The sequence below is a fragment of the Zobellia sp. 1_MG-2023 genome (assembly GCF_030549125.1).
GTDB classification, from domain to species: domain Bacteria; phylum Bacteroidota; class Bacteroidia; order Flavobacteriales; family Flavobacteriaceae; genus Zobellia; species Zobellia russellii.
This window is the reverse complement of record NZ_JAUOSY010000005.1, coordinates 230,685-288,355: the sequence shown is the minus strand read 5'-3', so window position 1 is coordinate 288,355 and position 57,671 is coordinate 230,685. Positions and strand designations below refer to the sequence as shown.

The window sequence follows — 57,671 nt, the reverse complement described above, 5'->3', positions numbered from 1 at the left end:
TATTAGTTCACTTATAAATGTTAAAAATTTAAGATTTAATAGCGTCCCAACACACCTGAAACGATTGTTCTATTTTCTCTTGGGTTAATTCCGTCCTATCTAACACCAATTGCCTTGCTAGAGTATTGGCATAGCCATACAACAGCGGAACCAGCAAACCATTATCTATATCTTTAATAATCAATTCTTGTTTTCCTCTATCGAGCAACCCCCTGATAAAGTTTAAAAATTGCTCGTCCAGCTTGCTCGTTTCCTCTGAAACAAATGACGAATATCTAAACTGATGCATAAAAACAACCTCAGAACTATTGGAAACACGGAACTGAAGAACATTTGACCAAATTACGGAGAACTGTTTTTTTAAAGGAAAATGCTGAATAGACGGAAGCATAGAAAATGTCCCACTTAACAGTAAGTGCTTGTAAAGCGCGTTCAATAGTTGCTCTTTACTATCAAAATAGATGTAGAGTGTTCCGCATGCCATCTTTGCCCTTTTAGCTATGGATGACATGGTGAGATTACTCAACCCCAATTCGGAAGTCAACTGCGTAGTTGCCTCAAAAATCGTATTGACCTTGGTATCATCTTTAACTCTCACATTACTAATATAGCAATTAAAATGAATATATGTTCATTTTAAAAAATATAGACCTATGCCTGAAAAGGGGTTATAAATCACTGAATACAGGGAGAATAAACTACAATTTACCTCATAACTTTGTCGTTAATTGATAACCACAGGTTATTACAACCACACGCTACACCTTTAAAACAAACCTATGATTTTCTTTTTCGGAACACGCTCCAGTAAAATAAAAGAACGCCATTTAAAAAGAACTACTTGTTCTTATTGCCAATCCCAAGATTCTTTTACCGTTAGCACTTACGGCACTTATTTTCATGTATTCTGGATTCCACTCTTCCCCCTATTCAAAAAACATATTGCCGAATGTAGCCATTGCAAAAAGAGCTTTTCATTTGCAGAATTTACACCGCAAATGCTAAAAAGTTTTGAAGTAGAAAACAGCACCAATCCCGTAAAAAGACCACTATGGCATGGCTGCGGGTGCTTGGTTATAACCGTACTTTTCGTAATTGTATTTTCCATATCACTTTATGGGGTCTATAGCCGTTCTGGAGAATCAGCAAAAGTGACACCAATAGACCCTAGGAAAGAATTATTGGATGCCGATATAAAAAAGATGTCCCAATTAGTTCACAAAGAAAGAGACTCCATCTCCGCTTCTTTAAAAGCCTGTGTAGATTATGATATTGTAAGTGGAATAGACACCGAGAACATTGCCTATTTTACCAAACAAAACCAAAGTAAACTCTTAGTACTTTTAAAAATAAAGGATATTAAAAAGGTCAAAGCCGAATTTAGAAAAGAAATCTTAGATATTGTAGAAGACTGTATTTTTCAAATCGATAAAAGCCAGCAATTTAGCGAGCTTTACGTTGGGGTTGAAGGTAAATGGAATACCGTATTGGTTCGTACTCCCAACCAAGAAGACATTGGAGGACGTTTTGCGGACAAGTACAAACTACTTTCCTTCTATGGCAATGACAGCCTTAGCCTAGCCAAAACAAAACAGCCGGATACCCTACTTCTAGAATAACCGGCTGCAATTATGATACTACATAGCTTAACCCAGACTGGCCAAACTTTTCTCTAAAGTTTCAATCTTTGCTTCGGCATCTGCTTGCTTTTGGCGTTCTATAGCAATAACCTTTTCCGGTGCGTTGCTCACAAAACGTTCGTTGGAAAGCTTCTTTTCTACAGATTTTAAGAACCCTTTGGTGTATTTAAGTTCTTCCTCAATCTTTTTGATTTCGGCCTCAACATCTATTGCACCGCTCATGGGAACAAAATATTCGTTACTTTTTACACGGAAAGACAAAGCTCCATCTACCGTAGCATCTACATAGGAAACCTCAGCTACGTTTGTCAGTTTTTCAATGACCACATCCCAAGTTTTCGCTAAATTTCCTTCGTTTAGAACCATTAATTCCAAACTCTCTTTCATTGGAATGTTCTTTTCCTTCCTAATGTTCCTAACGCCGGATACCACTTCCGCAGCTATATCAAAACTTTCTATTAACGCCTCATCTACTGTTTGCATTTTTGGCCATTGCGCCACTACCAATGCATTCTCAGGTGTACGTTCCGTAATGTGCTGCCAAACCTCTTCTGTTAGGAAAGGCATAAAGGGGTGCAACAACTTAAGGTTTTGTTCAAAAATATCTATTACCGCCTCATAGGTAATCCTATCAATTGGCTTTTGATAATCCGGTTTAATGATTTCTAACAACCAAGAACTATAATCGTCCCAAACCAACTTATAAATGGCCATTAAAGCATCGGAAATACGGTATTTGCTAAAGTGGTCTTCAATCTCTGCCAAAGTTTTATTGAACTTGGCCTTGTACCATTCAATACCCAATTTTGATGCTTCAGGTTGTGGCAAGTCTGCAATTTCCCAGCCTTTCAACAATCGGAAACCGTTCCATATTTTGTTGGCAAAATTCTTTCCTTGCTGGCACAAATCTTCATCAAACATCAAATCATTACCCGCAGCGGAACTCAACAGAAGCCCTACACGAACACCATCTGCCCCGTAATCTTCTATTAATTTAAGTGCATCGGGTGAATTTCCAAGCGACTTAGACATTTTTCTACGCTGCTTATCACGTACCAACCCCGTAAAATATACATTCTGAAAAGGGCGTTCGTCTCTATATTCGTAACCCGAAATAATCATTCTAGCTACCCAAAAGAAAATAATATCCGGACCTGTCACCAAATCATTGGTTGGATAATAATAGTTGACTTCTTTATTATCCGGCTCCAAAATGCCGTTAAAAACACTTATTGGCCATAACCATGAAGAGAACCAAGTATCCAGCGCATCTTCATCCTGTCTTAGGTCTGCTTCTGTCAAATTGGCATTTCCAGACTTTTCTTGTGCCAATTTAAGAGCATCCGTTTTAGTCTCAGCAACAACGAAATCTTCTTGTCCGTCACCAAAGTAAAACGCGGGTATTTGTTGCCCCCACCACAATTGACGCGAAATATTCCAGTCGCGAATATTTTCCATCCAATGACGGTATGTATTCTCAAACTTCTTTGGAAAAAACTTCACTTCTTCCGTTTTAAGCACGGAATCAATAGCGGGTTTAACCAATTCTTCCATCTTCAAGAACCACTGATCGCTAAGACGTGGTTCAATTACGGCCTTGGTACGCTCAGAAGTACCTACTTTGTTTACATAGTTCTCCTTTTTTACTAAAAACCCTTTTTCTTCCAGCTCTTTGGTAATTTCTTTCCGAACCACAAAACGGTCTTTACCTTCGTAATGCAGACCAAAAGAATTTAAGGTGGCATTGGCATTGAAGATATCTATGGTTTCAAGATTGTGCTTTTCACCTAAGGCTTTATCATTGATATCGTGGGCCGGAGTAATTTTTAAACATCCGGTACCAAATTCAATATCTACATACTCATCCTCTATAATAGGTATCACCCTACCAGAAATAGGCACAACCACTTTTTTTCCTTTTAAATGACGATAGCGTTCATCGTTAGGATTAATGCAGATAGCCGTATCTCCCAAAATAGTCTCTGGCCTAGTAGTAGCAATGGTTACCCTTTCTTCGGAACCTTCAATCGGGTACGAAAGATAATAAAGTAACCCTTGTTTTTCCTCATAGATTACTTCCTCATCAGATAGGGTTGTTTGCGCCTCCGGGTCCCAGTTCACCATACGGTGCCCCCTGTAAATCAAACCTTTATTGAACAAATCAACAAACACTTTAATGACAGATTTATACATGTCATCATCCATGGTAAACTTGGTACGGTTCCAATCGCAGGAAGCACCTAGTTTTTTGAGTTGCTCAAGAATGACCCCACCATATTCATCCGTCCACTCCCAGGCGTGTTTCAAGAACTCTTCTCGGCTTAAATCCGCCTTGTCTATACCTTCTGCTTTTAACTTGGCCACCACCTTAGCCTCGGTAGCGATAGATGCATGGTCCATTCCCGGTACCCAACATGCATTTTTACCCATTAAGCGCGCTCTCCTAATCAATACATCTTGTATGGTATTATTGAGCATGTGCCCCATATGCAACACTCCGGTTACGTTTGGCGGAGGAATTACAATAGTATATGGCTCTCTTTCATCTGGCGTAGATGAAAAGTAGTCGTGCTCCATCCAGTAGTCATACCAGTGGCTTTCAGCTTTTAAGGCTTCATATTTAGAAGGGATATCCATATTTTGGAACGGTTTTTGTCTAAGGAATGACGGTCATAACAATAAAGACCGAAATAAGAAGTTACGTTATATATAGTTTATGGCAATTTTGCCTAGTTTTAAATACGAAACAAAAATAAGTAACGTTAACAGATAACAAAAGAATTTTGGAGGTTCATCTGAAAAGATTTATTTTTGAGATTCCCTAAATTTAACAAAATGAAAAAAATAGTACTCGTATTATTTGTAGGCCTAATGGGATTATCCCTAACCGCACAGGACAAAGCGGCAAAAATCGAATTTAAATCCGAGACCGTTGATTACGGTGAAATTCAAAAAGGATCCGATGGTGTTCGTGTTTTTGAATTTACAAATACCGGCCAGGCGCCTTTGATCATAAGCAAAGTAAGCTCTAGCTGTGGTTGCACCATTCCTAAAAAACCTGAAGAGCCTATTTTACCAGGCAAAACGGGCGAAATTTCAGTAAAATATGATACTAACCGAGTAGGCCCTATTAGAAAGGCCATTACGGTTATTTCCAATGCGGACACACCTACAAAGGTTCTAAAAATTAAAGGTGAAGTAAAGGCCTCCGAAGGCAAATAAACTTCCTAGAAAATTAACTAAAAGACCCGGCTATGACCGGGTCTTTTTATTTTAGCATGTTTTTAAGCACAAAGGTGAAAAGCAAATCGGAATTATAGCGCTCTATCAATAACTTAATACGTTTACCCTCCTTTTCGTTGATCATCTCCAAGATATCCTGAAGCTTGTAACGGTGAATTCTTTTGCCGTTTACCGCCAAAATAACATCACCTTCCTTTAAACCGGCTTCATATGCGGGGCTACCCGCCCTAATGGCACTCACTATTATTTCCGGTGCAACGCTAAGTCTGGTCTGGTTTTCAAAAAGCAATTGCACATTGCCAAATTCAGCTTTATCACTATAAACCACACCACGGTCATCTGCTATACTTTCGGCAATATAACGTATACCATTATGCTGTAAATCTAGGCCGGATAAGTTGTACTTAAACGGCTTATCAAAATTAGAGTTCTTTCGTAGAATTATTCGATTGCGGCGATAATCAAAGACCACGTGAAACCTTTTTAAAACCGAACCTCCCAAACTACCGTTGCGCTCCACCAAGTTTGTGAGTTCTCTAAAGGAATTTTTATCTGGAAAAGCTGCCTTGGCATCATTCAACAAAAAACGGCCTATCCTTAACCCATTAACCTTGGTTCGTTTTCCATAAATATTACCGTTAAGCCCTTTTCCTAAAAAATCGTCATAATGTTTGTCAGGTACGTTTATAGAATCGCTTTCAAAAAGCCATAGGGCATCACTACTACCGGTATCCAAAAGGAGCCTTACAGAAAGTTCATCTTCCTCCCCTAAATAAAGTTCGGAATTCAAATAGGCCTTTTTAGCCCTAATGGACAGTGGTAAGACTTCAGTATTTTTCTTTTCCCGGTACACATAAGTATCCGGGTTACTGAAACGGATATGCTCTTTAATGTAATTGACGTCTACAACAAAATCCCTAAAAAGGTCATAACCTATAATACCATGAACAGGAATCCCCAAGGAAGTAGAAAAATTTATGCTCTTATCCATTACCACAAAGAGTTTCTGATTCTCGTTGGATATATTTTTTAAGCGAAATTGATTTTTTTCGGACACCAGCGCTTTAATGGGAACATTATCACCAAAACCTTTAATCGTAATTTCAGAAACATGGTTTATTTGCACAGAATCCGTTTCGGAGATATTGAACAGTATGGGTGAACTTACACCGGAATCCAGCAAAAAAGAAAGTTCCGTTCCGTTAACTTCAATAGGCACTACAATAAGATTGTTGATGAGTTGAAACTTAATCTTTTCGGACTTTTGACCTTCAGGCAAACTGAAGCCCTGTGCCATTACCGAAGAAGAAAGCAACATGAGAAAGAATATGATATGTAGAAGCAGCTTGTTCAACTTTTTTCATATTTCCTTCTATAATTTACGATTTTTTCAGATACACCTTCCCTTTTTTAACAAAAGACAAATAAACGTTTTCCCAACGCGCATGGTTTTCTCGTTTGGTTTCCTCATTTTTGCAGCAAAATTGCTTATATATGCCAGTAGTATCACAAAAAGGGCTTTCCATGCCCGAATCGCCTATTAGAAAGTTGGTTCCTTATGCGGAAGAAGCTAAGAAGAAGGGCGTTAATGTAATTCACCTTAACATAGGTCAACCCGATATAAAAACACCTCAGGTAGCTTTAGATGCCGTAAAAAACAACACCTTAGATGTTATTGCATACAGCCGTACCGAAGGGTCTGAGGAATATCGTGAAAAGCTTGCCGCCTATTATGCCAAAAACGACATTTATGCAGGGGCAAATGATATTATTGTAACTACAGGTGGCTCAGAAGCTTTGGCGTTTACAATGGGCAGTATTGCCGATAATGGGGATGAGATTATTATTCCTGAACCTTTTTATGCCAATTACAACGGGTTTGCTACCGCTACAGGGGTTAAAGTGGTTCCTGTTATATCCCATATCGATTCTAATTTTGCCCTTCCGGCCATTGAAGAATTCGAGAAGTTAATTACCCCCAAGACCAAAGCTATCCTTATCTGCAACCCTGGCAATCCTACCGGATATTTATACACAAGGGAAGAAATTAAAAAATTGGCGGCAATAGTTAAAAAGCACGACCTTTTCTTAATTGCCGACGAAGTCTATAGAGAGTTCACCTATGACGGAGCAGAACATTACTCTATTTTACAGGAAGAAGGACTGGAAGAGCATGCTATAATAGTCGATTCCGTAAGTAAAAGATATAGTATGTGCGGCGCACGTATAGGTTGCTTGGTTACCAAAAACAAGAACGTTATTAAGACGGCCATAAAATTTGCCCAAGCAAGATTATCGCCCCCTACCTACGCTCAAATTGCGAGTGAAGCCGCATTGGAAACTCCGCAAAGCTATTTTGACGATGTAAAAAAAGAATATGTAGGCCGTAGAAACTTGCTTATTGAAGAACTTGAAAAAATTGAAGGTATAAAAGTAGGCAAACCTCAAGGGGCTTTCTATTGCATTGCGGAATTACCCATTACAGATGCAGATGATTTTGCCCAATGGTTATTAGAAGATTTTAGACTGAACAATGAAACGGTAATGATTGCACCTGCCGCAGGGTTTTATGCATCCGAAGGTTATGGCAAGAACCAGATAAGAATTGCCTATGTTCTGGACAAAGACAACTTAAAGAGAGCGGTTAACATACTAAAGGAGGCGCTAAAAAGTTATATAGCGTAATGGAGGTTAAAAAAGATATATCCCTTAAGCCCTACAATACCTTTGGAATAGATGCCAAGGCGCGGTTCTTTGTTGAAATCAATAGTTTAGAAGACCTAAAAGAAGCGCTCCAACTTGATGAATACCCAAATAAATTTGTTCTTAGCGGCGGAAGCAATATGTTAATCATCAATGATATTGATGCATTGGTATTACATATAAATCTAAAAGGCAAAGAGATTCTAATAGAAAAGGACGATTATGTTCTCCTCAAAGTAATGGCCGGCGAAAATTGGCACCAAATGGTGTTATGGACGTTGGACAATGGCTATGGCGGATTAGAAAACATGTCTCTTATTCCCGGTAACACGGGTACGGCACCTATTCAGAATATTGGCGCCTACAGCGTTGAACTAAAAGACTGTTTTGTTTCCTGCGAAGCCATGCATATTAAAACTCAAACCCTAAAAACTTTTTCAAAAGAAGACTGTAAATTTGGTTATCGCGACTCTTTTTTTAAAAATGAAGGAAAGGGAAAGTATATTATCACCTCGGTTACGTTTCAATTGAGCAAAACCAACCATAAGAAGAACACCTCTTATGGCGCTATTGAATCCGAACTTGAAAAAATGGGTATTTCAACCCCAACAATAAAAGACATCTCAAATGCTGTTATAGCCATTAGGCAAAGTAAATTGCCCGATCCTGCAGTTTTGGGCAACAGCGGCAGTTTTTTCAAAAATCCGGTGATTAATTTAGAAGAATACACCCAATTTATTGCTACCAACCCAGAGGCCCCATCCTATAAAGTAACGGATAGCAGCTACAAGATACCAGCTGGTTGGCTTATTGAACAGTGTGGTTTTAAAGGAAAAAGGTTTGGTGATGCCGGGGTACACAAAAATCAAGCATTGGTACTAGTTAATCATGAAAACGCTACAGGTCAGGAAATTTTGGATTTAGCCTTCAGAATAATTGATGAAGTAAAGAAAAAATTCGGTATTGAAATAGCGCCGGAAGTAAATATCATAAAATAAATAACCCCCAAAGAAAATCTTGGGGGCTATACCAAACCAAACTAACCAAAAATTAAATGTGCAGTTACCAAGTGCACATTTATATTATTAATATTTTTGAATACGCCTATATAAAAATCAATTTTATAAATTAGCGTTTAAACATATACGGTACTACCAACTAAATTGGATGCCCAAACATTCATTTTTTTTCGTGACCGGAAATAAAACATGAGTACACTACTTGAAAAGCACATTGTAGAACTACTTCAGGAAAGAGATGAAAAAGCTATTTCACTGTTGTACGAACATTACGGCGATACGCTTTTGGGGGTAGCCAATAAGGTAGTTCGCGATGAGGAATTGGCACAGGATGTCCTACAGGAAAGTTTCATAAAAATTTGGAAAAAATCAGACTCTTACGATTCCTCTAAAGCCAAACTATTTACGTGGTTATTTCGTATAACACGTAATACGGCTATAGATAAATTAAGAAGTGTCAATACAAAAAGTGATAAGGAAATCCAAATTGATGTTTCTGACGTATATAATTTAGGCGTCAACAGTACAAGACCAGAGTTTATGGACGTCCGTGAGAATCTGGATAAGATAGAAACCAAATACCAAATTGTGTTAGACGCCCTGTTTTTTGAGGGTATGACACAACAGGAAGCGAGCGATGAGCTTAATATTCCGCTGGGAACTATCAAATCTAGACTTAAAATCGGGCTCAGGGAACTCAAAAAAATATATGGCCCTACGTTACTGTTGGTGTTATCATTAAACCTGATATCCTAATACCATGAAAGAAAAGATAAAATCATTTTTAGATTCCGATTTATTGGAAAGCTATCTTTTAGGGACTACTACAACCGAAGAAACATTGCAGGTAGAACGCTACTTGTCTATGTACCCAGAAGTTCGGGAAACCTACGAAGAGTTGCAAGACAACTTGGAAACGTATGCAAAACTGTATGCCGTTAAAGCTCCAGAAGACCTTAAAAAGAGAATTCTTAAGAGCATTAACAAAGAATCCAATTTCAAAAGAAACTTTTACCGTATGGCGGTTGCCGCTAGTTTTGCAGTATTGGTTTCTGCGGGCGCATCCTATTTCTTCTGGGACAAAAATCAAAGCCTAGAAGAAGAGAACTCTATCGTTAATAATAAAATTGACGATTTAGAAGAAACAATGCGTGCTCAACTGGAAGATGTAAGAAACCAATTTATTGTTCTTCAGAACCCAGAAACAAAAAAGGTGAATGTTAAGGGCAATAGAAAAGCCAAAGAACTAAAGGCCGTGGCGTATATAAACCCAGTAAAGAGACTTTCTTATATTAATGTAAGAAAGCTACCTCATTTGCCAAAAGACCAGTGCTACCAAATGTGGGCCGAGGTTAACGGCGAAATGGTAAACCTTGGTATTATAAAGGAAGCTAATAGTCAAGAAAAACTATTGGCATTACCCTATGCAGAGGATGCCATTAGTTATATTACCATTGAACCTCAAGGAGGGAACCAAAGCCCTACCGTTGAAAATATTGTAGCGAATATTGCATACTAAGCAATTGCTCATTTAAGATATCATTAAGCCTCGAAACTTCCATTTCGGGGCTTATTTTTATATCTTTGTCCCAAAATAATCTTTATGAAACTCATTTTATTGACCATCGGGTTATTAGCTTTGGGATTTGCAGGAATAGCCATTAAAATCTGGGCTAAAAAAGATGGGAAATTTGCAGGCACTTGTGCAAGTCAAAGTCCTTATTTAAATCAAGACGGCCAAGCATGCGGCATGTGCGGCAAATTGCCTAGCGAACAAGATTGTAGAAACGAAGACAATACAAACCTTCAATCCTCAATTTAAAACTTTCATTCTCAAATTATCTTCTTTTGGCCAAAGCCGATGACAACGTACAAGTAACAATAAAAAAAGCTCTTTCGGGCAGCCAAATAGCTTACAGTACATTGTTGGACACCTATTGGAACAGTGTATACGGCTTTCAGCTCAAACGCACAGAAAACGAGAATGACGCAGAAGATATTACCGTACAAACTTTTTCTAAAGCTTTTGACAAACTCAACACGTATAAAAGCGAGTATGAGTTCAAAACTTGGCTTATCACCATTTCAAAAAATATACACGTAGACCTTATTCGAAAGCGCAAGAAAAGCTTAGAAACGGATGGCAATCAGGACGCGGTCAAGAAAGTATTGGATGATACCCCATCTGGCGAGGACCAGTTAATACGGGAACAAAATCTGGCCAGCCTTCTTTTGCATATAAAAAAACTTAAACCGCACTACCAAGAGGTTATTAACCTTAGGTATTTTAAAGAGTTAAGTTACGCAGATATTGCACAAGAACTTAACGAACCTGTAAACAATGTTAAGGTTAAGCTTCTAAGGGCCAAAAAGCTGTTGGCCGAGATTATCCAAAAAAAATAACCTCCTCACCCCTATCCTAAATCTATTTTAAACCTGAAAGCTGTATTCTTTCAACTAAGAAGGATATTATATTAATTACCAGATAATTAGAAATTACACCAAAGCAAAAACAGTCCATTAACATGGGTGCTGCACGGCTAAATCGTATATTTGTATAAAATTGCATCAAATTATGAGCACAGATACCATAAATAACGTTATCCCACCTAAAGGAAAACCAAAATGGCTAAGAGTTAAGCTTCCCACGGGTAAAAAGTATACTCAACTTAGGGGACTAGTGGATAAGTATGACCTTCACACTATCTGTACGTCCGGCAGCTGCCCTAATATGGGAGAATGCTGGGGAGAAGGAACGGCTACATTTATGATTCTTGGTAATGTTTGTACCAGGTCATGCGGCTTTTGCGGGGTTCAGACCGGCAGACCTGATACGGTTGATTGGGCAGAACCCGAAAAAGTAGCTCGTTCTATTAAAATAATGGGAATAAAACATGCGGTCATCACTTCTGTAGATAGAGATGACCTAAAAGATATGGGATCTATCATTTGGGCAGAAACGGTAAAGGCCATTAGAAGAATGAACCCAAATACCACCCTAGAAACCTTAATTCCCGATTTTCAAGGCATAGAAAGACATTTAGACCGTATAATTGAAGTAGGGCCAGAAGTGGTATCCCATAACATGGAAACCGTTAAAAGGCTTACCCGAGAGGTTCGTATACAGGCCAAATATGAACGTAGTCTTGAAGCACTCCGTTATTTACGCGCCAACGGTGTAAACCGCACCAAATCCGGTATTATGCTGGGCTTGGGAGAACTTGAAGAAGAAGTAATTGAAACTATGAGAGATTTGCGTGATGCCAACGTAGACGTAGTTACTATTGGACAATACTTACAACCCTCTAAAAAACACCTGCCCGTAAAAGAGTTTATCCTTCCTGAACAATTTAAAAAATATGAGGAAATTGGTCTGGAAATGGGTTTTAGACATGTTGAAAGTGGTGCCTTGGTAAGGTCGTCCTACAAGGCTCATAAACATATTCATTAAGCGTTTATCCAAGTATAAGTTACTAATACAACTACCTATAAACAATAAAAACAGCTATAGTTAGTCGTATTCTTTAGCCCTAATTTTCTTATGAAAAAGACCACTATTGGCATTAACGGATTTGGCCGAATAGGTCGAACACTTTTTAGGCTTTTAGACGCCCACCCTAGCCTAAATGTAGTTGCCATCAATGATTTGGCAGATGCAAGAACGCTTTCTCATTTACTAAAATATGATAGTATTCATGGTGTTTTTAACCATAATATCACTTATAAAGAAAACACTATAATTGTTGACGGAGAGTCTGTGGCCTTAACCAACCACAAAACTCCAAATGACATTATTTGGTCCGATTATAATGTGGATATTGTTGTGGAGTGTTCCGGTAAATTCAAGACCAAAGAGAGTCTTCAACCTCATTTGGCCAACGGCGCAAAAAAGGTGATTTTATCTGCACCTCCCGCAGATGAGGATATAAAAATGATCGTTATGGGAATTAACGAAGTGTCCTTAAATGTCGATGATGATATAATTTCCAATGCCTCATGTACCACGAACAATGCCGCCCCCATGATTAAGGTTATTGATGAACTGTGCGGTATAGAGCAGGCATATATTACCACAATACATTCATATACTTCAGACCAAAGTCTACATGACCAACCACATCATGACTTAAGAAGAGCTCGCGCAGCTTCTCAGTCTATTGTTCCCACTACAACAGGAGCAGCAAAAGCCCTTACCAAAATTTTCCCGCACTTGGCAGATGTAATCGGTGGATGCGGAATAAGGGTTCCTGTTCCAAATGGATCATTAACAGATATTACCTTTAATGTTAAAAAAGAAACTTCAATAAACCAAATCAACACTGTTTTTAAGAAAAAATCCGATAAAGAGCTCAAAAACATACTTTTATACACAGAAGATCCAATAGTATCTATTGATATAAACAATAGTTATTATTCTTGTACGTTTGACTCTATGATGACTTCGGTTATTGGAAAAATGGTTAAAATAATTGGATGGTACGATAACGAAACCGGTTATAGTAGCAGACTTATAGATTTAATTTTACTATTGACAAGAAATAAATACGTTTGAAGCTTGATTTTCTACATATCGGCATAAAAAAATTACTTTCGATATTCGTATTGATTTGGGTTGCTCAAAATTTAGAGGCCCAAGATAGTCTTGCCCTTGAAAATAACGATGTTCGTATCTATTTTGAGGAAGCCCGTGCATACCGCAATAGAGATCAAACCGATTTAGCCCTAGAGGCTCTGGAAAAAGCCGCAAAAGTAGCCGAGGAAAAAGCTGATGTAAAAGCGCTCATAGACTGCTATCATAAATTTGCGTTGGTCTACCTGAAACTTAAAAAAGAAGAAACTACTTATTTTTATTGGGATAGGGCAAAAGCTTTACTTAAGGACATAGAATACCCTTACGGTAGTGCTATGCAAAAGTATATTGAAGCCATTCTACTTTTTCACGACGATAAAAATTTTCAGGCCATTTTTATGCTGAACGAAGCCAAGCAGCTGAATAACGACCGTAATTTTTTCAACAATATTTTACTGGCGGAAGGTAATATTTTCCTCAAACTACAAAAATATGATAGTGCTGCTAAGAACTTTAATTCGCTTATCATCAATACCGATATATATGAAAGCGACTATCTAGCCACCAAAGCTTATTTAGGCTTAGCTCAACTGGATTTAGAGACCGAAAAATTTGAAGAAAGTGCAGAAAACGGTGAAAATGCACTTAAACTGGCAAAGAAAAATAAATTTTTTAAAGAAATATGGGAAGCTAATGAAATGCTGACCACAGTTTATGAAAAATTAGGCAACTACGATAAGTCATTGGCAAACAACCGTAATTTGCTTCATATACGGGATTCACTCTTCAACATTGCCAAAATGAAGACCGAGGCCAAAACTGCCGAGAAAATTCAGTTTGATTTCATGAGCGATGAAATAAAGCGCCAAGAACAAAAAATTGAAGAACTGAACGAGTCCAAAAACAAATCCGATATTACGGCAATCCTTACCTCTGCCCTATTAACGATCATTACACTTTTGGCCGTATCCTTATTCAGAAACAACCAGATCAAGCTTAAAACCAACGATTTATTACAGACTAAAAACAATGAATTAAAAGCTGCTAGGGATGCGGCCGTTACCGCAATGGAAGCCAAGACCAATTTCTTGTCTACCGTTAGCCATGAGCTTAGAACACCACTTTATGCCGTAACAGGGCTAACGCATTTGTTGCTAGAGGAAAACCCGAGCAAAGGTCAAAAAGAACATCTAAAAGCATTAAAATTTTCAGGAGATTACCTGTTAAACTTTATAAACGATATTCTTCAAATCAATAAAATTGATGCTGACAAATTAGAGCCTCTTAACGTTGAGTTCAACCTTAAAAAAGTGCTACAAGAAGTTATTGATTCGCTTCAACAAAGTGCCCAGAGCAACAAGACCAAATTAACTTTAGATTACGACCGCAACATACCCTACCACTTAATGAGCGACCCGTTAAAACTGTCTCAGATTTTCCTGAACCTAGTGGGCAATGCTTTAAAATTTACTAAAGGCGGCGAGGTTAAAGTAACCGCAAAACTCATAAAGAAAGAAGATGAAGACGTTAAACTTTACTTTGAGGTTAAGGATAACGGAATAGGTATAGCCAAAGAACAACAGCAAAATATCTTTGATGGTTTTGAACAAGGCTCTATACAAATTAACAGGGAATATGGGGGCACAGGACTTGGCCTTACTATTGTAAAAAGCCTATTGGGACTTTTTGAAAGTAGAATAGAACTAGAGAGTGAACTGGGGGTTGGGAGTACATTTTTCTTTGAGCTAGACGTAAAAGGTAAAGACAGTCTGGTTGACGACATTCCTTTTGAAGTAACTCCAGAAGACTTTGATTTTAAAGGCCTGAATATCCTAATTGTTGAGGACAACAAAATTAACCAGGTCATCACCAAGAAAATGCTCACTAAAAAAGAAATTACCAGTGACATTGCCAATAATGGCGGCGAAGCAATAGATATGGCCCGAGAAAATTATTACGATGCTATTCTAATGGATATACATATGCCGGGCATTGGCGGTGAAGAGGCTACTATTGAAATTCGGAAATTTGATATCGTCACACCAATTATAGCGCTTACCGCAATTTCGCTGGACGACAGTTTAGAGAGCTTCTATGCCGCGGGCTGTAATGATGTTATTACAAAACCGTTTAAACCAGAAGTCTTCTACCAGAAAATAGGTGAGAACATTTTTAATAGAAAAGAGCTTAAAAATACTACTTCATAAATTGTTGTAACCTTTCTCTTAAGGCATCTTCTCCCATTCCAAAAAACTTATGTTTTACAGGAATGTAATAAAGGTTATCTATTTTACCCTTCAGTCTTACAAAATCTTTTTCAGTGGTTAAAATACATTGTTTTTGCCGCAAATCATTCAACTCAGCCTCACTAAAATCATGATGATCCTTAAATTTCAGATGTTCAAAGTTTAGACCTTTTCTTTTTAAATAATCCACTAAAGGTGCTGGGTTAGCTATTCCTGTTACAAGGGTTACCTCCTTTTTTTTCAAAGTATCAAAGAAAACGGTAGTATCTATAGTTTTTAATTCATCTTCATAAGCTAGATAAGTAAACCAAACTTCTTGATATGGTTTTGGTTTTAACTTCGCTACTATCCTCTTCCGGGCATCAGCACTCAAATCTTTAGGGCATTTGGTTACGATTATTACTTGGGCCCTACCCGCCTCTTTTTTACTATCCCTTAAATTTCCAGTTGGCAAATACCAATCATCAACATAAAGATGACCATAAGAGGTTAAAAGAATAGAAAACGCGCAATTCACTTTTCGGTGTTGATATGCATCATCCAGTAAGATTACTTCAGGTTGTATTTTTTCTTTAAGAGTTCTTATTCCATTCCTCCTATCTGCATCTACGGCCAGAGCTATATCGGGAAACTTAGAAAATATCTGATAAGGTTCATCACCCAATAGGTCTACCGTTGCATTTTCACGGGCAAGTACAAACCCTTTTGATTTCCTGCGATACCCTCTACTTAACACCGCCACTTTATAGCTATCTTTTAGCATAGCTACCAAAAGTTCTACCATAGGAGTTTTCCCGGTTCCGCCCGCACTTAAATTTCCAATACAAATAGTGGGTGTTGTAAAACTTTGGGAACTAAAAATTCCTTTATCATAGAAATAATTCCGGAAGTAAACTACCAACGCATAAATCAGCGATACGGGAAATAATATTTTTCTGAGTACTTGCACAGGGCGAAATTATAATATTTTATCTTTAGACCTCATAAAAATAGCTATGACCGTAAAAGAAGTCACCCAAATACTTGAAGATTTAGCACCTCTAGCCTATGCCGAAGGTTTTGACAACGTTGGCCTTCTAGTCGGAAATAGCAAAGCAAAGGTTTCCGGCATACTTGTAACCTTGGACACGTTGGAAAACGTGGTAGATGAGGCTATTTCACAAAACTGTAATCTAATAATAAGTTTTCACCCCATCATTTTTGGGGGACTGAAAAAGTTGACAGGAAAATCATATGTAGAGCGGGTGGTTATCAAAGCCATTAAAAATGACATTGCCATTTACAGTATGCATACGGCTCTGGATAATGTTCCAGAAGGTGTAAATGCCAAAATATGTGAGGTTCTTGGCATAAAAAAACCACAAATTTTAATCCCCCAGAAGGAGACCATTAAAAAACTGACCACCTACGTACCAATTAAAGATGCCAACACCCTTAGAGATGCCCTTTTTAACGCAGGAGCAGGAAATATTGGCAATTACAGCAATTGTAGTTTTAGCACCAACGGCCAAGGAAGTTACAAAGCCGGTGAACAGGCCAACCCTACCCTTGGCGAAATAGGAAAAACCCATTACGAAGAAGAGACCCAACTAAGCGTTACTTTTTCCAAGGTAAACCAAGCAAAAATAATGAAGGCTTTGTTCACTACCCACCCCTATGAAGAAGTGGCGTATGAAGTGATGACTTTGGAAAATACGGATCAAAACATAGGTATGGGCATGATAGGTGAACTTGAAGAACCTATGGAAGACTTCTCTTTTTTAAAGAAAGTAAAGGAAAAAATGAATGCAGGCGGTATTCGCCATTCGAAGTTGCTAGGAAGAAAAATCAAAAAAATAGCTGTTCTGGGCGGCAGTGGTGCTTTTGCCATTTCGCCTGCAATGGCAGCAGGTGCGGATGTTTTGATTACAGCGGACATAAAATACCATGAATTTTACAAAGCGGAAGGTAAAATGATTATTGCAGATATAGGACACTATGAAAGCGAGCAGTTTACAAAAAACCTTTTAGTTGAGTATCTTACAAAAAAAATCCCTAATTTTGCAATCCGTTTATCGGAAAGTAAAACCAATCCCATCAAGTATTTATAAAATATATGGCAAAAAAATCAGAAGCAACGGTAGAGGAAAAGTTAAGGGCATTGTACGACTTGCAATTGATTGATTCAAGAGTAGATGAAATACGTAATGTACGAGGCGAACTTCCTTTAGAAGTAGAAGATTTAGAAGATGACGTTCTTGGTCTTAAAACAAGATTGGACAAGTTGAAAACAGATGTTGAGACCATCAATTTTGAGATTGGCGCAAAAAAGAACCTTATAGATGAGTCTAAAGCACTTATAAAAAAATATACGGAGCAACAGAAGAACGTTCGTAACAGTAGAGAATTTAACTCTATTAGCAAAGAACTTGAATTTCAAGAACTTGAAATTCAATTAGCGGAAAAGAACATTAAAGAGTTCAAAGCACAGATAGAGCAGAAAAAAGCAGTTATTTCCGAAACGAAAGAACGTTTATCTGAGCGCGAGTCTCACTTAAAGCACAAGAAAAGCGAGCTTGATGCTATTTTGGCCGAGACCGAAAAAGAAGAAAAAGCACTTCTTGCCCAGTCTGAAAAATACCAAAGCGAAATAGAAGAACGTCTTGTTAAGGCTTACACACGTATCCGTAACAACGTTAAGAACGGTTTGGCTGTTGTACCAATCGAAAGAGGCGCCTCAGGAGGTTCTTTCTTTACTATTCCGCCACAGGTACAGGTAGAGATTGCTTCCCGTAAAAAAATAATTACAGATGAGCACAGTGGTAGAATATTGGTTGATCCTGTTCTAGCTGAAGAGGAGCAAGAAAAAATGGGAAAAATGTTTACTAAAATGTAATTCTACATTTCCCTAATAAAACCAAAGCCATCTACTTTTTAAGTGGATGGCTTTTTTTTGGTATCTTAACAACTATAGAAAAGCTAATTATGCAAATTCTTAAACCTTTGTTTCCAATCCTATTCTTTATGACTTGGTGCTACTCATGGAGTCAAAACCTTGATGATTACAAATGGGAGAACCGTTTATTATTTTTCATAGCTGATAATGAATCTCTTACTCTTGAAAAAAATGTAAAGCTATTTACAGAGAATAAAAATGAATTAAAGGACCGTGATCTTATTATTCTAATAATGAACCGTAAAAATATTTTTAATACGGATGGCAGTAAATTGGATGTAAAAGCTGAACACGTCTATGAACAATTCCAATTAATGACCGATTATGAAGGTATTTTACTCATAGGTAAGGACGGCGGTGCCAAATTAAAAAAACCGCTGCCGGTTAATCCAGAAACTATATACAACACAATAGATGCTATGCCCATGCGCCAATCCGAGTTACGGAATAGAAAAAATTAAATCAAGCTCAATATCTTCTGCTCTACTTCTTCACTATCCCACTTATCCTCAATATTGGGCATTTCCAATACTTTTTGCATAATAGCTTCCTGAGCATCACCCATTTCTAGGGCTTCTGAATAGGGTCTGTTAGAAAATGTAACCCTAGAGTAGGCCGGAATCCATTTATCCGGGTGAAGGGCTGCAAAACGCTTCTCTATTTTTTTCTGTAACAGAAATTTAGGGTCGGCCGTCTTACTGCTCATTTCAACAAAATTGCGGTAACTGAGTTCCGCTATGGCATCTGCATTTGGTTTTCGTTCTTCTTGATACTCCTTAAAAATAGCTTCCCAATCATCGCCGTACTTCTCTATTTTCTGTTTTAGAATAAAAATATCTTCAAAACCGGCATTCATACCTTGACCGTAAAAAGGAACGATTGCATGGGCAGAATCTCCCACTAAAGCCACTTTGTCCCAATAGGTCCAAGGATAACATTTCATAGTTACCATGGCACTTGTAGGGTTCTTGAAAAAGTCTTGTGTTAGGTTTTCTATCTCTTTTCTAACATTAGGAAAGTAGGTTTTGAAAAAGTCTTTTGCTTGTTCTTTGGTTTCAATACTTTCAAAGGATACTTCTCCCTCAAAAGGCATAAACAAGGTACAGGTAAAACTACCATCAATATTAGGCATGGCAATCAGCATAAATTTACCTCTAGGCCAAATGTGAAACGAATTTTTATCCAGCTTGTGAGTGCCGTCCTCGTTGGCCGGTATAGAAAGTTCCTTGTAGCCTACGTCAATAAAATCTTGTGAATAATCAAACCTGCTTCGGCGTTGCATTTTATGCCGTACACGGGAAAATGCGCCATCGCAACCAAAAATTATATCATAGTTGTATTCTTTCCACTCGCCTTTTTCGGTCTCTCCTGTATATAATGTAGCTTCTGGTAAGTCTAAGTTCCAGACCTTCTCATCAAAACGAAATTCTACACCTGCTCCTTCCGCCAAATCTATCATTTTTTTGTTCAGCACACCTCTAGAAATAGACCAAATGGCCTCTCCTTCTTTCCCGTACTTTTGAAAATAGATGGGCTTATCTATTACATGCATGGCTCGCTTATCCAATGGGATAGCTATCTTTTTTATTTCATCCTCTATACCTACCTCGGCCAAAGATTGCCAGCCTCTATTGCTCATGGCCAAATTAATGGAGCGTCCTGAAAATTTAATATTTCTAATATCCGGCCTCCTGTCAAAAACGGTAATGGTATGGCCCATTTTTTTGAGATATATGGCCAGTAAAGAGCCAACAAGGCCAGAGCCTATTATGGCTATATTCTTAGAAGATTGTATCATATATTTAAGCTGAGAGGCTAATAAAGGACTAAAATAAGACATCAAAATTAAATGTACCCCTATAGTCCTAAAAATTGACGCAATTACACATAGAGAAGATATATTGTTTTAATATTTCATAATTTTATTAAACAAAACGCCAAACAATGTTGCACTATCAAGACGAAGATTTAAGTAAACTAACTTCTCGTTACCGCGCCAATCTCATAAATAGCTGTACTGGTTATAAATCACTAAACCTTATAGCTTCAATAGCTGGTCCTCAATTTACAAACTTGGCCTTATTTAATTCTGTAGTACATATTGGGAGTAATCCCGCAATGTTAGGCTTTATTTCTCGTCCATTAACTGTTCGCCGAGACACTTACAACAACATCAAAAAGAATCGTTTTTTCACGGTAAATCAAGTTAACGAGGCCATATACAAAGATGCACATCATACCTCTGCAAAATATGATGCGCTTACATCTGAATTTGAAAAAACGGGTTTGACCGAAGAATTCTTGGATAATTTCAAGGTTCCTTATGTAGCTGAGAGTTCTATTAAAATAGGTTGTGAATTTGTAAACGAATATACTATAGAGGAAAACGGATGTCTCCTAATTATTGGCGCCATCAAGCATATATACATCAATGAAGAAATCGTATCAAAAGATGGTTGGATACAATTGGACAAAGCAAATACAATTTCCTCTGTAGGTTTGGACGGCTATGCTTTACCAAAAGTTATTGACAGGTTGGCCTATGCCAAACCTCATGAGAAGACAAATTCTCTCTGGCATGAGTCATAAAAAAATACATCTACCAACTAAAGTTTGTGTGGTCTGCCTCAGACCTTTTGTGTGGCGAAAGAAATGGGAACGCGATTGGGAAAATGTAAAATATTGTAGTAAAAAATGTAGACAAATGGCAAATTGAATTTTAATCTTTTATTAATTAAATATATCCTATGAATTTAGTCTGGTTTAGAAACGATTTAAGAATCGCCGATAATCCGTCTTTATCGCAAGCCTGCAATACTAAAGACAATGTTATTGCGGTATATTGTTTTGACCCAAGGCATTATGAAAAAGATATTTTTGGTTTTCAAAAGACTTCAAATTATCGCGCTCAATTTTTAATAGAATCCGTATACGAATTAGAAAGAAACCTTAGTGAACTTAATATTTCTTTGATAATAGTTTACGATAAACCGGAACATACGATTCCACACCTAATTGAGAAGTATAGTATTGAAGCGGTTTACTTTCAAGAAGAATGGACTACAGAGGAAAGAAGTGTTTCAGAATCCGTAATTCTAGCATCTCCCGATTATATAAAATTTAAGAGTTCATACGGTCAGTTTTTAATTCACCCGGACGCAATTCCATTTCAAGACTACCAAAATATACCCGAGGTCTTTACAGTTTTTAGAAAAACATGCGAAGCTAAAACTAAAGTCAACCCAGTTATTCCTGCACCTCTACCCCAGCCGAAAAACAACTTAATTAAACAGCGTCATAAAAGTTTAGAACTTTCGGATTTAGGTCTTTTGAGTTTTGAAGAAGACTTCAGAACTGCTTTTCCTTTTAAAGGCGGAGAAAACCAAGCAATCAAAAGAATTGAAGAATACATCTGGAAAAAACAGAAATTATCGGTTTATAAAAAAACTCGTAACGGACTAATTGGTTCGGATTATAGTTCTAAACTTTCCGCATGGTTAGCAAATGGTAGTATATCTCCACGAACCATTTACTGGCATGTAAAAGATTTTGAAAAAGAAATTATCAAAAATGAGAGTACGTACTGGCTCATCTTTGAACTGTTATGGCGAGACTATTTCAAATACATTTCTTTAAAACATCAAAATAAAATATTCTGCTTAAAAGGTATTTCCGGAAGACCATATAATTGGCATAGCTCTGAAACATTATTAATACAATGGATTGAAGGCCGTACCAAATCTCCTTTCATAAATGCCAATATGAAAGAATTGTCTTCAACAGGGTGGATGAGTAATCGCGGGCGCCAAAACGTAGCAAGTTTTTGGTCCAAAGAGCTAGAACAAGACTGGCGTATTGGCGCCGCTTATTTTGAAAGTATGCTCATAGATTACGATGTGCATAGCAATTGGTGCAATTGGATGTATACAAGTGGTGTAGGAAACGACCCTAGAAATAGAAAATTCAACATAGAACGCCAAGCAAGTATTTATGACCCTCAAGGAAAATTTCAAAATCTGTGGTTACAAGAAACCCTCTTCTAAATAACTACAGCATATAAATTATATTCATGAAGACACTACGACTCATCTTAGGAGATCAACTGAACGAAAACCATTCTTGGTTCAAGAATGTTGATAAAGACGTTACCTACATCATGGCCGAAATGCGTCAAGAAACGGACTATGTTAAACATCATATCCAAAAAGTAGTGGCATTCTTTTTAGCTATGCGTAATTTCTCCGAAACTATAAAGTCCAAAGGCCATCAGTGTATTTATTTGAAAATTTCCGATAATAACAACCCTCAAAACTTGAAAGAAATAATAAAACATTACATTGAGGAGACCACCGCAACAAATTTTGAATACCAATTACCGGATGAATATCGTTTGGACCAACAATTACAATCTATTTGCCAAAATCTGGATTGCAACTATAAAGCCGTAGAAACCGAGCATTTTTATACCACTAGATTTGAGCTCAAAAACTTTTTCTCAGGCAAAAAACAGCTTATTATGGAAAGTTTCTACCGCATGATGCGTAAAAAACACCATATTCTAACCACCGGAAACCAACCAGAAGGTGGCAAATGGAACTACGACCATAGCAATCGTAAAAAATGGAAAGGTCAACCTACGATACCAACATCTAAGGACTTTCATAATAATGTGCAGCATCTTATTTCCGAAATTAATGAAAGTGGAGCACAAACATTTGGGCGCATAGACCCTACTAATTTTAATTGGCCTTTTTCAAGAAAAGAAGCATTGGCCGTCTTGGATTACTTCTGCGAGAACCTGCTGGAACATTTTGGTGATTTTCAAGATGCCCTTCACACAAATGAAAAGTTTTTGTTTCATTCAAGGTTATCGTTTGCTATGAACAGTAAGATTATTTCACCCAAAGAAGTCATTGATTCGGTCATAGCATACTACCATGATCATACAGATACCATTCACATTTCTCAAGTAGAGGGCTTTGTTCGTCAAATTCTAGGTTGGCGAGAATATATGCGCGGTATTTATTGGAAAGAGATGCCTACCTATTCCAAGGTCAACGAACTAAATAACACCAACTCTCTACCAGATTTCTTCTGGACCGGTAAAACTAAAATGAATTGTTTGCATCATGCCATTGAACAAAGTCTTGACGAGGCCTATGCACACCATATACAACGTTTGATGATTACTGGTAATTTTGCACTTTTAAACATGACGGATCCCGACCAAGTAGATGCTTGGTACCTCGGCATCTATATTGATGCCATTGAATGGGTAGAAATAACCAACACAAGGGGTATGAGCCAATTTGCAGATGGTGGTATTGTAGCCACCAAACCTTATGTTAGTAGCGCCAACTATATAAACAAAATGAGCAATTATTGTAGTAGCTGCCATTATTCCCACACCAAAAAACTAGGAGACAAGGCGTGTCCGTTCAATGCTCTTTACTGGAACTTTCTAGACGAAAAGCGAGCACATTTTAAAGATAATAACCGAATGGCCATGATGATGAGCCTGTTGAACAAAAAATCTGCAGAAGAACTAGAAGCCTTAAAAAAAAGAGCCAATGCTATTATTGAAAAGCCCGATTTATACTAAGGTTATATAGTTTTTAGGGGAAAAGGAACGTCCTACGCAAAAATTTGCTTTGTAAATACAATAATGGTTTCGCGAGAGCGTCTATATATATCCCAAAAAAGTCCTTCGTAATTTAATTACGAAGGACTTTTTCTTTTTTTTTGAGATTAAAATTACTATTCTAAAATACCGTCTACAATGCCATAGGCAATAGATTCTTCGGCATTCATCCAATAATCCCTATCAAAATCTCTCAATACTTTTTCATAGTCCTGACCACAATTGTCTGCTAAAATACGGGCACTCAATTCTTTGGTCTTGATGATTTCTTTGGCCTGAATTTCAATATTTGAAGCTTGCCCTCTTGCACCACCACTTGGTTGGTGAATCATAACCTGCGCATGGGGCTGAATAAACCTTCTACCTTTTTTTCCAACAGAAAGCAATATAGAACCCATAGAGGCCGCAAGACCTGTACAGATTGTAGAAACAGGGCTTTTTAAAGATTTTATGATGTCATACATAGCAAAACCAGAAGTAACGTAACCACCCGGACTATTTATATATAACTGTATTTCTTCATTATTCTGCATATCTAAATACAATAAACGATCTATAACGTGCTTGGCGGAATCATCATCTACCATGCCCCATAAGAAGACCTTTCTTTCTTCTAACAATTTTTCGTCTATCGCTTCTTGAACTTTTCCTTTTTTAGAACTCATTTGCTATTATTTATACATCTCAAAATTAAACAATTTATCTGTACCAAAATAGTGTTACATGATTATCAATGTAATTACCCTTCATCGCTTTTTCTTACAACCCGTCCCAGACCGTTCATTTATTCTCATCGATAGAAATAAACCGCTCATCTATAGATATATGCCGCTAACGAATAAAACCTACGTTCATCGTATAGTCTACTAATTAACAAGGGTATAGGTGACCTTTGTACGGAACAAATAAAACATATGCTATAAAATTACGGCACTTTTTTATCCCAAATAACCTAGTTGCTACAGATTGAACTTGACCTTAATTACACCATTACACACCCTTTACAGGTAAAGACTTAATGTAGCTTCTAATTATATGTTTACAAAACTTATAATTATGAAGAAAAAATTACACCAAAAAAAAATTACACGAGCTCTTGGGTTCGTTTTTCTCATATTCGCTTTTAACTCCGTCAGTGCGCAACTTCAAAGAGGTTTCTCTCCTCGGTATTCGGAAACCATTACAGGTGACTTTACTATGGTTGCTAACAACGTACTTTCCCGGCATGCAACAAATGCATACAACGGGAACGGTAGTAACCATGATTTTTCGGACAACGTATTTGTAGATATAGATAGTGACCCTACTACTTTTAATTCCAGTAGCGCCAATTTATCAAACCCCTCTCCCGGCAGTTCTTGCTTGACCATAGAACGTGTTTTTCTGTATTGGGCAGCAGCCGATAAAGAATATGAAGTAGATGGTTCCGGAACACCAATTGCGGGCAATGGAGGCGTTGAGCCCTCTTGGAATTTTGATGATATTAAATTAATGCTGCCAGGGTCTAGTACCTATGAGGCCACCCTAACTGCAGACGAAGTTATTTACCGCGGTAGGGACGACCATTTTGTTAACGACCCCTATATCTGTGTTAAGGACATTACGAGTTACGTACAAGGGTTGAGCGACCCTTTTGGCACCTACCAAGTAGCCAACGTTAAGGCCACTGAAGGACAATTACTATCTCATGGTGGCGGAAGAACAGGTACTTCCGGTGGATGGCAAATAGTCTTTGTTTGGCAGAGTCCGCTTATGCCTCAAAAACACATTACCCTTTTTGATGGGTATGCCCATATTACAAGCACACAGAATAATTTTGATGTTACTTTTGATGGTTTCCAAACCGTACCTAACGGTGAGGTAAAAGCAAATATGGTCATTGGTTCTTTTGAAGGAGATAGAGGAATTTCTCGCGATCAGTTATTGATATTGGATACTTCTAACTCATGGGAACCTTTGTCCACTCCAATGAGACCGGCCAATAATTTCTTCAACAGTTCCATTACTACAAATGGCAGTGACTTTTTGGACAGAATGCCCGCAAGTTCAAATACATTAGGGTATGATGCCAGCTTATTTCATTTGGAAAATACGGGCAACTCCCTAATTACCAACAATCAAACATCGGCTACGGTTCGTATGACTTCAGACCAAGAGGTTTATGGACTTTATCTTTTAGGTATGGCCGTAGAAGTTTACGAACCATCGTTAAACTCACTAGACCTTTACGCCACCGCTTCGGATGAAAACCCACGAACTGGAGAAACTATTCAAATCTATTTGGATGTTGCCAATACGGGGAACGACAATATTAGAAATTTATCTTTCTCTACTACCATACCCGAAGAAATGGATTTCATAAGTGTGGAACCGTTACCAAGTGAGATTACCTATAATTTTGACTCGGTTACAAGAGAACTTACTTTTAATGTAGCCGATGGTTATACGGATGTTACCAGTGCGCCCTATACTATTCAATATGCGGTACGTATTAAAGATGATGCTTACTTTTCAAGTATTCCCGCTTGTACGTTTAATTCGGATTCTCAAACCGTGGCTTTGTACACCGGCGAAATCAACACAACCCAACAAACCTCTAACAGTTCGTTTACGTTTGATGAATGTGGCGTTGGAAACGGAGACCCTACTACGATTATCATTAGCATTACCGATGTAGAAGCACCGGTCTTTGCTGAAAATCTTCCTGGAGATATTACGGTACCTTGTAACGGAGTACCGGATGCGGCCATCTTAACCGCTATAGATTATTGCGACCCGGACCCTACCGTAACTTTTACGGAGACCGCAACCAATGACCGAAATTGTGAAACCGGTTACGAGATAACCCGAACTTGGACAGCAACGGATAGTGCCAATAATACCTTCACCCATACACAAATTATCACTGTAATATCCGATGAATGTATAATGGACGAGGAAGCACCAACATTTGTGGAAGAACTTCCGCAAGACCTTATCGTAGATTGTGATTCTATTCCCGAGGCAGATGTGCTAACGGCTATAGATAATTGCGATACGGACCCCGTAGTAACTTTCACGGAAACCGCAACAAATAACGAAGACTGTACTACAGGTTACGAAATTACAAGAACATGGATTGCCGTAGATAACAACGGTAACGAAACTACACATACCCAGCTTATTATAGTTGAAGCGGATATGCTTTGTGATATTGAAAATCTAGTAGTTTCTAAAACCCTGACCGCCAATGGCGATGGCATAAATGATGTGTTTGAAATTTCAGGATTAGAAGGTTGTGATTACACCTATCATCTAAAAGTTTTTAACAGATGGGGCAATATTGTCTATGAAAATAGCGATTACACTAATGATTGGAGCGGCTATGCACCTAAAAGTTCATTGGGCAACTCAGCTATGCTTTCATCAGGAACATATTACTATATCATTGGTTTTGGAAACAATGAAATAAAACCTGTTAACGGATATATCTATATCGGTTCTAACTAAAAAAGGCAGTCATGACTACGTTAAAAAAATATCTAGTTGTTCTAGCTATAAGCTGTGCCTTTTTCTCAAATGCGCAACAACTACCGCAGTTTACACAATACGTATACAACACCATGTCCATAAACCCGGCATACGCCGGAAGCAGGCAAACGTTAAATGCTACTGCCTTGCACAGAAACCAATGGGCAGGTATAGAAGGTAATCCTACCACAAGCACCCTATCGGTTCATACGCCTATACGGTTCAGTAATGTAGGTGTTGGGTTATCCTATATAAACGACCAATTGGGATATGAAAAAACCAATTACATTTATGCGGATATCTCATATACCGTTCCCTTAAGTAGCACCGTTAATATGGCCTTAGGGTTAAAAGGTGGTGTTACCAACTACAAATTAGATACTCCGGACGAAACGGACCCATTCTTCTTTGATGGTTTTTCTAAATGGAACCCGAACATGGGAGCCGGAATTTATGTAAGCTCCAATAAATGGTATCTGGGTGTTTCAACTCCTCGTATTCTTAATACCGATTTAAACAATGGTGAATTCGTGGCTCTTGAACGTAATAGTTATTACGCCATTGGTGGATATGTTTTTGATATAGGCGAAACCACAAAATTCAAGCCCACGGCAATACTTAAATACACCAACGGGGCACCTGCATCATACGATGTAACGGCAAATTTTCTTTTCTATGAGAAATTTTGGATCGGTGCTTCCTATCGTTTTAATGACTCGGACAGTTTTGGGATACTAATGGATTATGCTATTTCCGATTCTTTTAGAATTGGGTATGCCTATGACTTACCTACCTCAACTTTTAGACCCTATTCTGGAGGCACACATGAGGTCATTCTTATCTATGAGCTTTTTGACCGAGGTTTAAAAGCCATGAAATCTCCTCGTTATTTCTAAATAGATTTTCATTTTTATAAAAGCACCTCGTCATACATTTTACTTTACAGTCTTTGCTTTAAACAAAAGCCGTTATCTTTGGGGAAAATTCTAGTTATGACAAAGTACTTTTCCGCCTGCATACTTTTGACCTTTTTAGTTATAGGTTGTAAAGAGACCAAAAAGTCTGAAGCACCACAACCTGAAAAAGAACTATCCATTCTAGAAAAAATAGCCTATGCCAATGGTTACAAAAATTGGAACAAGGTAGAAGAGCTTAAATTTACTTTTAATGTAGACCGTGATACTTCTCACTTTGAACGTACATGGATTTGGAAACCAAAAACTAACCAAGTTACTGCCATATCTACCAAAGACACTTTAGTCTACAACCGAAAAGACATGGATAGCACCGCCTATAAAACCAATGGTGGATTCATAAATGATAAATATTGGCTCATAGCGCCTATAAATATTTTATGGGACAAAGATGGAAGCACCAATGAGCTTACACCAAATGTAGAGGCACCTATCAGCAAAAAGCCCATGCAAAAACTAACGGTAGTTTACAAGCAAGAAGGTGGCTATACCCCTGGAGACGCTTATGATTTCTATTTTGACGACGATTATCTAGTAAAAGAATGGGTGTTTAGAAAAGGTAACCAAGAAGAACCTTCTATGACCACCACTTGGGAAGATTACACTGAAGCAGGTGGACTCAAAATTGCCAAAATGCATCAAAATGAGGATGGTAGTTTTAAACTCTATTTTACCAACATTGAAGTAAAAACAAACTAAGTATTACGTTTTTTTCGGTTTCTGGTCAATTTAAAAGTAGCGGCCAATACCAAAAGAGCGCAAGCGAACAATACCAGAAAACAGGTCTTGAGTGAAGAGCTATCGGCAATAAACCCTAAAATTGGCGGAGCTACCAAAAATCCGGTATAGCCCGTGCCAGCAATAAAAGAAACACCTTGCGCAGAATCCACACCTTTCACTTTGCCTCCAATACGAAAAACTTCGGGTACCATAACGGAAAAACCGAGTCCGCTTAAAGCAAACCCTGAAATGGCCATATAGGTTTCGGTACTTAAAACCATGAGGTATCCTACCAACACCAAAATAGTAGCAAAAGTTACCATTTTTACCGAGCCCATTTTTTCGCTTATACCATCACCTAAAAATCTCCCCAAGGTCATGGTAACCTGAAAACCTAAAAATCCGGCGCCCCAGAGCAATTCGGGTGCCAGGCTTATTTCCTTTAAATAAAGTCCGCTCCAGTCTACAATGGCGCCTTCACTCCCCATCGCTACAAATGAGATCAACCCAAGAAACAGCATCGGCTTAAATAACTTTAAACTGAATGCTTCCTTTTCTTCAACTGCTGCCACTACATTCTTATATTTTCCGTGGAAAATAAAATTCACGACCAAAACCAGTATCACCGCCAGTAACATATGTAAAGGTGGATTGTCCAAAGGACCGATAAGAAAACTACCAAGACCGGCCAATACCCCTCCCAAACTGAAAAAGCCATGAGAAGCACTCATAAAATTTTTCTTATCCTCCTTTTCCAGCTCCGTTACCAAGGTATTCATAGAAATATCCGTAAACCCATTGGAAGCCCCTAATAGAAAAAGTGCGGCCATAAGGGTATAATAACTAGGTGCCAACAAAGGCAAAAGGGCAGCTATACTGCTCAACACCACCCCGTACCATGTTGCCTTTCCTACCCCTATCTTATTAATGATAGATGAAGCCATAGGAAACACCGTAAATACCCCTAGAGAAAGAAAAAATATAGCCAAACCCAATTGGGACTTGTCTATTTGAAGCTGCTCCTTTACAGTTGGTATATAAATTGCCCAAGTACCAAAAAGAATATTTATACTGGCAAATACCCAGGCCGCACCAAAATAACGGGAATTGGTAAGTATAAGGCGTAATGATTTCATGAAACGAATTTAACATCTAAGGTACTTTAAAAACGCCAACCTATAAATCAAAAAAAGACCATCTTCCATAGATGGTCTTTGAGTTCGTTTCTGGCCCATATTTGGTTTTAGCTACATCGTTTAATATAATTCCAGCGTGTATAGTCCCGTTGGTACAAACGACCGTAATAAAGCACATAATCCCCTACCCTATAGCTTTTACTTGAGGAGTAATTAGCAGTAGTATCGCATAGGTCTTCCTCTGGTTGCGGATTACCGCCACCACCGCCCGAAGAAGGGTAAGCAGCATTGGTTCCTTGAATATCCAAAGTAGACAAACGTGCTTGTCTTTGTGGCAGCGTATTTCCGTTCAGGTCCGTTATAGTAGGCTGTCCGTTTTTACTGAATGTGTAGCTACCATACATCATTATTGAATTTACATCAAAAGAACCGGTAAGGAAGGTTGCGGAAGTACTTTTGTAGAACTGGTCCTGAGCATTGGATTGAATATTTTCCGTACGGATTATAATATGGTCATCCCTATCTGCCCTGTTCTGTTCATGAATATAACCCAAGGTATGCCCCAGTTCATGTATGATAACAACGGCCGTAGCACGAGTCCCTAATCTAATATAACCACGAGAATTGTACATTCCTAAAGTTGCCACCCCTGAATTACTATTGGAACCTGAAGAAGATATGGTAACGTAATTAGATTGATTGGTACGTTCTTTAAACCTAACGTTGGTTTTATTGGACCATTCGTCAAAAGACTTTTGCAACTCACTGCGCACGCTAGAACTTAAACCGTTAATTACATAATACACCGTATTATCCGGCCATTTTCTAATGCCGCCCGCCAACGCCAATCCGGACAATTCTTCTCCGGGAACAGGATTAGGATTATAGCTGTCAGGGGAATCTGCCAGTTGCTCCTCGAACAAGCGTGTGTCCGTACCTGCCAAGCTATAGGTGCCATCCTCTTCTAGTTGTACCTGTACGGTATCGCCCATAAAGTATTTTGTAATAAATTCAGCATCTTGATCAACCGGAACTTCTGCTTTGGGAGCTACAGAAGTTTCGGCATCAAGCTCAGTGGTATCATTGGAACAGGAGGCTATTACCAATGTACTTACTGCCAATAAAAGCATAAGACGAGTAGGGAACGTTTTGTTTTTCATATTTTTCAATTTAGTGTTCATTTTAAATTTTGGGGCCAAAACTTACTTTATACGTACGAGATGAACCACCATAATAGCCGATGAATGGTCAATATTATCGATGAAATACACTAATTAAAAAGTTTGAAATACCTAAAAATCGCTCCTATCCCCTTAAAAATGGGGTAAAAAAGTCTATGGAAAGAATATAGAAATTACAACGTCTTGATGCCTTCTTTTAAAATCTGACCAAAGCGGTACATATCTTCATACGAACAATAAAAAGGAGCTGGTGCCAAGCGAATAACATTAGGCTCCCGCCAATCCGTAATGACTCCGTTATCCATTAAATAATCAAAAAGTGGTTTGCCCTGTCCGTGAAGAAAAACGGATAATTGGGTACCTCTATCCTCTGGAGTTATAATCTCAAAAGTGGTTCCGTCTATTTCGGCATCTATTTCATGAAGAACAAACTCCAAATACGCCACAATGCGATCTCTTTTCTCTAGTAAGGCATCCATACCCACTTCTTCGAACATCTCCAAAGAAGCCAAATATGGTGCTACGGATAGTACCGGAGGATTGCTCAACTGCCAAGCATCGGCATTTGCCATGGGTTCAAATTCCGGTTTCATTAAAAATCGGGTTTCCTTTTTGGTTCCCCACCATCCCTCAAACCTGGGTATGTCTTTTTTATTCAAATAACGCTCATGGATAAATACACCGGAAGCATTTCCGGGTCCGCTATTCATATATTTATAGCTACACCACGCGGCAAAATCCGCATCCCAATCATGTAGTTTTAATTCTATATTTCCGGCACCATGGGCCAAATCCCAACCTACATTGGCACCTACGGCCTTACCCGCCTTGGTAATAGTTTCCATATCAAAAACCTGACCGTTGTAATAATTTACGCCCCCAATAAGAACCAATGCCAACTCATCTCCCAACTCTTCTATCTTTTGAAGAACATCTTCGGTACGCCAGAAATGCTCACCATCCCTTTTCTTTACCTCTACCAAAGCATCATTGGGGTCTAACCCATGATTTCTTACCTGACTTTGCAGCATATACTGATCTGACGGAAATGCTTTTTCCTCACAAAGAATCTTATAACGTTTGCTCGTAGGTCTATAGAAAGTAACCATCAAAAGATGAAGGTTTACCGTTAGGGTGTTCATTACGGATACTTCCTCTGTTTTTGCCCCCACTACCTTGGCCAGTGGTGCCGCTAACTGCTCGTGATAATCCCACCATGGTTTATCTGAGTGAAAGTGACCTTCTACGGCAAGCTCTTTCCAGTCGGTCATGACCTCATCTACAAACTTTTTGGTACGCTTAGGCTGTAATCCAAGGGAGTTTCCCGTAAAATAGATAACCTGTTTTCCATTTACTTTAGGAAAATAAAATTCATCGCGATAGCTTCGTAATTTATCTTCAGAATCCAACTTTTGGGCAAACGCTAAGGTGTTCTCGAATGTCATAAAGGTCTTTTTTTCAAAAATACAATTTCAGAAGGGATATTAAAGCTATTGCAGGGCTACTTTAAATCAACAATTCGCATCTCAATAATATGCTTTTTAAAACCTGCTTTTTCATAGGCTTTAATAGCTGCATCATTTTCATCATAAACGGTAAGGCGTATTTCTGTAATACCATTTGAAATGGACCAATCTCGCAAGGCTTTCACCACCTTTTTATTGAGCCCCTTCCCCCTAAAATCCGGATGCGTGTACATAAACCCCAAATAACTATAGGTTTCATGATTAAGGTACGGTTTGGCCGGTCTGATTTTAGCATAGCCAGATGCTACCAAACGCCTATTGAATTCAATAACTACCACCTGGGATTCATTACTTTTTATCAATTCCCCCAAATCATAATAACTGATCGGGTCCTTCTTTAAGGTTGGGTCATACGGCCTTTCAAAAGCAATGATTCCTTGCTCAAATTCAAGCAATGTTTCCAAATCTTCCAATGAGGCACTTCGTGTTATAAATTCACTCATAGTATTTACGGTTATAGGCTACGGTTCTGAAGTTCTAAAATACTATATATTTGCAGAAATTTCAGGCATGCATTTCTTATCTGCGGATTTAGAGGATTATATTCAAAACCATTCAGAAAACGAACCTCAATTACTTCAAGAGCTCACCAGGGAGACACATCTTAAAGTAGTTCGCCCACGTATGCTTACCGGACATTTTCAAGGTAGGGTTCTAAGCGTATTATCCAAAATAATCTACCCGAAGAACATTCTAGAAATTGGCACCTATACGGGATATTCTGCGTTATGTCTGGCAGAGGGCATGCAGAAAGATGGCCATTTACATACTATAGATATCAACGAGGAGCTACAGGAGATACAAGAGCGTTATTTTTCACGGAGTGCCTACAAAGACCAGATTATACAACATATTGGGGATGCCAAAAATATTATACCGCAATTAGAAACTACCTTTGACCTTGTTTTTATTGATGCCGAAAAAGAAGATTATCCCGATTATTTTGAGCTGGTCATGAAAAAGACCCGACCCGGCAGCGTTATCCTATCCGACAATGTATTATGGTCCGGAAAAGTAGTTGAAGCTGTGGACAAAAAAGATAAGGTAACCCCTATTCTGTTGGACTTCAACAAAAAGTTAAAAGAAGACCCTCGCGTAGAAACCGTTCTACTTCCTATTAGGGATGGCTTAACCCTAAGTAGGGTGCTATAAACCTAACATATAGATTATAAAAGAACAGTGCGGAAAGAACACCAACGGTAGAACCCACTATAATATCCGTAGGAAAGTGCACGCCTACAAATATACGGCTGAATACAAATAATAATGGCCAAATATAAAACAGCCAACACCATTTAAAGCGGTTCCTTAGAAACAGCACCACGATAGTGGTAGCCGAAAAAGAACTAGACGAATGTCCGGAAAAGAAACTATAACTGGAGGAAGGTTTAAGAATACGAATCAATGTATTCATAGTTTCGTCATTATTAGGCCGTAATCTGGCTACTACTTCTTTGGTTAAATCAGTAAGGGTGGTCACAAAAAAAATCATTGCAACTATAGTGAGCACCACATAAATTGCTTCCTTTTTTGGATATTTTATAAAAATAAGAATGAAGAATAAAGCAAATAAAGGAATCCAAGTACTAAACTGGGTTACAATAAGCCAAAATTGATCATACTCTTCAATGCCTAAATTGTTCAGGTAGATAAAAGTTTCCCTGTCCCATTCTAGAATACGATCCAGCAAATCTAACTTCTTTTGATAGTTCCCGTAACATCATCAACGCTCTTCTTAACGTCGCTTACTCCTTTTTTGATGTCGGTACCGATTCCTGAAGTAATATTATCCTTAACCTCATCAATATCCTTTTTGATGTCGGTTATAAAACTGGTGTCTATCCCCTGTTTATCGGCGCTTTTCTGAATTTCTTGTTTAATATCTTCCGTAGCGTCCTTTAATTGACGCATGCCCTTGCCCAGCCCTTTGGCTATGCCAGGAATCTTATCGGCGCCAAAAACCATGACCACGATGAACATGATAAAGAATATTTCGCCTCCGCTAATGAATAAAAAGTGCAATGAATACATATCACAAATATAATGAAGTTTACATAGAAAGACCTGCTAGGTTACGAAAACCTAGCAGGTCTTTTTGTGATATTAACAAAAATTTATTTGCCTTTAACAGCGTTTTCTTTCATCTTATCAAAATCAGATTTCTCTTCTTTCTTAGGCCATGCATTGTTAGAGGTATCTATATCTGCCGTTTCTGCCTTTGGATCAACAACAACACCGGTAAGTTCTGTCTGCGAAGATATCACTACGCTCACCTCTTTATCGTTCTTGCGCCAGATTTCCGGTGGGTAGGTAATATTCTTAGTAGTCCCGTCCGCATACGTATACTCAACAATTAAAGGCATAGGTATTCCGCCCGGTTTATCATAAGTAACCTCATAAAAATACTTAGGCTCTTTAACAGCCGCTCTTTCTTCGGCAGTTAAATTATCCATCATAAACTCCTTAAGCGATTTTGAGTTTTCCGATGGCATTTTTCCTTTTATGTTAGGGTCAATTTCTTCACTACCTTCCTCTGCCATGTAAACCAAAGGTGGTAAATCGGCCTCAGAGATACCCCTTGCCGCCATGTACTCTTGCATTTTTTTGGTAGGCTTATCCGTAACATAGTACTTCTTAATGCCTTTTACGCCAATATCTACAAAATCAGTTGTATAGAACCATCCTCTCCAGTACCAATCCAAATCTACGGCAGAAGCGTCTTCCATAGTTCTAAAAAAGTCCTCTGGAGTTGGGTGCTTGAACATCCAACGGTGCGAATATGTCTTAAAAGCATGATCAAAAAGCTCTCTGCCCATTACGGTCTCACGAAGAATATTTAAAGCGGTAGCCGGTTTTCCATAAGCATTTGGACCTAACTGGTACACATTTTCCGGGTTGGACATAATAGGTGCAATGGTACTCTGATCACCTGCCATGTACGGAACAATTTTAGAAGGATCTCCCCTTCTTGACGGGTACTTGTCATTAGGCGCTATGGCTTCAGGGTATTTTTCCCCAAATTCTTGCTCGGCCATAAACTGCATGAACGTATCTAGACCTTCATCCATCCAACCCCATTGGCGTTCATCGGAATTTACGATCATAGGAAAAAAGTTGTGTCCTACCTCATGAATAATTACGCTGATCATCCCGTACTTCACACGGTCCGAATATGTACCATCTTCATTGGGACGCCCATAGTTCCAGCAAATCATAGGGTACTCCATACCTTGTTGCTTGGCATGTACCGAAATTGCTTTTGGATAAGGATAATCAAATGTGTGTGATGAGTACGATTTTAAGGTATGCGCCACGGCCTTGGTAGAATACTCTTCCCACAATGGGTTTCCTTCTTTTGGATATAACGAAACCGCCATAACATCTTTGTTGCCCACCTTTACGGCCTGCATATCCCAAATAAACTTTCTAGAGGTGGCAAAACCGTAATCCCTTACGTTCTCCGCTCTAAACTTCCAGGTCTTTTTCTTTTCCGAAAACCCTTTTTCTGCTTCCTCTGCTTCTTCTTGGGTTACGATAAGTACCGGTTTATCATACGATTTCTTTGCCTTTTCATAACGCTTCATCATTTCCTTTGAAAAAACTTCCTTTCTATTCTGAAGTGTTCCCGTAGCATCCAAAACGTGATCGGCAGGTACCGTAATGTTCACATCATAGTCCCCAAAGGTAAGGGCAAACTCGCCACTACCCCAGAACTGATGGTTCTGCCATCCTTCTACATCACTATATACCGCCATTCTAGGAAAGAACTGAGCTATAACATAAGCTCGGTTTCCGTCTTTCTCAAAATATTCATACCCAGAACGAGCACGGTTTATAGTATGGTTTGGGATATTGTAATCCCATTTGATAGAGAATGAAATTTGTTCTTTACTTTTTAATGGCTGTGGAATATCTATACGCATCATGGTCTGGTTGATGGTATATTTTAACGGTTTTCCGTTAGCGTCCTTTACGTACGCTATGTTAAACCCGCCGTCAAAAGTTTCTGTCATATATTTTTGTGCAAAAGCACTGGCTTGTTCGGCCATAGGTACACCGTCACCGTTCCGTAAGGGCGACTTTGACGTTTTTGCCCGTACGTTTTGATCCAACTGCAACCAAAGGTATTCTAGATGGTCTGGAGAATTATTGGTGTAGGTAATAGTTTCCGTACCGTAGATTTTGGCATTTTTATCATCTAGCTCAATATCCATTTTGTAATCGGCTTGTTGCTGATAATAATCCGGGCCCGGAGCTCCCGAAGCGGAACGATAGTTGTTGGGAGTCGCAAACTCCTCGTACAACTGTTTAAACTTATTCTGATTGTAATGACCGGGTTCTTTGTCTGCATTAACCCCTTTCTGTGCCATTAAAATGTTGGCAAATACAAAAAGTAACGTAGCTAGACCGTACTTTAATCTATTCATTTGTGTCTGTGGTTTTAAGCGTGGGAAAATATAATATTTTAAGGAATAGTTACCTAAATGTTATAATTTTAACATTCCTTTAGTACGAGATTTGACTAAAACAAAGCTTTTTTTGTCTCCATCTATTTTTAAATGAACAACATTCTGCTGTTCTTCGAACAAATCTGTCAAAACTTCATTTTCTATTTGAACGGATTTTAAGGTGGCTAAATCCACATTGGGGACTTCCAGATAAAATATGACCACGTCCGCATCATATTTTTTTCCAATATATGTGTAAGAAGCATTGCTACCATTAACCTGCACCACAAATTTGGACCTCAAATATTTTTCTAAATATTCATCTGCCAAGACAGACTCTTCATCGGTTGCCAACTGGGCTTTAAAGTCATATCGTTCTAACAACAACTTCTCTAAATCATCAATAAAAACGCGGGACGTAATCTGTAATGCCTTGTCCTTTTCCGAATAATTTACATTGGTTACGCTAACGTAAAACTTATGGGCAGCAGTAAAGGCCAGTAGAGGTAGCACCAATACCACCAATAGTTGTTTAAAAGAATTCATAATCTCATTTTCTACTACAAAAATAGGCAAATGTTATGCCAAAATAGTACTAGTCTAGGTTGTTGTTTTTTCTATACAATTGCCCTTTGGTTTCTAACAACTCATACAGAGCGGACATCTCATTTGCGTTTGCCAATTCCTTAAAATCCGCATCAACCATACAATAGTTCAAAAAGTCAGGTATTTGGTGTTCCGGAATTTTAAGGGTCTCTATAAAAACAAAGTCCGTAAAAAACAATCGTATCTCTTCTAACTGCTTATTCTCATTTTCCAGAGTTGCGTACCTCTTTAATTCCTTGGTTCTTCCAGATATATCTTCCGATAGTCTAACAATTTTTAAATCTAGCCGAAACTTTGGCTTTAAAGTGACGGTATCATAGCCCGTAACTAAATCTAAGTATTTATTTATTCGAAGTTTTTCACCTACACCTTTTGGCCTTAGTCGTCCCTTCTTGTTTTCCAAACCCAACGATTGAGATGTTATGATCGAACCAACAGGAATTCTATTTAAATCCCTACTCATATCTCCCGTTAAATTATAGGGCATTACCACCACCTCCTCTAATTGATTCAACACCTGTTGCAACGGTACAACCAGCAACCTGCTCTCTAAAATGGATTTGGTTACCACCACTTCTTTTCGTTTGAATTGGATTGCCGAGAAAACCAAAGTGTCATTAAGTTGAACATCTATATCAAAAAAACCATCGGCGTCTGTAATGGTAGCCTTATTTGAAGACGTATTTAACACATGGGTGGCCATAACTTCTTCGTTCTCGCTAAAAACGCGTCCGTTTAAGGATATAGTTTCTTGGGCGCATGATGTGTTTGCCACCACAGTCATGACACTCACAAAAACTAATTTTTGCAATGGTTTCATAGGATATGCTTTTAGCAATCTTCCACACTGAAAATTGCTTTTTATTACCTACATCACTTATTCCTCTCCCTCATAATTCTCACGGTACACAACACTTTTCCTTTTCATAAAAGCCCAAATACGCAGCCGGTCATGAGAGTCTACAATTTGCTGAAAAGAAGAGTCTATCTCACAGAAATACATAAATTCATCAATCTTCTCCAGAGGGATTTTCAATTTTGTTGTATAGAGTGAATCTGCATAAAACCCCCTGACTCTTTGCGTTCTCTCATATTTCGCATTTCGTTTAACGCGGGCTTTCAACATTTTTTTTCGGCCTGTAACCATATTGATCAGCGGGTCCAAACTCATATACGGGTTTGCCGTTGCGGCCTGAAATTCACGTTCGGCCTTGCTTATGGGCTTTACATAGGCATTTGGCAATCCTAAAGTTGAAGCCGTAACTACAGGCTCTGTTTTTAAAGTATTTAGATCACTGGCTATGTTTCCCGAAAGACTATACGGCATAACTATAACCTCATCCAGCTCCGTTAGAGCTTCTTCTAAAGGAATCATAAGAAGTTTACTCTCCAAGAGACTCAGGGTTACCACAATTTCCTTGCGTTTGTACTGTACCGCAGAGAATACAAGCGTATCGTTAAGCTTTGCGGCAATATTAAAAAACCCGTCAATATCCGTAATAGTAGCCTTTTTTGTAGTGGAATTTAAAACGTGGGTGGCAGCTACATCCCCATCTTTACTATAAACACGACCTTGAATTTCATCAGAAAATAAATCTTGAGCACATAAACGTGTCAAGAGTAAAAAAGAAATTAGAAAAAGAAATTTACTTCTCTTCATTCAATTGTTTTCGATAAGCCTTGCTTTTGTTCACCAGAAAATCGATCAATTCAAACTCGTTCTTCTTTAGCAACAATTGGTATTCTGGCTCATGCGTGTCTACATATTGCAAAAAATCATCAATAGCATCTTGAGACAGTTTAAGATCGGTCACAAAAAACTCATCATCATACACCTGACGAAGCACTTGGCTCATTTTCATACGCGGGCGCTCCTCTGCATCCTCTTTTTTACCGGCTTTGGCCAGAGCTTTAAAAATATTCACAAAATTGGCACCATCCTTCATACCCCTTTCAGACTGACTTAAAGCTATATTTTCTACTTCCGAAGAACGATCAATATCATACTCTACCTTCTTAAATTCCTCATTTTGCAACTGTATAAACTTCTCCTCGTTCTCTGGGCTTACCACAACCTCGTCCAATTCGGTAACCTTTTCGTTTACTTCAACCACCAAACGACCGTTTTCTATAATTTCATCTGTAATTTTAACCACTTCCAGTTGGTAGTTTACTGCCGTAAACGCCAATTCATCGCCCGCTTTTACCCGTATGGCAAACTGTCCCTTTTCATTGGAAATTACCGCACTTTCCGTAGTAATATTTATAACGTTCTCGTTAGGTACACTTATATTCCGGTACAACACCGTACCGCGCAGCAAGGAACGGTCATCATCTTGCGCATTCACTACTATAAAAGAAAAAAGTACACATATTAGAGTAGGGATAATCTTCATTTGGTTGTTTTATAAATGTCCTCGTTAGGGATATGGTTTTTTATTAAATCAATTTCAGGGCAACTTTATAAGGAGTACTTTCGTACTATATTAGAGTTACCCGTAAGATAAATTATGTGGATAAAGAAAGTACATGTTTTGGTCTTAAAAAAACCATGGCGGCTAAACTTTTGTTAATTCGTATGTACAGAAATTTTTACATCATAACTATCAGGTAACCAGTACGTGCAATCCTTTTAGCCAGATGAACCTGTAGTTTGTCTTGTTAAATTAGTTAAGTACCAAGATAATTTTATTTTTGTTCACCCTAATACCTTAAATTTTAAACTTTATGCAAAAGCGCATCTCGATACCGTTATTTTTTGTCGGTTTTTTCCTCATCAGTTTTGCACAAGCACAAGTAAAAATAGGTGATAACCCTCAAACAATTGATCCCGCTTCCATTCTGGAACTAGAAAGTTCGGACAAGGTTTTGGTCATTACAAGAGTAGACTCTTTGCAAATGACAACCATTGTTCCCAACCGTGGGGCTTTGGTTTACAATACTACTGCAGATTGTGTGTATTATTATGATGGTGCGGCATGGATCAGTATGTGCGAAGGCGCAGATGGTGGTGCCCTCACGGCAACGCCCATTGTAAATTCAGAAAGTACTATTGTTATTACCCCTACAGCGGGTGGTAACAATTTTGAAATAGCTCCCAATAGTATTACCAGCGATCAAATATTGAACGGGGGAATTAACGGGGTAGACATACAAAACGGATCGATTGGACGGGGAAAATTAGCGCCAAATGCCGTAGATAAAGCTAGAATTGCACAAAACGCGGTTGGCCCTTACGCCATTGATCGCGATAGCCTTCCGTTAAGCTTTTTTAATAACGATGCCGGTTTTATTACCGGTGCCAACGTAGTAAGTGGTGATGCGGACAATTCCATTAGTCTAGGTAGTGATAGTGGCGCTTTCTTTGATGCTACTTCTTTGGAGGACGGCATTGCCGCAAATACAGCTGCTATTGCTGCAGATGGTGATAAAAGCAATACTAACGAAATACAGACCCTTTCCATTTCTGGAAATCTATTGTCCATAACCAATGGTAATGCGGTTACTATTCCCACTGCAGATGGATCGGACACTAATATAAACCAAGGTAATAACATAACTATAACCGGTAACGGTACGGCAGCAACACCATATGTTATAAATGCCGCAAACGAAGTTGATGGCAGCATAACCAATGAATTGATAACAGGTGCTGTTTTAAATGCCGCTAACGAATTGGTTATTACAGAAGCAGGAACCAATACCACCGTAGACTTAAGTTCTTTGGCCGGTGGAGGTGGCACAGCAGATGGGGTTATCTCAAATGTGGTATATACCCCAGCGGATAACAATCTTACATTTACAGGTACTGGCGGAGGTTTTAACGGCGTAATCAATCTAGACGATTTAGATGGTGGTGGAACCGGTACTACTCAAAATGCCGCACAGGTGCCAGTTGCAGCCATTCCAGTAAATTATACGGCAGCTACAGCAGATGTAGAAGCTCATTTGGCCGGAATAGATGCTGCTTTAACCGGAGGAAGTACGGACGACCAAAATGCGGGCGAAGTACCAGTAGCACTTACAGCTACTAACTATACTGCGGCTACACAAGATGTTGAGGCTCATTTAGCCGGGATTAATACAGCCTTGGGTACAGCAGGAACTGCTCAAAATTTGAGTCAAGTTTTAACAACGGGTGCTAGCGCTGGAAATCTTAAAATTGCAGACCTTTCTGACCCAACTTTAGATCAGGATGCGGCCACCAAGAAATATGTAGATGACGAAATTACCGCTAATAATACATTGGCAGATGGGGATATTCTTGTAGGTGATGCCACAGGAGTGGCACAAGCCGTTACCCTAAGTGGTGATGCTACAATTGATAATGCAGGAGTTCTTACCGTTGAAGATGATGCCATTGACACAGATAAAATATTAGATGCAACTATAGGTCTTACGGATTTAAGTGATATGGGAGCCACAGCAGACGGTCAAATACTAAAGTGGGATACCGCTACAACTTCTTGGATTGTATCAAATGGCTCCAGCCATTTTGGTACTGAGAACGCTATATTTTTTGGAGATGACGTAGATGGCTCTCCAACAGATGCTGGAAATGAATTTTTCTGGGATCCAAATGCCAGAGAAGAAAATGGCGGTAATTTTGGAGCACTTGGAATAGGTCTGGACGGTGGAGTGATGAGTACTAAAGCTAAAGTACATGTAGCTGAACAACTTAACGGTAAACTTTCTTACCCATTAGAAATCCAAAATAGAACAAATCAAAATTCTAACAATTCATCTGTTGGATTACTATTTTCAGTAGATTTAGATAATGCCCACGGTAAAGGTGCCCTATCCTACGAAAGAACCGGAGCATGGGGGGTAGGCGATTTTCATTTCTTACAAAATATCATTACAACTTCAACAAACCCGACTTTAACCGATAAAAGCTTTAGTATACGAAGCAATAAAGACATCGTCCTTTATAATGGTATCGAAATTGCTGGAGACCGTGGAGATGCAAATCAGGTATTGACCTCTAATGGGGCTGGAGCCGTTTCTTGGGAAGATCCAGGTGAACTTTCCATTACTGATGCTGATGCAAATGATGCCTTAGTAGTCCAGACTGATGGTAAGGGTTATAATATTGGTGTTGATGATACTACAATAGAAATAATTTCGGATGCATTACAAGTTAAGGATGCGAGTATTAACTCTGCAAAAATCACAAATGGCACAATAGCTCTGGAAGACCTTAGTAATATGGGAGCAACAGCTAATGGAGAGGTTTTAAAATGGGATCAAGATAATCTAGTATGGAAAATAGGAACGGATGATGCCGCTTCTACAACCTATACTGGTGGAGCTGGTATAACGCTTACAGGAACAACTTTTGCTGTGGACAATTTAGCTGGAGAAGTAACCGGACCAACTACGGCTACAGTTATTGCCAATGATGTAATTGGAACCGATGAGTTAGCTGTCAACGCTGTCTTTGAAGAAAATATTAATGCTAATGCTGTTACATCAGCTAAAATAGCACCTAATACAATTGCTATTGAAGATCTTAGTCCAATGGGCGCAACGGCCAACGGACAAGTTCTAAAATGGGATAATGATAATACAACATGGACTATTGGAACAGACAATGGCGGATCTACAGCCTATACCGCGGGTACTGGACTTACTTTAAGCGGAACTAATGAATTTAGTGTAAACGCTTTAGCAGGTGATGTTACTGGCTCAACTACGGCAACGGTTATAGCAACTGATGCTATTACTTCTTTAAAAATACTAAATGGTGAAGTAAAAACGGCAGATATTGCAGCAGGAGCTGTGGTTACAAATAGTATTGCCAACGACAATGTTACTCCTGATAAAATTTCACAAGGAACGGACGGTCAAATATTAACAACAAACGGCACCGATGTTGTTTGGGCCGATGCTCAAAATTTCGCAAAATCTGATTTAACTCAAACTTTAGGTCAAAAAAGAATATATGATTTAAATGGTTCTAATTTACAATTCGCTACCAATGGTGGAAAAATTGGAATTGGTGCCTTACCTGGAGAACCACAAGATCAATTAGATGTACGTGGCTCTATTAGAAGTAGAGAAGGTTTCAATGCTACAGGAGGGGATGCCGGTGGCCCTGGTTATGGTTTTTACACCAATGATGACAATGATACAGGAATGTTCAGGGCTTCTGAAGATAATTTAGGTTTTTCAACAGGAGGCGTAGAAGTTCTTAGAATTGATGATGCACAAAACGTAGGTATAGGAACCGATACTCCCACAAGAAAATTACATATAGCAGGTGATCTTCAAGTAGACGGAGGAGTTTGGGTAGCAGCTACACAAGTTCACCCTGACTATGTATTCGAAAAATACTTTAATGGTTATTCAAACTTAAAAAGTTCTTATAGTTTTAGAAGTTTAGAGGAAATCGAAATTTTTGTTAAAAAGAACAATCACTTACCTGGAATTTTATCAGCTGAACAAATTAAAAATGAAGGCTCATATAACCTAAGCAATGCTAATACTGTACATCTAGAAAAAATAGAGGAACTTTTCCTTCACACCATAGAACAGGAAAAGGAAATCAAAAAACTTAAAGCAGAAAAAGAAGCCATGGCCAAAGAATTAAAGTCCATGAAAAATGATATAGAAGAAATTAAAGCACTTCTAAACAAATAAAACCGAGCCAATAAAGCGCAATCTGCATTGAACATGAAGAAACATCTTTACATAGCGGCACTTATTCTGGCAACGGGCATACAAGCACAATCGGCTTTGTACAATACCGGCAACCTTCGTATTCACGATGGCGGTGTCATGGGTTTACACACCAATCTGGTCAATGACGGTAGTTTTGACGAGAATTTGGGTTTGGTAGGTTTTTATGGAGACAACCTCCGTACCATTAGCGGAAGCCTGCCCGCAACCTTGTATGATGTTGAGTTCGTAACTGGCGGTGGTACCGTAGTGCAGACCTCTCTAAATGTCTTGAACAATGCCAATTTTGTTACCGGAGATATTATTACCGATCGCGTACAACCTTCCATAACCCTTAACTTTTTGGCAGATGCCTTTCCCAACGGCCAGAGCGATATTAGTAAGGTAGACGGCTATGTAAGTGTTAATAACCAGCAGAACTTTATTTTTCCCGTTGGTGATTTTCAACAGTTGCGTCCGCTTATCTTAAATTCAGAAGGTATTAATAACGTGGCACGTTGTGCCTACTATATAGAAGACCCTAATAGCCCAAGTGTACTGCCACGCGCATTCAACACGAACAATAAAGCCGTAGAAATAGGTGATATTAGTACGGTTGAATTTTGGCATCTGGAAGGCTCTGTAGCTTCTTCCATTCAACTATCTTGGAACGAACGCAGCAACATGGGCCTTTTGACCAATGACGTAAACGAAATTGTAATTGTAGGTTACAGCAAATCTGCCAACCAATGGGTAAGTCTTGGCGGTCCCGCACCTGCCGGAAACCTAAATGAAGGTGTGGTAGCTTCCGGTTCATTTATTCCGGACGAGTATGAAGTACTTACTTTTGCGGCAATGGGTGAACCAAGGGATTATCTAGACTTGGAAAACTATTTTGTTTCGCCCAACGGAGATGGCATAAACGATTTCTTGGAAATTCCGGAATTGGCCCTCTCCCCTAACAACTTTATGCAGATTTTTAACCGTGAGGGACTCAAAGTATTTGAAAAAGCAAACTACACCAATGAGTTTAACGGACTTTCTACACAAAATAATTTTGTGGTAACAAGAGGTAAAGGCCTTCCTTCGGGTGTCTATTTTTACATTGTTACCCTAGAAGATTTGGACCTTGAGTTTCAAGGATTTTTATATTTGGCGAACGATTAATTACAAAAAGAGACCTAAAATGGTCTCTTTTTTTACCGTTCATCGATCTTTTATACTACCCAGTTAGGTTGACAGAATATACCTACAACTTATTCTTCTTTCTTCACTACACTTTCCCTTGACTTCACAACAAATTCTGTGCAGTTCGTCGATCAGGGTATAATTTTACATAAAAATTGAAATTTCCCTGCCTATAAGAGAAAACGGTTTTACGAATTGGTCTTACCAAATACAAGCCAGATTCCATAGTGCATTCTTTTTTTTAATAAAATGATTAAACCCTTATCACCTCTAACATTTAGGTAATACCTAAACAAAGAAATTCCCTTTACAACCTACCAACGGGTTTGATCATAATTGATTTTAGAATTGAATAATTGAAATATATAACATTAACCGCCCAGCATTTTATTCAAAAAAATAAAATGTTAAACAAATCTTAAATAAAGATGAAAAACGTTCCCCTAATCGTTCTCCTCTTTTTAACACAGTTAGCCTACACACAGGTCAAGATTGGAGACAACATCAATCAAATTGATGCGGCCTCTCTTATGGAGTTGGAAAGTGCCTCGCGCGTGCTGGTCGTTACTCGGGTAACCAATGCCCAAATGAGCGCAATTACACCTTTAAATGGCGCACTGGTTTTCAATACGGACGAAGACTGTCTTTTTCAGTATAAAAACAACGCATGGTCCAACCTGTGTGTTAATGTAGCCGCAGGAGAAACGGTCACCGCTTTACTGGACAATAATGACGGCACAGTAACCTACACCAACGAAGCCGGAACGCCCGTTACATTTTCAAAAGCCAATTTAACGGACAATCTAGACGGTAGTTTCACCTTTACCAATGGTAGCGGTGCGCTAAATTTTATAGGTACGGACAACCAAAACCTAGAGAGTGCCACACTAGACCAAACTTCCTCCTCTTTATTAATTGAGATTGAAAATGGAAGTAGTACCAGTGCCGATCTTTCCGCTTTAGAGGAATCTGCTGATATTGCCGCCGTGCAAAACGACGTGGACCAGAACGAAGCGGATGCAGACGCAGCAATACTCGCAGTTCAAAACGATGTAAACCAAAACGAAGTGGATGCTGATGCAGCAATACTCACAGTTCAAAATGATGTGGATCAAAACGAAGCGGATGCAGATGCAGCGATACTTGCCGTACAAAATGACGTAGACCAGAACGAAGCAGACGCAGACAACGCCATCGCAACGGTTCAATCTGATGTTGATCAAAACGAAGCGGATGCCGATTCAGCCATCCTTGCCGTACAAAACGACGTAGACCAAAACGAAGCCGATGCAGATGCAGCAATACTCGCAGTTCAAAACGATGTAAACCAGAACGAAGCAGACGCAGACAACGCCATCGCAGCGGTTCAATCTGATGTTGACCAAAACGAAGCGGACGCAGATGCAGCCATACTTGCCGTACAAAACGACGTGGACCAGAACGAAGCGGATGCAGACGCAGCAATACTCGCAGTTCAAAACGATGTAAACCAAAATGAAGCGGATGCAGATGCTGCCATCGCCTTGAAAGAGGATACCGCGAACAAATCCGATGACGTTACATTGGCCGATGCAACAAACACCAAGTTTCCAACGGAACTCGCCGTAAAGACCTATGTGGACGGGCAAATTGCAGCCACTGCAGATGACGATATAACAGGTGCTTCAATCGATGCTTCCAGTGTCTTGAAAATCGACGAAGGGACTTCTTCCGTAACCGTAGACCTTTCCGCTTTGGAAGAATCCGCAGATATCACAGCAGTACAGAACGATGTTGATCAAAACGAAGCGGACGCAGATGCAGCGATACTCGCAGTACAAAATGACGTAAACCAAAACGAAGCGGACGCAGATGCAGCTATTCTTGCCGTGCAAAACGACGTGGATCAGAATGAGGCTGATGCCGATGCGGCAATCGCCTTAAAGGAAGATTCCGCGAACAAATCCGATGACGTTAACCTTGCCGATGCCACAAATACAAAGTTCCCAACGGAACTGGCCGTGAAGACCTATGTGGACGGACAAATAGCCGCAACCGCAGATGACGATATTACAGGGGCTTCAATCGATGCTTCCAGTATTTTAAAAATCGATGAAGGGACTTCTTCCGTAACCGTAGACCTTTCAGCTTTAGAGGAATCCGCTGATATCACTGCAGTACAGAACGATGTCGACCAGAATGAAGCCGATGCTGATGCAGCTATTCTAGCCGTTCAAAACGACGTAGACCAAAACGAAACTGATGCCGATGCGGCAATCGCCTTAAAGGAAGATTCCGCGAACAAATCCGATGACGTAACACTAGCCGATGCCACAAATACAAAGTTCCCAACGGAACTCGCCGTAAAGACCTATGTGGACGGACAGATCGCCGCTACCGCCGATGACGATATAACAGGAGCTTCAATCGATGCTTCCAGTGTCTTGAAAATCGACGAAGGGACTTCTTCCGTAACCGTAGACCTTTCAGCTTTAGAGGAATCCGCTGATATCACTGCAGTACAGAACGATGTCGACCAGAACGAAGCCGATGCAGATGCTGCGATACTTGCCGTACAAAATGACGTGGACCAGAACGAAGCGGACGCTGATGCCGCAATACTTGCCGTGCAAAACGATGTTGACCAGAACGAAGCCGATGCAGATGCGGCCATACTTGCTGTGCAAAGCGACGTAGACCAGAACGAAGCCGATGCTGATGCAGCGATACTTGCCGTACAAAACGATGTCGACCAGAACGAAGCAGACGCAGATGCGGCTATTCTTACTGTGCAAAATGACGTTGACCAAAACGAAGCTGATGCTGACGCTGCAATACTTGCCGTGCAAAACGATGTCAATCAAAATGAAGCAGATGCCGATGCGGCAATCGCCTTAAAGGAAGATTCCGCGAACAAATCGGATGACGTTACCTTGGCCGATGCCACAAATACAAAGTTCCCAACGGAACTCGCCGTAAAGACCTATGTGGACGGGCAAATTACCGCCACCGCAGATGATGATATTACAGGAGCTTCGATCGATGCTTCCAGTGTCTTGAAAATCGACGAAGGCACTTCTTCCGTAACCGTAGACCTTTCCGCTTTGGAAGAATCTGCCGATATAACAGCAGTACAGAACGATGTCGACCAGAACGAAGCCGATGCAGATGCTGCGATACTTGCCGTACAAAATGACGTGGACCAGAACGAAGCGGACGCTGATGCCGCAATACTTGCCGTACAAAATGACGTGGACCAGAACGAAGCGGACGCTGATGCCGCAATACTTGCCGTGCAAAACGATGTTGACCAGAACGAAGCCGATGCAGATGCGGCCATACTTGCTGTGCAAAGCGACGTAGACCAGAACGAAGCCGATGCTGACGCAGCAATACTCGCAGTTCAAAACGACGTCGACCAGAACGAGGCCGATGCAGACGCGGCTATTCTTGCCGTGCAAAATGATGTAAATCAAAATGAAGCTGACGCCGATGCTGCCATCGCATTAAAGGAAGATTCCGCGAACAAATCCGATGACGTTACATTGGCCGATGCAACAAACACCAAGTTTCCAACGGAACTCGCAGTAAAGACCTATGTGGACGGGCAAATTGCAGCCACTGCAGATGACGATATAACAGGTGCTTCAATCGATGCTTCCAGTGTCTTGAAAATCGACGAAGGGACTTCTTCCGTAACAGTGGACCTTTCCGCTTTGGAAGAATCCGCAGATATCACTGCAGTACAGAACGAGGTCGACCAAAACGAGGCAGACGCAGACGCAGCAATACTCGCAGTTCAAAACGACGTCGACCAAAACGAGGCAGATGCAGATGCGGCCATATTTGCCGTACAAAATGACGTTGACCAGAACGAAGCAGACGCCGATGCAACTATTCTCGCAGTTCAAAACGATGTAGACCAAAACGAGGCTGATGCTGACGCCGCGATACTTGCCGTACAAAACGATGTAAATCAAAATGAAGCTGACGCAGATGCTGCCATCGCCTTAAAGGAAGATTCCGCGAACAAATCCGATGACGTAACACTTGCCGATGCCACAAACACCAAGTTCCCGACCGAACTGGCCGTGAAGACCTATGTGGACGGACAAATCACCGCTACCGCAGATGACGATATTACAGGGGCTTCAATCGATGTTTCCAGTGTCTTGAAAATCGACGAAGGCACTTCTTCCGTAACCGTAGACCTTTCCGCTTTAGAGGAATCTGCCGATATAATAGCAGTACAGAACGATGTTGACCAAAATGAAGCCGATGCTGACGCCGCCATACTTGCCGTGCAAAATGACGTTGACCAGAACGAAACCGATGCAGATACTGCGATACTTGCCGTACAAAATGACGTGGACCAGAATGAAGCAGATGCAGACAACGCTATCGCAGCAGTTCAATCTGATGTTGACCAAAACGAGGCTGACGCAGATGCTGCTATTCTCACAGTTCAAAACGACGTGGACCAGAACGAAACTGACGCAGATGCTGCCATCGCCTTAAAAGAAGATTCCGCGAACAAATCCGATGACGTAACACTAGCCGATGCCACCAATACCAAGTTCCCTACGGAACTTGCCGTAAAGACCTATGTGGACGGACAGATCGCCGCCACCGCAGATGACGATATTACAGGAGCTTCGATTGATGCTTCCAGCATACTAAAAATCGATGAAGGAACTTCTTCCGTAACCGTAGACCTTTCCGCTCTGGAAGAATCCGCGGATATCACCGCAGTACAGAACGACGTAGACCAGAATGAAGCCGATGCTGACGCCGCCATACTTGCCGTACAAAACGACGTGGACCAAAACGAAACGGATGCAGACACAGCTATAGCTGCGAATGCCGCTGCCATAACTGCTCACAATTCTGCCGATAACGATTTAAGCGAAACAAACGAAATTCAAACTTTATCCATTTCAGGAAATGATTTAAGTATATCTGGAACAGGCGGAAATACCGTAACCCTACCCTCTATTTCCGGGACACAAGGTTCTCTATTTTTCGCGGATGCGAGTGGCAATCCTACCGAAAATAATTCCCAATTATTCTGGAATGATACTAACAACCGATTGGGTATTGGAACAAATGAGCCAGACAACAAACTTCAGGTTACCGGTGCCATCCGGTCACAGGGGCTACTTAATTCAGATGGAAATGCCAATGAACCTTCCTACCGATTTTCGGATGACACAAATACGGGTATGTACAGTCCGGCTGCAGATGAAATAGGGTTTACCGTTGGAAGTATTGAGGCTTTACATATTGATGAAGTATCTAACAAAACTACTGTTACTATAAATGAAACTTTAGAGCTAAATGGTCCTGTGTTAGATGAAAACGATTCTCCTGGAACCGCTGGACAAGTTCTATCCGCAACCGCAACAGGTACGGAATGGGTAGACCCGGCAACTTCAACAGGAAATGCCAGTATTAGCGCCGATGCCGGAAACAGCATAACCGCAGGTTCAGATTCCGGTGTTTTTTACGCCAGTCCTATCAAAGCTTTTGGAAAAGTTTCTGCAACGGGTGCCATTGTTAAATCCACTCCTAATATTATTGTAACAAAACTTGCAGGGTTAGGCCATTATCTTATTACGTTACCTATAGGTATCACTTTAGATTCTGATTATATCATTCAATTGAGCCAACCGGGAAGAGATGGTGCTGGAAATGATGACCCAGGTATATCGTACAGTAACCAGACCGTCCGGACGTTTGAAGTAATCATTGGTGATAATGACAATGGAGGAACGGACCGAGCTCGATTTGATTCCGAATTTATGTTTACCGTTTTAGATTTATAGTCCTATGAAAATTAATAAAATCTACGTAAAGACCGACCTACTAGTTTCTATTGCTTCCTATTCGCAGCGGAACCTAGCTACCCGAAAGCTGCAATTTCAGCCATTGGTTTCTTCCCCCAAGCATTTCCATCATTCAAAAAACAACCGCACATGAACAAAATTATAGTAATGACCGCGGCAATCGTTACTCTTGCTTCGGCAGAAACCATTGCACAGGTAGATGGCAACTATTTATTGGGACTTACCAATGCAACAACATTAGAAATGAATGCTGGAATAAACCCAGTGGTAGGCTCTCTTTTGTACAATACCGATGAAGAGAAAATGTATTTGAACACGGCTTCGGGATTTAAAAAAATACCATCAATAGATACCAATTCTATTGATTTTTGGGGTGCTACCGGAAATACGGGCTCAAATACCGCAACCCACTTTTTGGGTACTACAGACCTTCAGGATTTTTTAATAAAAACAGATAATTCAGAAAGAATAAGGATAGGAGCAACGGGTAACATTGGTATCAACAACACTACTCCCAGTGCCCAGCTTGATATAGAAAGTACAGCAGTGCCACTTAGAATTCAGCCTAGTGCCTCTACCCCTACCGGGACCGAAAGCGGTCAAATTTTTATGGGTGATGATGGAATCCTTTACACCTATGATGCTATTAGAATGAAATGGCTAAGTATTGACCGAACCATGATCGGGTGGGGTATGAACAGTGCCACAACCACAAATACGTACTTAAGACAGTTTAATGGCGCAAGTTCAGATAATACCGGGTGGCGTATGCTTAGAAATGGTACAATAACCGGAATTTCGGCACAAACCAATGCCGCTAACACATGGACTCTGGAAATTAGAAAAAATGATGGGGCTATTCCTATAACGGCCCTTGTAATTACCGCTGCCGATGGCAACCAAGATGCAACTTTAAACGTTGATTTTAACGAAGGTGAGTTTTTACAGGCGTATTGTAACGGAATTGCCGTAGAGTACCCAGAAACATTAATTGAAATAGCTTGGAGAAAGTAATTGAATAACAATGAAAAAGCATCTAATCTTCCTTGGCACCTTTGCCGTTAGTATGTGCAGTCTCCAAGTGATTGCGCAGGACTCATTTCATAATTTCGGAAACATGAAAATGCATGAAAATGCGCAGATTGGTTTCTATCAGGATTTGATAAATGATGGTTCTTTTGACGAAAACAAGGGATTAGCCGGATTTTACAATGAAGACGTAGCTTATATTAGTGGTGCTTTTAGGCCTGTGTTTGAAGATTTAGAAATTGTTGTAGACAATGACCTTGTTCTAGAAGTTGGTATTGGTGTTACCAATAATAGCAACTTTATTTCGGGAGATTTGGTTACCCCTAGATATTCGGTAGACACAAATATAGAGTACATTAACAATTCCTTTTATAATGGCGAAACCGACTTTACAAAAGTGGATGGGTATGCTTCCGTAAAAAATAAAAAGGATTTTGTTTTTCCAATTGGCCATTTTGACAAATTAAGGCCGCTAAAACTAGCTTCGGACCAAATTAACGAAAATGCCAAGTCGGCTTATTTTTATGAAGACCCTAATAGTTCCTCTACCTTTCGCACGTCTTTTTACACTGAAAATAGAACGGATATACTTATAGCGATTAGCCATCATGAATTTTGGGATTTAGATACGAATACACCATCTAAAGTAACCCTAGGATGGGATACAGCCAGTAATTTACCTAGTTTCCTTGATGCCATAGAAAACCTGAGAGTAGTAGGTTGGCATACCGAAAGAAATATATGGGAAGATTTAGGAAACACGGGGTTGGATGGTGATTTTGACAAAGGTGAAATAACCTCGGATGTGTTTACTCCGGACGATTATACCGTTATTACTTTTGGCGGCAGTCTTAGCATGCAAAGTGTAGATTTGGGCAATTATCTATTGACCCCTAATGGGGATGGCAATGCCGATTTTTTTGTTCTGAAAGCTGTTTCAATATCGCCTAATAACAAACTTACCGTTTTTAACAGGTGGGGACGTGCCGTCTACGAGGCCACCAACTATGACAATACCTTTGAAGGCACCGCTAATGTTAATGGAGTTTATAATACTGCCAAAAAATTACCTGCTGGTGTTTATTTTTATACTATAGATTTAAAGGATATTGGACTTAAGCACCAAGGCTTTATATACATAAACCAAGAATAACTTTTCCTTGCGCATATAAAATCAGAATTCAGCTTAGTTCGGGTAATTGGATACCTTTATGATATGAGGGATAACTATAACCTGCTTGGAAATTTATACTAACCCTCCCATTCATTGCCCCTACCCTATTAACAGAACCCGAGCTATCCATTCTTCTCGCTTCATATGAGTTCTTCTCATGGAATAGTTGCATCGCAAGTATATTTTTTAATACCCTTTCCTGTTCCTCAAGAAATACAAATCTAGTTGAAATAACAAACCAAGAGCCTTTATACAATTCCAATTCCCTGCTTAATTCTATAAGCATTAACACCTGTGTTCAGGTAAAAAATAACCCCTCAAGCTTAGCCAGAGGGGTTACTTATTTCAGTGTGGTTTTTCTTATCGATTAATATATAGATATCCGGATAAACTTTGATTATTATCACCGGCTACGTATTCAATTATATAGAAGTACACGCCTACCGGAAGCTCATCATTCGCCCTGATGGTTATCCTGCCTGTAGACCTACCCATAAAGACATTGGCCTCATTGTCGTATCCGTCTATCTCAAACACTTTAATACCCCATCGGTTAAAGATCTTGACCGTATTCTGTGGATAACTCTCTATGTTTTCAATAAGGAACCTACCTTCATTGAGCTCTGGAGTTACCAAGTCATTCTCTACCGAAATACCACAGACTGCAGTCTCTGGCGGAGTACCCCCTTTAGAACTACATGCGTTTAATGGGTCCGTACTATCCAAAACTTCCTGACCATCCAAAATTGTATCTTCATCGGTATCAGCAATATTAGGATCCGTTCCTCTAATTTCTTCCTCGGCATTGGTAAGTCCATCGCTATCACAATCCGAACTATCTAGAGGTGTACCATCAATTGAATCACAATCATCCAACGGATTAGTTGCATCCAATACTTCTTGACCATCATTAATACCGTCACCATCAGAATCCGGGTTATTAGGATCCGTTCCTAAATCATCTTCCTCATCATTGGTAAGTCCATCATTATCTGGATCATTATCTACAACATCAACCATATAAGACTTGGTTTCGTTTACCGAAGTGCTGTTACCTGCGGTATCCAAAGAGGTAAGGCTTACTTCAATTGAAGTATCATTATCTGCTACCAAATCACTTCCAGGAACATCAATACTAAAGTTTCCAAGAGCATCTACCGTGCCTGAATAGGTGTTCCCATTGACAACTATGGTTACCGGCTCATTCTCATTAAAATCTCCACTTACCGTTCCTGTTATTGGAATATCAGAACCTGCTTCAGCAGCATTAATACTATTATCGCTTGTAATATCATCAACGGTCACTGTTACAACAGGTGCTGTTACATCTACACTATATGTTTTTGTTTCTGTGGATGTGCCTGTATTTCCATTAATATCAGTTGTAGAAATACTGCCGTCTACAGTGCTATCACCATCCGCAGCCAAAGCACTACCAGGAATGTTGATACTAAAGTCACCTGAAGCATCTACAGTTCCGGTATAATCCGTACCGTCTACAGTTAAAGTCACCGTATCCCCAGCATTAAAGTCACCTGCAACCGTTCCTGTTACCGCTACGTCTGCTCCTGCTTCTGCCGCGTTCAATACATTATCAGCAGTAACATCATCAATCACTAATACTGGAGCAGGGTTTACCAAATCTACAGTATACGTTTTTGTGTCAGTAACTGTAGCACTGTTACCGGCTCCATCCGCTGTTACAAAACTTCCGTCGACCGTGGTATCACCATCAGCGGCCAATGCGCTGCCCGGGATATCGATGCTATAATCACCCAAGGCATCCACCGTTCCCGTATAGTCCGTACCGTCAACCGTTAAGGTGACCGTATCGCCCGTATTGAAATCTCCAGTAACAGTTCCTGTTACCGCAACATCTGCACCCGCCTCGGTGGCGTTCAGTATGTTGTCCGCCGTGATATCATCTATTGAAAGTACAGGAGCAGGACTTACCGTATCTACCGTATATGTTTTGTTATCGGTTACCGTTGCACTGTTGCCCGCTACATCCGTTGTTACAAAACTTCCGTCAACCGTAGTATCACCATCAGCAGCCAAGGCACTTCCCGGGATATCGATGCTATAACCACCCAAGGCATCTACCGTTCCCGTATAGTCCGTACCGTCAACCGTTAAGGTTACCGTATCTCCTGTATTGAAATCTCCAGTAACAGTTCCTGTTACGGCAACATCAGCGCCAGCTTCTGCCGCATTCAGTATGTTGTCCGCTGTAATATCATCTATTGAAAGTACAGGAGCAGGACTTACCGTATCTACCGTATAGGTTTTGTTATCGGTTACCGTTGCACTGTTGCCCGCTACATCCGTTGTTACAAAACTTCCGTCAACCGTAGTATCGCCATCAGCGGCCAATGCGCTACCCGGGATATCGATGCTATAATCACCCAAGGCATCCACCGTTCCTGTATAGTCCGTACCGTCAACCGTTAAGGTGACCGTATCGCCCGTATTGAAATCTCCAGTAACAGTTCCTGTTACCGCAACATCTGCACCCGCCTCGGTGGCGTTCAGTATGTTGTCCGCTGTAATATCATCGATAGCTAACATTGGTACCGGAGCGACAGCATCATGTTGAATATCCCTGGTTCCCTGTACTGCGGGATTACCTCCTAAATCACTTACATCTGCTGTGATAGTTTCATTAGTTCCCAATGCTTGGGTATCCAATGCAGATATATCCAATGTCCATACATTTCCTGCAACGGTAGAGAAATAATTTTGTCCATTCAAGGTCACCGTTACAATCTGTCCGTCTTCTACATTCGAGGTAGTCCCTGATATTGTTACTGGACTGTCATCTTCCGTATCATTTATAATATCATCCCCGGCCACAACATCTATGGAGATTACAGGCGATGTGGTATCTACCGAGTATACTTGCGTGTCGGTTGCGGTTCCTACATTACCTGCGGTATCCGTTGTCGTTACACTTCCATCTACCGTCGTATCACCATCGGCAGCCAATTCACTACCTGGAATTGCTATACTATAAGCGCCTACGCCATCTACAGTTCCCGTGTAATCGGTACCATTGACCGTTAAGGTTACCGTGTCCCCTGTGTTGAAGTCGCCACTTACCGTTCCGGTTACATCTATATTGGTAGCAGCCTCTGCTGCATTCAATACATTATCTGCCGTGATATCATCGATTGCCAGTACAGGGACCGGGGCGGTCGTATCTACCGAGTATACTTGCGTATCCGTTACCGTTGCGCTGTTTCCGGCGGCATCCGTAGTGGTCACACTTCCATCGACAGTCGTATCGCCATCGGCAGCCAGTTCACTGCCTGGGATTGCTATCGTGTAAGCTCCTGCGCCATCTACGGTTCCCGTGTAATCGGTACCGTTGACTGCTAGCGTTACCGTATCCCCGGAGTTGAAGTCGCCACTTACCGTTCCGGTTACATCTATATTGGTAGCAGCCTCTGCTGCATTCAATACATTATCGGCCGTGATATCATCGATCGCCAGTACAGGGACTGGGGCCGTGGTATCTACCGAGTATACTTGCGTGTCGGTTGCGGTTCCCACATTACCATTGGTATCCGTTGTCGTCACACTTCCGTCTACCGTCGTATCACCATCAGCAGCCAGTTCACTACCTGCGATTGCTATACTATATGCACCGGCGCCATCTACGGTTCCCGTGTAATCAGTACCGTTTACTGTTAGGGTT

The 57,671-nt window shown here is 39.8% G+C and carries 45 protein-coding genes (1 of these 45 only partly in view); 27 read left to right on the top strand and 18 right to left on the bottom strand.

Going from position 1 to position 57,671, the window contains the following annotated elements; all coding sequences use genetic code 11:
- Positions 1 to 28: 28 nt before the first annotated feature.
- The gene (locus Q4597_RS12875) at positions 29 to 598 is read right to left on the bottom strand and encodes a TetR/AcrR family transcriptional regulator (protein WP_215441938.1); all 570 of its coding nucleotides are present in this window, start codon (positions 596 to 598) and stop codon (positions 29 to 31) included.
- 181 nt (positions 599 to 779) lie between these two features.
- Here Q4597_RS12875 and Q4597_RS12870 point away from each other — a divergent pair, with 181 nt between their 5' ends.
- Positions 780 to 1,619 (top strand): zinc-ribbon domain-containing protein, encoded by an 840-nt coding sequence (locus tag Q4597_RS12870; RefSeq protein WP_303406498.1) that lies wholly within the window; start codon positions 780 to 782, stop codon positions 1,617 to 1,619.
- A 27-nt stretch (positions 1,620 to 1,646) separates the two neighbouring features.
- Here the strand turns inward: Q4597_RS12870 and Q4597_RS12865 are convergent, their stop codons facing one another.
- Positions 1,647 to 4,277, bottom strand: coding sequence for a valine--tRNA ligase (locus Q4597_RS12865; protein ID WP_303406497.1), 2,631 nt, complete (start codon positions 4,275 to 4,277; stop codon positions 1,647 to 1,649).
- Between the two features lie 198 nt (positions 4,278 to 4,475).
- Here Q4597_RS12865 and Q4597_RS12860 point away from each other — a divergent pair, with 198 nt between their 5' ends.
- Positions 4,476 to 4,862 (top strand): DUF1573 domain-containing protein, encoded by a 387-nt coding sequence (locus tag Q4597_RS12860; protein WP_215441941.1) that lies wholly within the window; start codon positions 4,476 to 4,478, stop codon positions 4,860 to 4,862.
- Positions 4,863 to 4,908: 46 nt separating this feature from the next.
- Here Q4597_RS12860 and Q4597_RS12855 read toward each other — a convergent pair whose 3' ends face one another.
- Positions 4,909 to 6,237: a PDZ domain-containing protein gene (locus Q4597_RS12855; RefSeq protein WP_303406496.1), complete on the bottom strand. Its 1,329-nt coding sequence runs from the start codon at positions 6,235 to 6,237 to the stop codon at positions 4,909 to 4,911.
- Positions 6,238 to 6,377: 140 nt separating this feature from the next.
- Between Q4597_RS12855 and Q4597_RS12850 the strand changes: the two genes are divergently transcribed.
- From Q4597_RS12850 to Q4597_RS12810, 9 genes are all read left to right on the top strand, one after another.
- Entirely contained in the window at positions 6,378 to 7,568 is a 1,191-nt protein-coding gene (locus tag Q4597_RS12850; RefSeq protein WP_303406495.1) for a pyridoxal phosphate-dependent aminotransferase, read from the top strand.
- Positions 7,568 to 8,584, top strand: coding sequence for a UDP-N-acetylmuramate dehydrogenase (murB, locus tag Q4597_RS12845; protein ID WP_303406494.1), 1,017 nt, complete (start codon positions 7,568 to 7,570; stop codon positions 8,582 to 8,584). The genes Q4597_RS12850 and murB overlap by 1 nt, the downstream gene beginning before the upstream one ends.
- 210 nt (positions 8,585 to 8,794) lie before the next feature.
- Positions 8,795 to 9,361: an RNA polymerase sigma factor gene (locus Q4597_RS12840; RefSeq protein WP_215441944.1), complete on the top strand. Its 567-nt coding sequence runs from the start codon at positions 8,795 to 8,797 to the stop codon at positions 9,359 to 9,361.
- A gap of 4 nt (positions 9,362 to 9,365) precedes the next feature.
- On the top strand, positions 9,366 to 10,124 hold the full coding sequence (locus Q4597_RS12835; protein ID WP_303406493.1) for an anti-sigma factor: 759 nt from the start codon (positions 9,366 to 9,368) through the stop codon (positions 10,122 to 10,124).
- Positions 10,125 to 10,208: 84 nt separating this feature from the next.
- A complete protein-coding gene (locus tag Q4597_RS12830; RefSeq protein ID WP_215441946.1) occupies positions 10,209 to 10,427 on the top strand; it encodes a membrane or secreted protein in 219 nt (72 codons plus the stop codon).
- A 26-nt stretch (positions 10,428 to 10,453) separates the two neighbouring features.
- Positions 10,454 to 11,008 carry an RNA polymerase sigma factor gene (locus tag Q4597_RS12825; RefSeq protein ID WP_215441947.1) on the top strand — a complete coding sequence of 185 codons (555 nt, stop codon included), beginning with the start codon at positions 10,454 to 10,456 and terminating at the stop codon, positions 11,006 to 11,008.
- 172 nt (positions 11,009 to 11,180) lie between these two features.
- Entirely contained in the window at positions 11,181 to 12,056 is an 876-nt protein-coding gene (lipA, locus tag Q4597_RS12820) for a lipoyl synthase (RefSeq protein ID WP_215912519.1), read from the top strand.
- Positions 12,057 to 12,146: 90 nt separating this feature from the next.
- Positions 12,147 to 13,157 (top strand): type I glyceraldehyde-3-phosphate dehydrogenase, encoded by a 1,011-nt coding sequence (gap, locus tag Q4597_RS12815; RefSeq protein WP_303406492.1) that lies wholly within the window; start codon positions 12,147 to 12,149, stop codon positions 13,155 to 13,157.
- Positions 13,154 to 15,382 (top strand): ATP-binding protein, encoded by a 2,229-nt coding sequence (locus Q4597_RS12810; RefSeq protein WP_215441950.1) that lies wholly within the window; start codon positions 13,154 to 13,156, stop codon positions 15,380 to 15,382. The genes gap and Q4597_RS12810 overlap by 4 nt, the downstream gene beginning before the upstream one ends.
- Here the strand turns inward: Q4597_RS12810 and lpxK are convergent.
- Positions 15,372 to 16,370: a tetraacyldisaccharide 4'-kinase gene (gene lpxK, locus Q4597_RS12805; protein WP_303406491.1), complete on the bottom strand. Its 999-nt coding sequence runs from the start codon at positions 16,368 to 16,370 to the stop codon at positions 15,372 to 15,374. The genes Q4597_RS12810 and lpxK overlap by 11 nt on opposite strands.
- A 46-nt stretch (positions 16,371 to 16,416) precedes the next feature.
- On the opposite strand from lpxK, the gene Q4597_RS12800 reads away from it, so the two are divergent.
- The 3 genes from Q4597_RS12800 (at position 16,417) to Q4597_RS12790 (ending at position 18,817) form a co-directional block, all read left to right on the top strand.
- Complete coding sequence (locus Q4597_RS12800) at positions 16,417 to 17,511, top strand: Nif3-like dinuclear metal center hexameric protein (protein ID WP_303406490.1); 1,095 nt, start codon at positions 16,417 to 16,419, stop codon at positions 17,509 to 17,511.
- 5 nt (positions 17,512 to 17,516) lie between these two features.
- Positions 17,517 to 18,296, top strand: coding sequence for a zinc ribbon domain-containing protein (locus Q4597_RS12795; protein WP_215441953.1), 780 nt, complete (start codon positions 17,517 to 17,519; stop codon positions 18,294 to 18,296).
- A gap of 89 nt (positions 18,297 to 18,385) precedes the next feature.
- Positions 18,386 to 18,817, top strand: coding sequence for a DUF4174 domain-containing protein (locus Q4597_RS12790; protein ID WP_215441954.1), 432 nt, complete (start codon positions 18,386 to 18,388; stop codon positions 18,815 to 18,817).
- Here the strand turns inward: Q4597_RS12790 and Q4597_RS12785 are convergent.
- On the bottom strand, positions 18,814 to 20,154 hold the full coding sequence (locus Q4597_RS12785; protein WP_303406489.1) for an NAD(P)/FAD-dependent oxidoreductase: 1,341 nt from the start codon (positions 20,152 to 20,154) through the stop codon (positions 18,814 to 18,816). The genes Q4597_RS12790 and Q4597_RS12785 overlap by 4 nt on opposite strands.
- Before the next feature lie 146 nt (positions 20,155 to 20,300).
- On the opposite strand from Q4597_RS12785, the gene Q4597_RS12780 reads away from it, so the two are divergent.
- The 4 genes from Q4597_RS12780 to Q4597_RS12765 are packed head-to-tail and all read left to right on the top strand — an operon-like array spanning position 20,301 to position 23,958.
- The gene (locus tag Q4597_RS12780) at positions 20,301 to 20,945 is read left to right on the top strand and encodes a flavin reductase family protein (protein ID WP_215441956.1); all 645 of its coding nucleotides are present in this window, start codon (positions 20,301 to 20,303) and stop codon (positions 20,943 to 20,945) included.
- The gene (locus Q4597_RS12775; protein WP_408065838.1) at positions 20,866 to 21,072 is read left to right on the top strand and encodes a DUF2256 domain-containing protein; all 207 of its coding nucleotides are present in this window, start codon (positions 20,866 to 20,868) and stop codon (positions 21,070 to 21,072) included. Before Q4597_RS12780 ends, Q4597_RS12775 begins: the two co-directional genes overlap by 80 nt.
- A gap of 31 nt (positions 21,073 to 21,103) precedes the next feature.
- Positions 21,104 to 22,399 carry a DASH family cryptochrome gene (locus Q4597_RS12770; RefSeq protein WP_303406487.1) on the top strand — a complete coding sequence of 432 codons (1,296 nt, stop codon included), beginning with the start codon at positions 21,104 to 21,106 and terminating at the stop codon, positions 22,397 to 22,399.
- A 26-nt stretch (positions 22,400 to 22,425) separates the two neighbouring features.
- Positions 22,426 to 23,958 (top strand): cryptochrome/photolyase family protein, encoded by a 1,533-nt coding sequence (locus tag Q4597_RS12765; RefSeq protein ID WP_303406486.1) that lies wholly within the window; start codon positions 22,426 to 22,428, stop codon positions 23,956 to 23,958.
- A gap of 155 nt (positions 23,959 to 24,113) precedes the next feature.
- On the opposite strand, the gene Q4597_RS12760 is transcribed toward Q4597_RS12765, so the two are convergent.
- Positions 24,114 to 24,662 (bottom strand): ClpP family protease, encoded by a 549-nt coding sequence (locus Q4597_RS12760; RefSeq protein WP_215441960.1) that lies wholly within the window; start codon positions 24,660 to 24,662, stop codon positions 24,114 to 24,116.
- 391 nt (positions 24,663 to 25,053) lie between these two features.
- On the opposite strand from Q4597_RS12760, the gene Q4597_RS12755 reads away from it, so the two are divergent.
- The 3 genes from Q4597_RS12755 (at position 25,054) to Q4597_RS12745 (ending at position 29,180) form a co-directional block, all read left to right on the top strand.
- The gene (locus Q4597_RS12755) at positions 25,054 to 27,486 is read left to right on the top strand and encodes a gliding motility-associated C-terminal domain-containing protein (RefSeq protein WP_303406485.1); all 2,433 of its coding nucleotides are present in this window, start codon (positions 25,054 to 25,056) and stop codon (positions 27,484 to 27,486) included.
- Between the two features lie 11 nt (positions 27,487 to 27,497).
- On the top strand, positions 27,498 to 28,403 hold the full coding sequence (locus Q4597_RS12750; RefSeq protein WP_303406484.1) for a type IX secretion system membrane protein PorP/SprF: 906 nt from the start codon (positions 27,498 to 27,500) through the stop codon (positions 28,401 to 28,403).
- Positions 28,404 to 28,499: 96 nt separating this feature from the next.
- Entirely contained in the window at positions 28,500 to 29,180 is a 681-nt protein-coding gene (locus Q4597_RS12745) for a hypothetical protein (protein ID WP_303406483.1), read from the top strand.
- On the opposite strand, the gene Q4597_RS12740 is transcribed toward Q4597_RS12745, so the two are convergent.
- From Q4597_RS12740 to Q4597_RS12725, 4 genes are all read right to left on the bottom strand, one after another.
- Positions 29,177 to 30,337, bottom strand: a complete 1,161-nt coding sequence (locus tag Q4597_RS12740; RefSeq protein ID WP_303406482.1) for a sugar MFS transporter — start codon at positions 30,335 to 30,337, stop codon at positions 29,177 to 29,179. The two genes, Q4597_RS12745 and Q4597_RS12740, sit on opposite strands and share 4 nt — an antisense overlap.
- Positions 30,338 to 30,444: 107 nt before the next feature.
- Entirely contained in the window at positions 30,445 to 31,497 is a 1,053-nt protein-coding gene (locus tag Q4597_RS12735; RefSeq protein ID WP_303406481.1) for a M12 family metallopeptidase, read from the bottom strand.
- Positions 31,498 to 31,691: 194 nt separating this feature from the next.
- Complete coding sequence (kynU, locus tag Q4597_RS12730) at positions 31,692 to 32,963, bottom strand: kynureninase (RefSeq protein WP_303406480.1); 1,272 nt, start codon at positions 32,961 to 32,963, stop codon at positions 31,692 to 31,694.
- A 56-nt stretch (positions 32,964 to 33,019) separates the two neighbouring features.
- Positions 33,020 to 33,487 carry a GNAT family N-acetyltransferase gene (locus Q4597_RS12725; RefSeq protein WP_303406479.1) on the bottom strand — a complete coding sequence of 156 codons (468 nt, stop codon included), beginning with the start codon at positions 33,485 to 33,487 and terminating at the stop codon, positions 33,020 to 33,022.
- A 67-nt stretch (positions 33,488 to 33,554) separates the two neighbouring features.
- On the opposite strand from Q4597_RS12725, the gene Q4597_RS12720 reads away from it, so the two are divergent.
- The gene (locus Q4597_RS12720) at positions 33,555 to 34,196 is read left to right on the top strand and encodes an O-methyltransferase (RefSeq protein WP_303406478.1); all 642 of its coding nucleotides are present in this window, start codon (positions 33,555 to 33,557) and stop codon (positions 34,194 to 34,196) included.
- On the opposite strand, the gene Q4597_RS12715 is transcribed toward Q4597_RS12720, so the two are convergent.
- From Q4597_RS12715 to Q4597_RS12685, 7 genes are all read right to left on the bottom strand, one after another.
- Positions 34,162 to 34,734 carry a phosphatase PAP2 family protein gene (locus tag Q4597_RS12715; RefSeq protein ID WP_289061843.1) on the bottom strand — a complete coding sequence of 191 codons (573 nt, stop codon included), beginning with the start codon at positions 34,732 to 34,734 and terminating at the stop codon, positions 34,162 to 34,164. The genes Q4597_RS12720 and Q4597_RS12715 overlap by 35 nt on opposite strands.
- A 2-nt stretch (positions 34,735 to 34,736) precedes the next feature.
- The gene (locus tag Q4597_RS12710) at positions 34,737 to 35,075 is read right to left on the bottom strand and encodes a twin-arginine translocase TatA/TatE family subunit (protein WP_215441970.1); all 339 of its coding nucleotides are present in this window, start codon (positions 35,073 to 35,075) and stop codon (positions 34,737 to 34,739) included.
- 83 nt (positions 35,076 to 35,158) lie between these two features.
- Positions 35,159 to 37,471 (bottom strand): M1 family metallopeptidase, encoded by a 2,313-nt coding sequence (locus Q4597_RS12705; RefSeq protein ID WP_303406477.1) that lies wholly within the window; start codon positions 37,469 to 37,471, stop codon positions 35,159 to 35,161.
- Between the two features lie 60 nt (positions 37,472 to 37,531).
- The gene (locus tag Q4597_RS12700) at positions 37,532 to 38,038 is read right to left on the bottom strand and encodes a DUF6702 family protein (protein WP_303406476.1); all 507 of its coding nucleotides are present in this window, start codon (positions 38,036 to 38,038) and stop codon (positions 37,532 to 37,534) included.
- A 49-nt stretch (positions 38,039 to 38,087) separates the two neighbouring features.
- Positions 38,088 to 38,918 (bottom strand): carboxypeptidase-like regulatory domain-containing protein, encoded by an 831-nt coding sequence (locus tag Q4597_RS12695; protein ID WP_303406475.1) that lies wholly within the window; start codon positions 38,916 to 38,918, stop codon positions 38,088 to 38,090.
- Positions 38,919 to 38,975: 57 nt separating this feature from the next.
- Positions 38,976 to 39,758: a carboxypeptidase-like regulatory domain-containing protein gene (locus Q4597_RS12690; RefSeq protein ID WP_303406474.1), complete on the bottom strand. Its 783-nt coding sequence runs from the start codon at positions 39,756 to 39,758 to the stop codon at positions 38,976 to 38,978.
- Entirely contained in the window at positions 39,745 to 40,494 is a 750-nt protein-coding gene (locus Q4597_RS12685; protein WP_303406473.1) for a hypothetical protein, read from the bottom strand. Before Q4597_RS12685 ends, Q4597_RS12690 begins: the two co-directional genes overlap by 14 nt.
- Before the next feature lie 331 nt (positions 40,495 to 40,825).
- Between Q4597_RS12685 and Q4597_RS12680 the strand changes: the two genes are divergently transcribed.
- From Q4597_RS12680 to Q4597_RS12660, 5 genes are all read left to right on the top strand, one after another.
- Positions 40,826 to 44,740, top strand: a complete 3,915-nt coding sequence (locus Q4597_RS12680; protein WP_303406472.1) for a hypothetical protein — start codon at positions 40,826 to 40,828, stop codon at positions 44,738 to 44,740.
- Positions 44,741 to 44,773: 33 nt separating this feature from the next.
- Positions 44,774 to 45,925, top strand: coding sequence for a gliding motility-associated C-terminal domain-containing protein (locus Q4597_RS12675; RefSeq protein ID WP_303406471.1), 1,152 nt, complete (start codon positions 44,774 to 44,776; stop codon positions 45,923 to 45,925).
- A gap of 449 nt (positions 45,926 to 46,374) precedes the next feature.
- Positions 46,375 to 51,750: a hypothetical protein gene (locus Q4597_RS12670; RefSeq protein WP_303406470.1), complete on the top strand. Its 5,376-nt coding sequence runs from the start codon at positions 46,375 to 46,377 to the stop codon at positions 51,748 to 51,750.
- Between the two features lie 150 nt (positions 51,751 to 51,900).
- Complete coding sequence (locus Q4597_RS12665) at positions 51,901 to 52,785, top strand: hypothetical protein (protein WP_303406469.1); 885 nt, start codon at positions 51,901 to 51,903, stop codon at positions 52,783 to 52,785.
- A gap of 10 nt (positions 52,786 to 52,795) precedes the next feature.
- A complete protein-coding gene (locus Q4597_RS12660) occupies positions 52,796 to 53,953 on the top strand; it encodes a gliding motility-associated C-terminal domain-containing protein (protein WP_303406468.1) in 1,158 nt (385 codons plus the stop codon).
- A 381-nt stretch (positions 53,954 to 54,334) separates the two neighbouring features.
- Here the strand turns inward: Q4597_RS12660 and Q4597_RS12655 are convergent, their stop codons facing one another.
- Positions 54,335 to 57,671, bottom strand: the 3' portion of a protein-coding gene (locus Q4597_RS12655; protein ID WP_303406467.1) for an Ig-like domain-containing protein. 9,842 nt of this gene lie beyond the right edge of the window; only the last 3,337 of its 13,179 coding nucleotides appear in the window; its start codon lies off the right edge, out of view; it ends in the stop codon at positions 54,335 to 54,337.

Bases quoted from the DNA above. Each gene is read 5' to 3' on its own strand.
- Q4597_RS12870 (WP_303406498.1), top strand. From the start codon at position 780: ATGATTTTCTTTTTCGGAACACGCTCCAGTAAAATAAAAGAACGCCAT.
- Q4597_RS12865 (WP_303406497.1), bottom strand. From the start codon at position 4,277: ATGGATATCCCTTCTAAATATGAAGCCTTAAAAGCTGAAAGCCACTGG.
- Q4597_RS12860 (WP_215441941.1), top strand. From the start codon at position 4,476: ATGAAAAAAATAGTACTCGTATTATTTGTAGGCCTAATGGGATTATCC.
- Q4597_RS12850 (WP_303406495.1), top strand. From the start codon at position 6,378: ATGCCAGTAGTATCACAAAAAGGGCTTTCCATGCCCGAATCGCCTATT.
- murB (WP_303406494.1), top strand. From the start codon at position 7,568: ATGGAGGTTAAAAAAGATATATCCCTTAAGCCCTACAATACCTTTGGA.
- Q4597_RS12840 (WP_215441944.1), top strand. From the start codon at position 8,795: ATGAGTACACTACTTGAAAAGCACATTGTAGAACTACTTCAGGAAAGA.
- Q4597_RS12835 (WP_303406493.1), top strand. From the start codon at position 9,366: ATGAAAGAAAAGATAAAATCATTTTTAGATTCCGATTTATTGGAAAGC.
- Q4597_RS12830 (WP_215441946.1), top strand. From the start codon at position 10,209: ATGAAACTCATTTTATTGACCATCGGGTTATTAGCTTTGGGATTTGCA.
- lipA (WP_215912519.1), top strand. From the start codon at position 11,181: ATGAGCACAGATACCATAAATAACGTTATCCCACCTAAAGGAAAACCA.
- gap (WP_303406492.1), top strand. From the start codon at position 12,147: ATGAAAAAGACCACTATTGGCATTAACGGATTTGGCCGAATAGGTCGA.
- Q4597_RS12800 (WP_303406490.1), top strand. From the start codon at position 16,417: ATGACCGTAAAAGAAGTCACCCAAATACTTGAAGATTTAGCACCTCTA.
- Q4597_RS12795 (WP_215441953.1), top strand. From the start codon at position 17,517: ATGGCAAAAAAATCAGAAGCAACGGTAGAGGAAAAGTTAAGGGCATTG.
- Q4597_RS12790 (WP_215441954.1), top strand. From the start codon at position 18,386: ATGCAAATTCTTAAACCTTTGTTTCCAATCCTATTCTTTATGACTTGG.
- Q4597_RS12785 (WP_303406489.1), bottom strand. From the start codon at position 20,154: ATGATACAATCTTCTAAGAATATAGCCATAATAGGCTCTGGCCTTGTT.
- Q4597_RS12780 (WP_215441956.1), top strand. From the start codon at position 20,301: ATGTTGCACTATCAAGACGAAGATTTAAGTAAACTAACTTCTCGTTAC.
- Q4597_RS12775 (WP_408065838.1), top strand. From the start codon at position 20,866: ATGCTTTACCAAAAGTTATTGACAGGTTGGCCTATGCCAAACCTCATG.
- Q4597_RS12770 (WP_303406487.1), top strand. From the start codon at position 21,104: ATGAATTTAGTCTGGTTTAGAAACGATTTAAGAATCGCCGATAATCCG.
- Q4597_RS12765 (WP_303406486.1), top strand. From the start codon at position 22,426: ATGAAGACACTACGACTCATCTTAGGAGATCAACTGAACGAAAACCAT.
- Q4597_RS12760 (WP_215441960.1), bottom strand. From the start codon at position 24,662: ATGAGTTCTAAAAAAGGAAAAGTTCAAGAAGCGATAGACGAAAAATTG.
- Q4597_RS12755 (WP_303406485.1), top strand. From the start codon at position 25,054: ATGAAGAAAAAATTACACCAAAAAAAAATTACACGAGCTCTTGGGTTC.
- Q4597_RS12750 (WP_303406484.1), top strand. From the start codon at position 27,498: ATGACTACGTTAAAAAAATATCTAGTTGTTCTAGCTATAAGCTGTGCC.
- Q4597_RS12745 (WP_303406483.1), top strand. From the start codon at position 28,500: ATGACAAAGTACTTTTCCGCCTGCATACTTTTGACCTTTTTAGTTATA.
- Q4597_RS12740 (WP_303406482.1), bottom strand. From the start codon at position 30,337: ATGAAATCATTACGCCTTATACTTACCAATTCCCGTTATTTTGGTGCG.
- Q4597_RS12735 (WP_303406481.1), bottom strand. From the start codon at position 31,497: ATGAAAAACAAAACGTTCCCTACTCGTCTTATGCTTTTATTGGCAGTA.
- kynU (WP_303406480.1), bottom strand. From the start codon at position 32,963: ATGACATTCGAGAACACCTTAGCGTTTGCCCAAAAGTTGGATTCTGAA.
- Q4597_RS12725 (WP_303406479.1), bottom strand. From the start codon at position 33,487: ATGAGTGAATTTATAACACGAAGTGCCTCATTGGAAGATTTGGAAACA.
- Q4597_RS12720 (WP_303406478.1), top strand. From the start codon at position 33,555: ATGCATTTCTTATCTGCGGATTTAGAGGATTATATTCAAAACCATTCA.
- Q4597_RS12710 (WP_215441970.1), bottom strand. From the start codon at position 35,075: ATGTATTCATTGCACTTTTTATTCATTAGCGGAGGCGAAATATTCTTT.
- Q4597_RS12705 (WP_303406477.1), bottom strand. From the start codon at position 37,471: ATGAATAGATTAAAGTACGGTCTAGCTACGTTACTTTTTGTATTTGCC.
- Q4597_RS12700 (WP_303406476.1), bottom strand. From the start codon at position 38,038: ATGAATTCTTTTAAACAACTATTGGTGGTATTGGTGCTACCTCTACTG.
- Q4597_RS12695 (WP_303406475.1), bottom strand. From the start codon at position 38,918: ATGAAACCATTGCAAAAATTAGTTTTTGTGAGTGTCATGACTGTGGTG.
- Q4597_RS12690 (WP_303406474.1), bottom strand. From the start codon at position 39,758: ATGAAGAGAAGTAAATTTCTTTTTCTAATTTCTTTTTTACTCTTGACA.
- Q4597_RS12685 (WP_303406473.1), bottom strand. From the start codon at position 40,494: ATGAAGATTATCCCTACTCTAATATGTGTACTTTTTTCTTTTATAGTA.
- Q4597_RS12680 (WP_303406472.1), top strand. From the start codon at position 40,826: ATGCAAAAGCGCATCTCGATACCGTTATTTTTTGTCGGTTTTTTCCTC.
- Q4597_RS12675 (WP_303406471.1), top strand. From the start codon at position 44,774: ATGAAGAAACATCTTTACATAGCGGCACTTATTCTGGCAACGGGCATA.
- Q4597_RS12670 (WP_303406470.1), top strand. From the start codon at position 46,375: ATGAAAAACGTTCCCCTAATCGTTCTCCTCTTTTTAACACAGTTAGCC.
- Q4597_RS12665 (WP_303406469.1), top strand. From the start codon at position 51,901: ATGAACAAAATTATAGTAATGACCGCGGCAATCGTTACTCTTGCTTCG.
- Q4597_RS12660 (WP_303406468.1), top strand. From the start codon at position 52,796: ATGAAAAAGCATCTAATCTTCCTTGGCACCTTTGCCGTTAGTATGTGC.